This window comes from Candidatus Trichorickettsia mobilis (assembly GCF_034366785.1).
GTDB lineage: Bacteria > Pseudomonadota > Alphaproteobacteria > Rickettsiales > Rickettsiaceae > Trichorickettsia > Trichorickettsia mobilis_A.
Window position 1 is genome coordinate 807,398 of record NZ_CP112932.1, and the last position, 57,671, is coordinate 865,068.

The 57,671-nt window shown below is 34.8% G+C and carries 52 protein-coding genes (2 of these 52 running past the window's edge); 27 read left to right on the plus strand and 25 right to left on the minus strand.

What is annotated here, in order from left to right; genetic code table 11:
* The 6 genes from fmt to recN all read left to right on the plus strand — a co-directional run.
* On the plus strand, positions 1-134 hold the 3' end of the coding sequence (fmt, locus tag Trichorick_RS03695) for a methionyl-tRNA formyltransferase (protein ID WP_323737693.1). Its footprint begins 802 nt before the window's first position; only the last 134 of its 936 coding nucleotides appear in the window; its start codon lies off the left edge, out of view; it ends in the stop codon at positions 132-134.
* Entirely contained in the window at positions 118-1,113 is a 996-nt protein-coding gene (gene gap / locus Trichorick_RS03700; protein WP_323737694.1) for a type I glyceraldehyde-3-phosphate dehydrogenase, read from the plus strand. Before fmt ends, gap begins: the two co-directional genes overlap by 17 nt.
* 1 nt (position 1,114) lies before the next feature.
* On the plus strand, positions 1,115-2,308 hold the full coding sequence (locus Trichorick_RS03705) for a phosphoglycerate kinase (RefSeq protein ID WP_323737695.1): 1,194 nt from the start codon (positions 1,115-1,117) through the stop codon (positions 2,306-2,308).
* A gap of 64 nt (positions 2,309-2,372) precedes the next feature.
* A complete protein-coding gene (locus Trichorick_RS03710; RefSeq protein ID WP_323737696.1) occupies positions 2,373-2,663 on the plus strand; it encodes a hypothetical protein in 291 nt (96 codons plus the stop codon).
* Positions 2,664-2,829: 166 nt separating this feature from the next.
* Positions 2,830-3,570 carry an outer membrane protein assembly factor BamD gene (locus Trichorick_RS03715; RefSeq protein WP_410250230.1) on the plus strand — a complete coding sequence of 247 codons (741 nt, stop codon included), beginning with the start codon at positions 2,830-2,832 and terminating at the stop codon, positions 3,568-3,570.
* Positions 3,571-5,217: a DNA repair protein RecN gene (gene recN, locus Trichorick_RS03720; protein ID WP_323737698.1), complete on the plus strand. Its 1,647-nt coding sequence runs from the start codon at positions 3,571-3,573 to the stop codon at positions 5,215-5,217.
* Between the two features lie 173 nt (positions 5,218-5,390).
* Here recN and Trichorick_RS03725 read toward each other — a convergent pair whose 3' ends face one another.
* From Trichorick_RS03725 to Trichorick_RS03755, 7 genes are all read right to left on the minus strand, one after another.
* Positions 5,391-5,729, minus strand: coding sequence for a YraN family protein (locus tag Trichorick_RS03725; RefSeq protein WP_323737699.1), 339 nt, complete (start codon positions 5,727-5,729; stop codon positions 5,391-5,393).
* Entirely contained in the window at positions 5,730-6,476 is a 747-nt protein-coding gene (locus tag Trichorick_RS03730) for a type 2 periplasmic-binding domain-containing protein (RefSeq protein WP_323737700.1), read from the minus strand. It abuts the gene before it with no gap.
* A 25-nt stretch (positions 6,477-6,501) separates the two neighbouring features.
* Positions 6,502-6,639: a hypothetical protein gene (locus tag Trichorick_RS03735; protein WP_323737701.1), complete on the minus strand. Its 138-nt coding sequence runs from the start codon at positions 6,637-6,639 to the stop codon at positions 6,502-6,504.
* 531 nt (positions 6,640-7,170) lie between these two features.
* Positions 7,171-8,427, minus strand: a complete 1,257-nt coding sequence (locus Trichorick_RS03740; RefSeq protein ID WP_323737702.1) for an MFS transporter — start codon at positions 8,425-8,427, stop codon at positions 7,171-7,173.
* A 102-nt stretch (positions 8,428-8,529) separates the two neighbouring features.
* Positions 8,530-11,589 carry a bifunctional proline dehydrogenase/L-glutamate gamma-semialdehyde dehydrogenase PutA gene (gene putA, locus Trichorick_RS03745; protein ID WP_323737703.1) on the minus strand — a complete coding sequence of 1,020 codons (3,060 nt, stop codon included), beginning with the start codon at positions 11,587-11,589 and terminating at the stop codon, positions 8,530-8,532.
* A 39-nt stretch (positions 11,590-11,628) separates the two neighbouring features.
* On the minus strand, positions 11,629-12,966 hold the full coding sequence (locus tag Trichorick_RS03750) for an MFS transporter (RefSeq protein ID WP_323737704.1): 1,338 nt from the start codon (positions 12,964-12,966) through the stop codon (positions 11,629-11,631).
* Positions 12,953-13,864, minus strand: coding sequence for a DMT family transporter (locus tag Trichorick_RS03755; protein ID WP_323737705.1), 912 nt, complete (start codon positions 13,862-13,864; stop codon positions 12,953-12,955). The genes Trichorick_RS03750 and Trichorick_RS03755 overlap by 14 nt, the downstream gene beginning before the upstream one ends.
* Before the next feature lie 225 nt (positions 13,865-14,089).
* Between Trichorick_RS03755 and Trichorick_RS03760 the strand changes: the two genes are divergently transcribed.
* Positions 14,090-14,824, plus strand: a complete 735-nt coding sequence (locus tag Trichorick_RS03760) for an OmpW family outer membrane protein (RefSeq protein WP_410250231.1) — start codon at positions 14,090-14,092, stop codon at positions 14,822-14,824.
* A gap of 380 nt (positions 14,825-15,204) precedes the next feature.
* Here the strand turns inward: Trichorick_RS03760 and murC are convergent, their stop codons facing one another.
* The 5 genes from murC to dapD all read right to left on the minus strand — a co-directional run bounded on the left by murC (position 15,205) and on the right by dapD (position 20,826).
* Positions 15,205-16,635 (minus strand): UDP-N-acetylmuramate--L-alanine ligase, encoded by a 1,431-nt coding sequence (gene murC, locus Trichorick_RS03765; RefSeq protein WP_323737706.1) that lies wholly within the window; start codon positions 16,633-16,635, stop codon positions 15,205-15,207.
* 322 nt (positions 16,636-16,957) lie between these two features.
* The gene (acpS, locus tag Trichorick_RS03770; RefSeq protein WP_323737707.1) at positions 16,958-17,341 is read right to left on the minus strand and encodes a holo-ACP synthase; all 384 of its coding nucleotides are present in this window, start codon (positions 17,339-17,341) and stop codon (positions 16,958-16,960) included.
* Entirely contained in the window at positions 17,338-19,491 is a 2,154-nt protein-coding gene (locus tag Trichorick_RS03775) for a RelA/SpoT family protein (RefSeq protein ID WP_323737708.1), read from the minus strand. Before Trichorick_RS03775 ends, acpS begins: the two co-directional genes overlap by 4 nt.
* Before the next feature lie 12 nt (positions 19,492-19,503).
* Complete coding sequence (gene rpoZ, locus Trichorick_RS03780; protein ID WP_323737709.1) at positions 19,504-19,884, minus strand: DNA-directed RNA polymerase subunit omega; 381 nt, start codon at positions 19,882-19,884, stop codon at positions 19,504-19,506.
* A gap of 117 nt (positions 19,885-20,001) precedes the next feature.
* Positions 20,002-20,826 carry a 2,3,4,5-tetrahydropyridine-2,6-dicarboxylate N-succinyltransferase gene (gene dapD, locus Trichorick_RS03785; protein WP_410250264.1) on the minus strand — a complete coding sequence of 275 codons (825 nt, stop codon included), beginning with the start codon at positions 20,824-20,826 and terminating at the stop codon, positions 20,002-20,004.
* Positions 20,827-20,972: 146 nt separating this feature from the next.
* Between dapD and Trichorick_RS03790 the strand changes: the two genes are divergently transcribed.
* Positions 20,973-21,593 (plus strand): MJ0042-type zinc finger domain-containing protein, encoded by a 621-nt coding sequence (locus Trichorick_RS03790; RefSeq protein WP_323737711.1) that lies wholly within the window; start codon positions 20,973-20,975, stop codon positions 21,591-21,593.
* A gap of 161 nt (positions 21,594-21,754) precedes the next feature.
* A complete protein-coding gene (locus Trichorick_RS03795; RefSeq protein WP_323737712.1) occupies positions 21,755-22,267 on the plus strand; it encodes an RDD family protein in 513 nt (170 codons plus the stop codon).
* A 317-nt stretch (positions 22,268-22,584) separates the two neighbouring features.
* Here the strand turns inward: Trichorick_RS03795 and recF are convergent, their stop codons facing one another.
* From recF to ybeY, 3 genes are read right to left on the minus strand one after another with little or no spacing between them, the layout of a single operon-like run.
* On the minus strand, positions 22,585-23,679 hold the full coding sequence (recF, locus tag Trichorick_RS03800; RefSeq protein WP_323737713.1) for a DNA replication/repair protein RecF: 1,095 nt from the start codon (positions 23,677-23,679) through the stop codon (positions 22,585-22,587).
* Positions 23,645-24,580 (minus strand): hemolysin family protein, encoded by a 936-nt coding sequence (locus tag Trichorick_RS03805; protein WP_323737714.1) that lies wholly within the window; start codon positions 24,578-24,580, stop codon positions 23,645-23,647. The genes recF and Trichorick_RS03805 overlap by 35 nt, the downstream gene beginning before the upstream one ends.
* 49 nt (positions 24,581-24,629) lie before the next feature.
* Positions 24,630-25,130: an rRNA maturation RNase YbeY gene (gene ybeY, locus Trichorick_RS03810; RefSeq protein ID WP_323737715.1), complete on the minus strand. Its 501-nt coding sequence runs from the start codon at positions 25,128-25,130 to the stop codon at positions 24,630-24,632.
* Positions 25,131-25,197: 67 nt separating this feature from the next.
* Here ybeY and Trichorick_RS03815 point away from each other — a divergent pair, with 67 nt between their 5' ends.
* From Trichorick_RS03815 to Trichorick_RS03825, 3 genes are all read left to right on the plus strand, one after another.
* Positions 25,198-26,760 (plus strand): phosphoethanolamine transferase, encoded by a 1,563-nt coding sequence (locus tag Trichorick_RS03815; protein WP_323737716.1) that lies wholly within the window; start codon positions 25,198-25,200, stop codon positions 26,758-26,760.
* Positions 26,761-26,924: 164 nt separating this feature from the next.
* Positions 26,925-28,082, plus strand: a complete 1,158-nt coding sequence (gene lpxB, locus Trichorick_RS03820) for a lipid-A-disaccharide synthase (protein WP_323737717.1) — start codon at positions 26,925-26,927, stop codon at positions 28,080-28,082.
* Positions 28,072-29,037: a 23S rRNA (adenine(2030)-N(6))-methyltransferase RlmJ gene (locus Trichorick_RS03825; protein WP_323737718.1), complete on the plus strand. Its 966-nt coding sequence runs from the start codon at positions 28,072-28,074 to the stop codon at positions 29,035-29,037. Before lpxB ends, Trichorick_RS03825 begins: the two co-directional genes overlap by 11 nt.
* On the opposite strand, the gene Trichorick_RS03830 is transcribed toward Trichorick_RS03825, so the two are convergent.
* Complete coding sequence (locus Trichorick_RS03830; protein ID WP_323737719.1) at positions 29,030-31,327, minus strand: leucine-rich repeat domain-containing protein; 2,298 nt, start codon at positions 31,325-31,327, stop codon at positions 29,030-29,032. The two genes, Trichorick_RS03825 and Trichorick_RS03830, sit on opposite strands and share 8 nt — an antisense overlap.
* A gap of 115 nt (positions 31,328-31,442) precedes the next feature.
* On the opposite strand from Trichorick_RS03830, the gene waaA reads away from it, so the two are divergent.
* From waaA to nuoE, 13 genes are all read left to right on the plus strand, one after another.
* Complete coding sequence (gene waaA / locus Trichorick_RS03835; RefSeq protein ID WP_323737720.1) at positions 31,443-32,699, plus strand: lipid IV(A) 3-deoxy-D-manno-octulosonic acid transferase; 1,257 nt, start codon at positions 31,443-31,445, stop codon at positions 32,697-32,699.
* A gap of 367 nt (positions 32,700-33,066) precedes the next feature.
* Positions 33,067-34,287 (plus strand): dicarboxylate/amino acid:cation symporter, encoded by a 1,221-nt coding sequence (locus tag Trichorick_RS03840; RefSeq protein WP_323737721.1) that lies wholly within the window; start codon positions 33,067-33,069, stop codon positions 34,285-34,287.
* Positions 34,288-34,430: 143 nt separating this feature from the next.
* Positions 34,431-36,671: a DNA translocase FtsK gene (locus tag Trichorick_RS03845; RefSeq protein WP_323737722.1), complete on the plus strand. Its 2,241-nt coding sequence runs from the start codon at positions 34,431-34,433 to the stop codon at positions 36,669-36,671.
* Between the two features lie 177 nt (positions 36,672-36,848).
* The gene (locus Trichorick_RS03850) at positions 36,849-37,355 is read left to right on the plus strand and encodes a CarD family transcriptional regulator (protein WP_323737723.1); all 507 of its coding nucleotides are present in this window, start codon (positions 36,849-36,851) and stop codon (positions 37,353-37,355) included.
* Positions 37,356-37,414: 59 nt separating this feature from the next.
* Positions 37,415-37,831: a hypothetical protein gene (locus Trichorick_RS03855; protein ID WP_323737724.1), complete on the plus strand. Its 417-nt coding sequence runs from the start codon at positions 37,415-37,417 to the stop codon at positions 37,829-37,831.
* A gap of 273 nt (positions 37,832-38,104) precedes the next feature.
* A complete protein-coding gene (gene mnmA / locus Trichorick_RS03860) occupies positions 38,105-39,187 on the plus strand; it encodes a tRNA 2-thiouridine(34) synthase MnmA (protein WP_323737725.1) in 1,083 nt (360 codons plus the stop codon).
* Positions 39,184-40,578, plus strand: coding sequence for an amino acid permease (locus Trichorick_RS03865; RefSeq protein WP_323737726.1), 1,395 nt, complete (start codon positions 39,184-39,186; stop codon positions 40,576-40,578). The genes mnmA and Trichorick_RS03865 overlap by 4 nt, the downstream gene beginning before the upstream one ends.
* Before the next feature lie 388 nt (positions 40,579-40,966).
* Positions 40,967-41,557, plus strand: a complete 591-nt coding sequence (locus Trichorick_RS03870; RefSeq protein ID WP_323737727.1) for a leucine-rich repeat domain-containing protein — start codon at positions 40,967-40,969, stop codon at positions 41,555-41,557.
* 357 nt (positions 41,558-41,914) lie between these two features.
* Positions 41,915-42,286: an NADH-quinone oxidoreductase subunit A gene (locus Trichorick_RS03875; RefSeq protein WP_323738864.1), complete on the plus strand. Its 372-nt coding sequence runs from the start codon at positions 41,915-41,917 to the stop codon at positions 42,284-42,286.
* Between the two features lie 11 nt (positions 42,287-42,297).
* Positions 42,298-42,810 (plus strand): NuoB/complex I 20 kDa subunit family protein, encoded by a 513-nt coding sequence (locus Trichorick_RS03880; RefSeq protein WP_323738865.1) that lies wholly within the window; start codon positions 42,298-42,300, stop codon positions 42,808-42,810.
* Between the two features lie 8 nt (positions 42,811-42,818).
* Positions 42,819-43,421, plus strand: a complete 603-nt coding sequence (locus tag Trichorick_RS03885) for an NADH-quinone oxidoreductase subunit C (protein ID WP_323737728.1) — start codon at positions 42,819-42,821, stop codon at positions 43,419-43,421.
* 506 nt (positions 43,422-43,927) lie between these two features.
* Positions 43,928-45,097: an NADH dehydrogenase (quinone) subunit D gene (gene nuoD / locus Trichorick_RS03890; RefSeq protein ID WP_323738866.1), complete on the plus strand. Its 1,170-nt coding sequence runs from the start codon at positions 43,928-43,930 to the stop codon at positions 45,095-45,097.
* A complete protein-coding gene (gene nuoE, locus Trichorick_RS03895) occupies positions 45,094-45,660 on the plus strand; it encodes an NADH-quinone oxidoreductase subunit NuoE (RefSeq protein WP_323737729.1) in 567 nt (188 codons plus the stop codon). The genes nuoD and nuoE overlap by 4 nt, the downstream gene beginning before the upstream one ends.
* 446 nt (positions 45,661-46,106) lie before the next feature.
* Here the strand turns inward: nuoE and uvrA are convergent, their stop codons facing one another.
* A complete protein-coding gene (gene uvrA, locus Trichorick_RS03900; protein WP_323737730.1) occupies positions 46,107-48,977 on the minus strand; it encodes an excinuclease ABC subunit UvrA in 2,871 nt (956 codons plus the stop codon).
* 134 nt (positions 48,978-49,111) lie between these two features.
* Between uvrA and ssb the strand changes: the two genes are divergently transcribed.
* Positions 49,112-49,552: a single-stranded DNA-binding protein gene (gene ssb / locus Trichorick_RS03905; protein WP_323737731.1), complete on the plus strand. Its 441-nt coding sequence runs from the start codon at positions 49,112-49,114 to the stop codon at positions 49,550-49,552.
* Between the two features lie 193 nt (positions 49,553-49,745).
* Complete coding sequence (locus tag Trichorick_RS03910; protein ID WP_323737732.1) at positions 49,746-50,552, plus strand: alpha/beta hydrolase family protein; 807 nt, start codon at positions 49,746-49,748, stop codon at positions 50,550-50,552.
* A gap of 227 nt (positions 50,553-50,779) precedes the next feature.
* Here Trichorick_RS03910 and Trichorick_RS03915 read toward each other — a convergent pair whose 3' ends face one another.
* The 8 genes in view from Trichorick_RS03915 to Trichorick_RS03950 are tightly spaced (at most 38 nt apart) and all read right to left on the minus strand, a layout consistent with a single transcriptional unit that may run on beyond the window.
* Complete coding sequence (locus tag Trichorick_RS03915; protein ID WP_323737733.1) at positions 50,780-51,793, minus strand: MraY family glycosyltransferase; 1,014 nt, start codon at positions 51,791-51,793, stop codon at positions 50,780-50,782.
* Positions 51,790-52,479 carry a RadC family protein gene (gene radC / locus Trichorick_RS03920; RefSeq protein ID WP_323737734.1) on the minus strand — a complete coding sequence of 230 codons (690 nt, stop codon included), beginning with the start codon at positions 52,477-52,479 and terminating at the stop codon, positions 51,790-51,792. Before radC ends, Trichorick_RS03915 begins: the two co-directional genes overlap by 4 nt.
* The gene (gene map, locus Trichorick_RS03925; RefSeq protein ID WP_323737735.1) at positions 52,469-53,254 is read right to left on the minus strand and encodes a type I methionyl aminopeptidase; all 786 of its coding nucleotides are present in this window, start codon (positions 53,252-53,254) and stop codon (positions 52,469-52,471) included. Before map ends, radC begins: the two co-directional genes overlap by 11 nt.
* A gap of 16 nt (positions 53,255-53,270) precedes the next feature.
* Positions 53,271-54,068: a class D beta-lactamase gene (gene blaOXA, locus Trichorick_RS03930; RefSeq protein WP_323737736.1), complete on the minus strand. Its 798-nt coding sequence runs from the start codon at positions 54,066-54,068 to the stop codon at positions 53,271-53,273.
* A 12-nt stretch (positions 54,069-54,080) separates the two neighbouring features.
* Entirely contained in the window at positions 54,081-55,526 is a 1,446-nt protein-coding gene (gene gatB / locus Trichorick_RS03935; protein WP_323737737.1) for an Asp-tRNA(Asn)/Glu-tRNA(Gln) amidotransferase subunit GatB, read from the minus strand.
* Positions 55,526-57,007, minus strand: a complete 1,482-nt coding sequence (gatA, locus tag Trichorick_RS03940) for an Asp-tRNA(Asn)/Glu-tRNA(Gln) amidotransferase subunit GatA (protein WP_323737738.1) — start codon at positions 57,005-57,007, stop codon at positions 55,526-55,528. The genes gatB and gatA overlap by 1 nt, the downstream gene beginning before the upstream one ends.
* A 38-nt stretch (positions 57,008-57,045) precedes the next feature.
* The gene (gene gatC, locus Trichorick_RS03945; RefSeq protein ID WP_323737739.1) at positions 57,046-57,348 is read right to left on the minus strand and encodes an Asp-tRNA(Asn)/Glu-tRNA(Gln) amidotransferase subunit GatC; all 303 of its coding nucleotides are present in this window, start codon (positions 57,346-57,348) and stop codon (positions 57,046-57,048) included.
* A gap of 8 nt (positions 57,349-57,356) precedes the next feature.
* On the minus strand, positions 57,357-57,671 hold the 3' portion of the coding sequence (locus Trichorick_RS03950) for an outer membrane protein assembly factor BamE (RefSeq protein ID WP_323737740.1). Its footprint extends 147 nt past the window's final position; only the last 315 of its 462 coding nucleotides appear in the window; its start codon lies beyond the right edge, outside the window — the gene reads right to left on this strand; the stop codon is at positions 57,357-57,359.

Below are 57,671 nucleotides of genomic sequence, written 5' to 3' on the forward strand. Positions count from 1 at the left end.
CTTGTGGCCAGGGCTTCTTGATAATAAAAAAATTACAACAGGCCGGTAAAAAAGTACTGATGATCAAAGATTTTTTACGAGGAGAGCCAATTTTAGCAGGAACAAAGTTGGTAAAAGATGAACATAGCAATTAACGGGCTTGGCCGTATTGGTAGATTAGTATTTAGGTCAGCAATTGCTAGAGGTGATCATCAAATTGTTGCGCTAAACACCCCCAGTGACATCTCAACAGTTTGCCACTTAATAAATTATGATTCCATTCATGGTAGATCAGATATAATTGCTAAAGCAGGAGATAGGCACTTAATTATTCAAGATCAACAAATTCCAGTTTTTCATCATCAGAGCCCAGCAGATATTCCATGGAAAGATTTTGACGTGGATATAGTGCTTGAATGTTCTGGTAAGTTTACGGATAAGAATAAAGCTGCTTTTCATTTAGCTAGTGGAGCTAAGAAAGTAATAATTTCTGCTCCAGCTGTTGATGTTGATAAAATTATTATTATCGGTATAAATCATCAAGATATAGCAAAAAATGACGATATTATTTCTATAGGCTCATGTACTACTAATGCTTTAGTACCGGTGGCCAAGGTTTTACATGATCACTTTAATATAGAAGCTGGGTATGTTACTACTATTCATGCTTATACTGGCGATCAGAACATAGTTGATGCTAGCCATAAGGATTTACAGCGTGCACGAGCAGCATTTACTTCAATGATTCCAACAAAGACTGGAGCAGCAGCAACTATTGGATTAGTATTACCTGAATTAAAAGGAAAATTGGATGGTTCGGCAGTGAGAGTGCCGGTAGCTAATGTTTCTTTAATTGACTTTACTTTTACTGCTAGTAAAAAATTGGAAATATTCTCTATAAATGAGGCAATGATTAATGCCAGCAATAGTTATTTAAAAGGAATATTAGGGATAGCTGCTGCTAATTTAGTGTCCATTGATTTTAATCATACTAGCTATAGTTCAATTTTTGATCCTTCTGAAACAAAAATAGTTACTCCATATTTTGCTCGAGTACTAAGTTGGTATGATAATGAGTGGGCATTTGCTCAAAGGATGCTGGATTGTTGTGATATTTTAAAAAAATTTCTATAATATGCTAAAGCAATTACGCGATTTAGAGATAAAAGATAAAAGAGTACTTTTAAGGTTAGACCTTAATTTACCAATCAAAGATGGTAAATTAACAGATAATACGAGAATAATTAGATCGATTCCTACTATTAACTACTTAGTGAATGCTGGGGCAAAGATCATAATAATTTCTCACTTTGGTAGACCACATGAATTTGAGCAGCAATTTTCACTTGAACAAATAGCTGTACAGCTTAAGCAGTATTATAACCAACCAGTAAAATTTTTCAGAGAATGCATTGGCAGTAAAGCATTAGCAGCAGTTAATAGTTTAGCTGCAAGTGAAATTATGCTGTTAGAAAATTTACGCTTTCATCCTGGAGAGGAAAAATGTGACGAGGTTTTTACCAAAGAATTAGCTATTCTTGGCGATATATATATTAATGATGCATTTTCTTGTTCGCATAGAGCACACTCATCTATTGTAGGATTACCGAAATTATTGCCTGCAGCTGCAGGTCTCGGATTATTACAAGAATTAAAAAACATCGACATAATTTTACAAAAATCATCTTCGGCAACTGCTATTATAGGAGGTGCTAAAGTTTCAACAAAAATTCAATTGTTAAATAATTTGATCAAAAAGATTGATAATTTAATAATTGTTGGGAAAATGGCAAATACATTTTTAGCAGCTTCAGAACATAAAATTGGCAAATCCTCCAATGAACCTGAGTATTTTCAAGAAGCAAAGAATATTTTAAATATAGCAAAATCTTTAGGAAAAAATATCTTACTGCCGATTGATGTAGTGGTTGCTAACAAGCTTGAGAATGAGCAATATAATAATTGTAAAATAGTTTATCATGATCAAATCAATGAAGATGAGATAATACTCGATATAGGTACTGAAACTACAGAAAAAATATCTACTATTATTAAAAAGAGCCATATGTTAGTTTGGAATGGTCCCGCTGGGTTATTTGAAAATCCATATTTTAATTGTAGCACAAATTACCTCGCAAGACTAATCTGGCAACAAACCAAGCATTATAATTTAAGTAGTATCATAGCAGGTGGGGATACTGTTGCCGCTATAAAAGCAACAGGATTAGCAGTAGAAGGTTTTAGTTATATATCAACTGGTGGTGGCGCATTTCTAGAATATTTGGAAGGTAAGGATCTTCCTGGTCTCTCTGTCTTATCTATTATCTGAGAATTATTTGACTAATATTGATAGCTTAGTGACGCTTGTGTAACAAAATCTTCAATTAAATGCTTTGCGCCAAAGTAACATCAAGGATCTTTCATTATCCGATAATTCTTTAAATGGTGCTGGAATAAATAACTTGTTAATATTAATGGATAAATTAGAATATCTAGATATAGGATCAAACGAGAGTACTATTACTGAAACACAACTAAAATCGTTTTTGCAGTCAGCACTTACTGCAAAAACTACTCAGTTTTCGCCCACTAAGACCTTGTGCTTGAATGAGCTGGAATTTGACAATGCCACAGACGCTGATCAAAGTGTACTTACAGGATTAGCTGATGATTGCATTGACTAATATTAAATTTTTATAGAACAAATCTAATAATGCCGTTTAATCTTTCTATAATCTCACTATTTGATAGTGAGATTATAGTCAAGTTAAATTTTCCTTGTCTGAAGTTATTCATCTCGTGTATAAATATGGCTAAAGATACTTAAGAGAGTGCTATATAGTGATGAAGATGAAATTTTCTTGCCTAATCATATTAGGATTATTATTTGTTGGTTGTAAAAGCAAGAAGAAGGATGACGATATTGTTGTTCCTGCTACAGAATTATATGCCAATGCTTTAGTTCTACTTGAAAAAAACAAATATAATGATGCTGCTACAGAATTTGGTAAGGTGTTTTTACAGCACCCAGGAAACTTAGTTACGCCGCAAGCTGAGTTAATGCATGCTTATTCTTTGTTTTTAGCAACTGAATATGAAGAAGCTGTTGATGTATTAGATACATTCATCAAATTACATCCAATGAACATAGACATCGCATATGCATATTATCTTAAAGGATTATCGTATTATATGCAAATTTCCAATGTTCACCTTGATCAATCTAGAACAAGCCTAGCCAAGGCAAGTTTTGATGATGTGATTCAACGTTTTCCTGGAACTAAATATGCTATAGATGCAGCATTAAAAATTGACCTGGTGAATGATCATCTTGCTGGAAAAGAGATGGAAATAGGACGCTATTATTTACGCATTAAAAACCCGATTGCAGCTATTCTTAGATTTCAAAATGTAATAGAGCAATACCAAACTACTTCTCATACTTCAGAGGCTTTGTATCGATTAGTTTTAGGGTATAAGTTGCTTGGATTAAATGAGGATGCTAAAAAATATGCTGCGGTACTTGGGCATAATTATCCAGCAAGTACGTGGTATAAGCATGCCTATGCTTTGGTAACTAAGGAAGAATAAATGCTCTATAACCTCTCTATTAGAAACTTTATCTTGATAGAAGAGTTAGATCTTGAGTTTCAGTCAGGATTGTGCGTAATCACAGGTGAAACTGGTGCTGGTAAATCTATTTTACTAAAAGCATTGCTTTTTTGTTTAAATGGTAAATTAATCGATAATGTCATCAGACATGGTACTGATTCATGCACGGTTATTGCTACCTTTGCGCTATCTAAAAATATCAAAGAGATATTGCTACAATTGCAAATTGAAAGTGAAAATGAGTTGGTAATAAGGCGTAGTCAAACATCAGATAATCGCAAGAAATTTTTGATCAACGACCAAGTAGTTACTGCCAAAACTGTAACTATGATTGCTGATCTTTTATTTGAGTTACATGGACAAAATACTCATACCGCTTTACTAAAATCTTCATCACACTTAGATCATCTCGATGATTACGGTAATCTAACTGATTTGCGCAAAACACTGGTCAGTGAATATAATAAGTTGCATAATATAAAATCCCAGCTTAAAGAAATCTCTGACCAGCAGCAAGAGACCTTGCGTGAAATTGAATATTTACAATTTATTACTGATGAATTGTCGACAATAAACGTTAAAATTGATGAAGAGGAGCATCTAGCTGATTTAAGACGTAACTTACAAAATCGAGATAAAGAGCTACAATTATTTCATGATCTTTTATTACAGCTAGAAGCACCAGAACTATCTCAAGCAATTAATCGTGCTAACCGCATTATTAGTCGTATCAACCAAGCAGATCAGCGTTTTGTTAATATCCGTCAACAATTGGAAGAAGCTGACAATAATCTGGCAGAAGCCAAACAACAATTACAAGATATTATCGCTAATCTAGCAACCGATGAGCACAACCTTGATACAATAGAAGAAAGGTTATTTATTATCAAAGGGCTAGTGCGTAAATATGGGGTATCATCAGCTAATCAATTGCCTGATTTTCTTGTAAGTACAAAATTAAAATTATTAGAGTTACAACAAAAAATTGCTAATAGTAGCAACTTACATCAACAACTTAAAGCACTTGAAAGTGAATATTTAGATCTAGCCAAAATACTATCCGAAAAACGTATAACAGTAGCCTTAGCACTTGAAGCAAGTATACAACAGGAATTAGCACTGTTACAAATGGAGAAAGTGTTATTCAAAGTAGAGCGTACCATTAAGCCGGTAGCTGATGTTACCGGCATTGATGAAGTGCGTTTTACCGCTTCTACTAACCCAGGAATGCCATATACTGCAATAGATAAGATTGCTTCAGGTGGAGAATTATCGCGTTTTATGTTGGCATTAAAATCAACTCTTGTAGCTAATGAAGCAATACCATTAGTAATTTTTGACGAAATTGATACTGGCGTTAGTGGTACAGTAGCAGATAGTATTGGTAATCGTTTAAAACAACTAGCTAGAATTTCTCAAGTTATAGTGATAACTCACCAACCTCAGGTAGCTGCAAAAGCTGATCAACATCTTTTAGTCAGTAAAATGCACTTCAATGAACAAACAAGAGTTATTGCTCGTATCCTTACCAAATCAGAAAGAGTACAAGTACTGGCACAAATGATTGCTGGTAAAACAATTACTGAAAATAGTGTTAAGGCAGCGCAGGATTTACTTGCATATTAGCATATTGACCGAGCTGTTCAGTTGTCGCAAAAAAGTGACGTTGTTAAGAATATTATAAAATTTGAAAACATGATACATGCACACAGCCTATTTAGTTTCTAAATGCACAACAAACAGCAATAATTTTGTTGTAAATTTCAATGAAAATTTATGCGCCTTATCCTAAACTGACATTACCAAGCATTCTTAATAATTATTGGTAATTTATATGGTCTGACAATAGCCAGATCAAATCTAACTTGATAATGTTGATATTTTGGATGGCGTGATAGAAAGGCGTCGGCCGCTCTAGTAATTCTTTTTCGTTGTTGATGACGTAATACTTCACCATAATCGCCGTCTGTACTTCTGGCTTTAACTTCAATAAATACAATATTTTTGCCGCGTAATGCTATTAAATCAATTTCTCCGGCACAATTTCTCATCCGATGTTGTAAGATTTGATAAAACCTCAGTTTATAAAGAAAAACAGTTAAATATTCCGCTGCTAGTCCAAAATAATAATGTTTCATTTAATCTAAAATTAGCGTAGCAAATTCGCAATCCAAATCTCTAGTAAATTGCTCTCTTATAGTTAAAAATTGAGCTATATTTATATCTTTATATTTATTATATTTATTTTCAATTAGCGCATTTGCTCGTGATTGTAGATAGCTACGGTAAATAAGTGGGCATTTCATTAATTTAGAATTAATCAAAGGTTGAAGTTTTTTAGTTAATACTTCCTTATTATCGGTTGCGATTTGAGCACATTCTTCCGTTTGAGTTCCCGCTTCACAAACTTGCTTTTGCACCGGCACTTGAGAATTGTTAACATCTTTAACTAATATCAACTTTCCATTTGTACCTTCTATTATTCTTGCGTTTGGTCCATACTTAGCTATTAGTGTTTCGTATATTTCTATCATTCTAGCAACAATATCTCTAGATTCTTTTACTAATTCTCTGGATTCTTTTAAAGTTTCAATATGTTTATAAGTAAGATCCCTTGATTCTTTTAAAGTTTCAATATGTTTATAAGTAAGATCCCTTGATTCTTTTAAAGTTTCAATATGTTTACGAGTAAGTTCTATAGATTGTCTTAAAATATCTGAGCCTTCATTGTTTATAGTAATTAGCTTATCTGTTAGTCTGATTCTTCTATCTACATTAGCAATTTGTTGATTAAGATTATCAATAATTGCTTGTCTTCGAGTGTCAGGTACAGCGACGTTAGACGCCGCTATACTAGGTAGTGATATATTTATGTTAACAGCCATAAAAACCTCTTTAATTTAACATATATTATACTATATCAAGATTATGGTGTCCTAATCCCATAGCCTCTACTTCATCAGGATTAACAGCTAAATGCTGATTGTCTGATATAATTTTATCAAATTGAGTTTTAAGTTCTAGATATTTTATATTACCTTCATACATTTTTTGCTGAAGTTCTTGTATTTTTGCTGCTTTGACAGCATCAGATTCTTGCCAATAAGCAACTTGTCTTTGTAGATCAACTTTATCCTGTTTTAATTCAGCTTTATCAGCTTTTAGCTCTTGATTAGCGAGAGTGTTCAGTTAGATATACTCGTTTAACTTGAATAGTTTGATAAATATAAACCAATGTCATCCAGAACCATGCCCTGAACTTGTTTCACGGGTTGTTTCAGGATCTCATCAATTCGCAAGAGATCCTGAAATAAATTCAGGATGACATTAGAGGCTGTCAGATCAGTAGATATAAGAGAGGAATTTTTAGGAAAAACGAAGTCGAGTACCGCAAGCAGTTCCCTTTGTTTGTTGCGGAACTTCGACTGCGTTTTGACAACAAAATTACCTCTTATATAGACTGATCTGACAGGCTCTTAGACCTCTCTCACAAACTCTTCATTTGCACGGAGTATAGTGTTTATAGAGTAGACGGATTGTAGATGGCCAGAACGATAATTCATAAATAATTGAGTATATCTAGTCTTTAACTAGACCTCTGATAACATGACGCATATAATATATAACAACTAGGAACAAGCTAGAAGTAGCCATAATATAAAATGCTGGAGCGTAAAAAAGTCCCGTCATTTCCACTAGCCAACGAGAAATAATTGCTGATGTGCCGCCAAACATTGCAATTCCTAAATTATAACTAAATGCTACTCCAGAATATCTTTGTTCAGGTTTAAATAGAGAAATAACAAAAATATATGCTGTACCGGCTATACCCCCTCCCAACATCCCTAAAACAGTTAGTGCCAGAATCTGTTTCCATGGTGTAATTGCAGACATGAATAATAAAGTCGGTAGAGCAAAAAGTAAGATTGCAACACTAGATAATACTATCATTTTAAACTTGCCGATCCTATCGGCTATCGCTCCTGATATTGGTAACGCGATCATTAATACCACTGAAGCATATGATAGATACATTAGCGCAGTAGTATTATCCAAATGCAATACATTATGATAGAAGACATTTACATAAGTTTTTACTAAATATACTACACTACTGGCAACACCCCCTAAACAAAAGGTAATAACCATCGATGGCCAAGCTGTTTTTATTACATTAGAAAATGGCGCTTTTAAAGTCTGCTTTTTCCTAGCGAGTAATTTAAAAATTGGAGTTTCAGATACTTTAAGACGTAAGTATAATCCAACAATCCCCATACATCCACCTAATATAAAAGCGAATCGCCAGGCAAAGTCAATGTGAGAAAAATATTGTTCTATCATTATTCCAACAAAAGAAGCAATTAAAGTGCCGGTAATGTTAGAACCATGCACTAATCCAGTAGTAAATCCAGGTTTTAAATTGCGATAATGTTCTAAAATGAAGATTGCGGTGCCAGCCCCTTCTCCACTAATACATAACCCTTGAGTCAAGCGTAAAATTACTAATAATAACGGCGCCCAGTAACCAATATCTTGATATTCAGGTATTAACCCCATAGTAAAGGTAGGAATAGTCATACCTAGCATAGAAATAATTAGCGCAACACGTCTTCCATATCTATCACCAATATAACCAAAAAATATACCACCAATAGGGCGAGTTATGAAGCCGACTGCAAAGACAGCTAAACTAGATAAAGTTTGTATAAATTCTGATTCTCCAGGGAAAAATATACGACCGATTGTTGGTGCAAATACTGAATATACTGTGAAATCATAATATTCCAATACATTGCCTGAGATAGCGGCTAAGAACACAGATTTTGTTTTGCTCATCAAGTAGCTACATAATTAAATTATAATATTCTGAAGTTATTAAGTTCGTAAATTTTTCCAAATATACTACATGTAAATGAAAAGTTGATAGACGAGTATATATCAGTTTTTATTTAATAATTCAATGTTTCCACCTACAGCTGTTAAATTAATTGTTATAGTTCTCTCAGTAATAAACTTTAATAAGTAATGAGGCCCTCCAGCTTTAAAGCCGGTACCTGATTTATTTTCTCCACCGAAAGGCTGAGATTCAACTTTGGCGCCTATTATAGAACGATTAGCATAAATATTACCGACACGTATTTTAGTGCAGATATATTCAATTTTGCGCTCTATCCGTGAATGAATACCAAAAGTTAAGCCAAAACCACAAGCATTGATTTCATCTAATACTGCGTCTAATTCATTAACCTTATAACGGACAACATGTAATATAGGACCAAATTTTTCTTCTGGTATATCATTAATTGAGGTAACTTCTATAATGTGAGGGTAGAAAAAATATCCATCCTGTTGCTGTCCAATTTGTGGATGGTGGGCAACTAAGTTGAAACCCTTATCAATCATGTTTTTTACATGTTCATTTAAAGTCAATAGCGATTGTTTATCAATCACTGGACCAACATCAGTAGCAAAATCCTTAGGATCTGCAATGGTCAACATAGCCATTGCATCTTTAATCATCTTCAGTAGAGGTTCATATATTTCATCTTGGATATAGATTATTCTTAATGCCGAACATCTTTGACCGCTTGAGCCAAAAGCTGAATTTAATACATCATCAGTAACTTGTTCAAGTAAAGCAGAACTATCAACAATCATCGCATTCTGGCCGCCAGTTTCTGCAATAAATGGTACTATTCCATTAGTACGTGCTGCTAGATTTAAATTAATGATTCTTGCGGTAGTAGTAGAACCGGTAAACACTACCCCAGCGATACGCTCATCACTGATTATATATTTGCTAATATCACTACCTGAGGCAATAACAAGATGTAACGCTGATGTAGGTACTCCAGCTTGATGCATTAATTTTACAGCAACACTTGCAATTACCGGAGTTTGCTCTGCCGGTTTTGCAATTACGCTATTACCGGTTACTAGTGCAGCTGCTATTTGTCCAGTAAAAATTGCTAATGGAAAATTCCAAGGACTAATACAAAGAAAAATGCCACGTGGGTGTAACGTCAGTATATTACTTTCACCGGTAGGGGAAGGCAATGTTATGCCTGAAAATAATATTTCTGCCTGATTAGCATAATATCGACAAAAATCAATGGCTTCCACTACTTCTGCAATAGCATCTTTTATTGTTTTTCCTGCTTCTTCTATTAATAATGCGTATAAATAAAACTTATTTTCTTCATAAAGATCAGCAACTTTGCGTAAAATATCGGCTCGAAGTTTAATGTCGTATTTTGACCATTGCTTAAAACCATTAGCGGCACTTAAAGTTACCATGTTGATCTCATCAGTTGTTGCTCGAGAAATATCAACAAATTTTTTCAACGATTTTGCTGGAGTTGAACGAGTAGTTACTGTAGCACTGGTCAGCATTTTACCATCTATGATAGAACCGATTTGATGCTCTTGACCATAAAAACTACTTACCGTCTGGTAAATATGATTATAATCAGCCTGATAGCCTAATTCGTAACCAATTGGGTTCTCTCTATTAGGGTAAACATCCTTTGGTAATATTATAGATTGATCATCGGTTTCATGTAAGTGCTTTACCTGTTCATATAAATTATATGCTAGTTTTGCTGATGGCGTTGCAGTATTCTTTACTTGATTGACAAAACAACTATTAGCGCCATTTTCTAGCATTCTACGCATTAAATATGCCAGTAAATCATTCATTTTACCAATTGGTGCATATATCCTTACTGGATGATTTTTGTTCAATGTATTATGCAAAGTTTTGCCCATACCATGCAGTTTTTGAAATTCAAAAATCTTGCCTTGCGCAAGTTCAATAATTGTGGCTGCAGTTAAAGCATTATGGGTGGCAAATTGTGGAAATATATATTGGCTATGTTCTAGCATTTTTCTAGCACAAGCAATATAACTTGCATCAGTATATTCTTTTTTGGTAAATACCGGATAAAATCTTAAACCTTGTTCTTGTGCTTGCTTAATTTCCAGATCCCAATAGGCTCCTTTTACTAATCTTATTGGAATTTGCCGATTTTGTGTTTTGGCAACTGCAATAATCTCGTCCAATACCTTATATGCCCTAGTTTGATAAGCTTGTAGCACTAAACCTATACCATTAAAGTCTTTAAAAGAGCTGTCATTAATGACCTGTAGAATCGTATATAAATAAATATCTAGTCTTTTTGCTTCTTCTGCATCAAAAGTAATAGTCAAATTATTATCTCTAACTTTCTTGACTAAAGTAATTAGCTTTGGTAACAGATAATGATCGATGTCATGTTTTTTGCTCAACTCAAACCGCGGATAAAGCGCTGTAAGCTTTACTGATAAGTTTGGTTGCTGCCAGAGATTGGCATTAGAATTAAAAGAATTGCTTGCAGCTATTTGTTCAATCGCTGCAAGATATTGATTATAATATTCTTCTGCTTGTTCTAAAGTACGCGCTGATTCACCCAACAAATCAAATGCAAATCTATTATTAGGATAATTTTTGACGGTATCCAAAGCCAGAGCTACATCGTAACCAAAGATAAATTCTTTTCCTAAAAATTCAATCGCACGTTTTAAAATAGTTAAGAATACTGGTTGACTAATATTATTAACCATATTAGTTAAAACGTTATTGATATTAGCCATATCAGCTAATTTTCCTGAAATATATAACCCATAGGCTACAAAACCTGCTTTAACCGATTTTGATTTATTTAAATGATGTTGCCAATTTTTATCAGCTAGTTTATCAATTACCAAAGCTGCTGCAATTTCCTTATCAGGTATACGTAACAACCCTTCAGCCAAACACATAATTGCTATACCTTCAGCTGTCGATAAACTAAACTGTTGAATGAACTCTTCGATACCAAATTCATGATCTTGTCTAATGGTACTAATTAATTGCTGAGCAGAATTAATAACTGCTTCCTGGTTAGCAGCGGACAATTTAATAACCGGAAGTAATATATTAATTATATCTTTTTCGTTCTCTAAACTGGTGGCAAGCATGATTGGTTTATTTAATAAGTTTTAAAAATAAGAAATAGTTCATCTACTATACTCTGAAGCCATTTGCCCTTTTTCATCTGTAAACATCTTATCAGTTCCAGGTTTTTCGGTAGATTCATCAATAATGGATTCCATAGAACGATCTTTATAAAAGTATAAAGCTATCAAGCTTATCACTGCACAACCAACTATATAATAGATGCAAGAAGTAAATTTACCAGTATGATGAACTAGAAGCCCAAGCGCATACGGAGTTGTCCCTCCAAATAAGCTGACAGCGGTATTATATGAGATAGATAAAGCAGTATTTCTGACATTAGTTGGATAAAACTCTGCTTGCAGAGCTGGTTCTGGTCCGATATAGGCTGCTGCCAAAATTGATAAAATGATCTGAGCTATGATTACAGCGGCAAAATCACCGGTTTCACAAATATTAATTAAAGTCGGAGTGGCTACAATAATAATGATTAAGATAATAGTAAAAATCTTCTTGCGGCCAATTAAATCTGATAAATAGCCGGTAAGTAAAGTTACAAAGGCCATAATGATGTAACAGATATTTACTAAATTAGTAACTTCACTCTCTGAAAAATGTCTATTTACTTGTAAATAAGACATTAAATAAATTGCCTGCAAATAAAATATCACTGATCCGGTAGAATTAATTAAAATTGAGACCAACATATCAGCCCAGTGGTTTTTAAATACTTCTTTAAATGGAGAGCGTACGATATTGCCACTATCTTTTATTTGTTCAAAAAGAGGAGTTTCTTCCGTATAATTTTTTATGTAAAAACCAGCAAACATAATTAGAACGCCTATTAAAAAAGGTAAGCGCCACCCCCACTCTTCAAATTGTTCAACGGATAATGTTGATTTTACGATATAAGATGCAGTAGAACCTAACAAGATACCAATACAAATACCAGACATTGCAATACTACCAGTGAAACCACGATGCTTTTTTGTTGTATGTTCAATTACAAAAGAAATCGAACCAGTTAATGCTCCACCCATTGATAATCCTTGTAACATACGAACACAAATCATTAAGGTAGTAGCAGTAACGCCTATACTATCATAAGTTGGAAGTAGTCCCATAATGACTGTAGGGATAGACATACATACAACAGCGGCACTAAGAGCAGCTCTACGACCAAAGCGATCGCCTAATATTCCAAAGAAGATGCCACCTATTGGTCGCATTAGGTAACCAATAGCAAAAGCTAAGAACGCATATAATAAAGAAGCGCTGGGATCGGCATCAGGGAAAAATTTTTGTCCTATAATTGGAGCAAAATGTCCAAATAAAGCATAATCATACCATTCAAACGTATTAGCAATTCCGCTTGATAATATTAATCTACGTGTATTCATTACTTTTGTCATCTACTTCTGCAGTACTTTCTTGGGTTATTATTTTTTTCTCAGAATAAACTATGAATAATGTTGATGGAATGACAATTAAAGCGCCATAAATAGTACTTTGTTCTGGTAATTCTTTAAAAATTAAAAAAGCTGCAAGCGCAGAAAAGATTAATTCAAAATACCGATAGGGTGCGACTGCAGTCGCATCTATCAACTTAAATGCTTTTAACAAAAAGAATAAAATTAAATTTGCACTCATGCCTAGTATAAAAAGTAGAGATACTTCCAGGATAGTTGGTGTTTGCCAATATAAAGCTGCTGGAGGAGCTGATAGTATAGCAGTAATTAACGCCGAATAAAATAACATACTAATCATTGACTCTTTTATTACAAATCTTTTGTTAATAATATCTAACATTGCAAAAGCAATAGCAGCTGCTACAAATATTAATATTTTGGGATCAAAATCTGATGCATGTGGCTTCAGAGTAACCACTATTCCTAAAAATCCAATAATGGTAACAACCCATCTTTGCCAAATTATATTTTCACTGAGAAAAAAAACAGCCAATACTAAGGTAAATAGAGGTATAGCAAAGCTTATGACAGTACCAGTGGTAATCGGCGCTATAGTTAATCCATAAGTCCATGACGTCATACCAAAAAATAGTAAAACTCCGCGTATTACGTGGATAAAAGGATTGCTGGTCTTTAAGGTATCTTTACCATAGTACCAGATAAAAGGTATAAGGGTGATTGTACTGAAGAAAAATCGAAAGAATGCAACTTCAAAACTTGGTAAACGCAAACCAGCATATTTTGAGATTACGTCATTTAAAGTACTGCTGACTAAACTTAAAACAAACCATCCAATACCGATAAAATAAATACGTAACTTGTCATTCATAATATTGCCTCGTGTAAACTATATAGTTCGACAGAAAATACATTTATTTCTTAAAAATAGCAAAAAAGTTTTTTGTAAATTAAATGATTGTGGTAATTATCACACTGAGATTAACCTTCAAGCAATTATCCGTTAGTATTACAATGCTGGTTAGACACAAGTTCGTGTATAATGCAGAAGCATTATTTTAAGTACTATAAGTAAAAGGTTTAAGGATACTAGGTTATGAAACATATCGCAAAATATTTTTTTTCTATCTGTCTAATGCTAGCCATAATGATAAGTGCTGCCATAGCTACTGCAAAAAATACCGAAAAAGACATAGATGACGATTATAGCGCAGATTACTATAGTGATGAAGGAAAACTTTTATTTAAAGTTAGAGGTTATGGTATAGCCTCTAATGCTAAACAAAAAGGATTGCCGAAATCTTCTGTTGCTGCACCAGCTTCAACAAACCCTTTTGTAGAAAATGGTTATGGTGGAGATACAGCAACAACTATATTTTTTAATGATAATATGGCCGCAGAATTATCTTTAGGGTTTGGAGTTTTAAATACAAAATATTCTACATTAAATAATGTAGCGCATAATTATGGTGGTCAAAACACTGCTGGCAAAAAAAAGAAAATATATATGGTACCACTAACCGGTACCGCACAATATCACATTGCACCATATGGTGCCATTAGGCCATATGTCGGCGCTGGTTATCATGGTGCATATTTGTTCACTAAAGCTAAAGAATTTAAAATAAAAAATGGCCACGGGGCAGTACTACAAATTGGCGTAGATTTCGTAGCAAAAGATGATACGTTCATTAACGTTGATATTAGGAAGTACTTTTTGAAGGCAAAAGTAACCTATAAAGGAGCGTTAGTAAAGAATGCTACTAACATATCATCTACAGCCAAGATTGATCCTTTAGTTGTTTCTGCAGGTATAGGGTTTAAATTATAAAGCCATACTATATAATACTAATAATATAGGTTAGTTAGATAATGACGTATCTATTCAGGAGGCTGGCAAACCGCAGATGTATGATATATACACTAGTCTTCTTAACGCACTCAATGTCATTCCCAGCAACGGCAGGAATCTAGGAATAAAAGCCTTTTGTTGTCAAACTTAACATCTGTATACCCTGATACGGTAAAGGTTTGTCGGGGGTATGAATAGATATAGCTAGAGTCAGTGAGCTAGTTATTTTTAAATTTTAGTGTGAGCGCCTGCGCAAGCAGTATTATAATACGTAAGCCCAAGGTGTGAAATCCACGCGAAATTTTGTCGTCCCAAGCTCACTGACCGACGCTATACGCTCACACAAATAACTGATGACACTATATGTTAAGTTTAGCCAGTAAACCATTAGCCCATGATGAAATACTGCCAGCACCCATCATTACTATCAAATCTCCAGGAGCAGCATGACTCTTAATTATATTAGGAATCATATCTGATGTTGGTAAAAAATGAACATCACCATGAGATAAAGTCTCTGTCATCTGCTGTACTAAAGTAACCCCAGAAATGCCTGCTATCGGTTGTTCACCTGCGCCATACACGTCTGTAATATATACTTTATCTGCAAAATTAAAACAGGTGGTAAATTCTTTAAATAAATTTTCTAACCGAGAAAATCGGTGTGGCTGGAAAATAGCAATTACCTTCCCATTTTGTTTGCGTGCTATAGTCCATGCAGTATTAAGAGTTGCTATAACTTCGACTGGATGATGAGCGTAATCATCAATAATGCTTACACCTAAATATTCTCCTACTCTGGTAAATCTTCTTTTGACCCCATGAAAATTCTTAAATCCATTCTTAATTACCTTAATTCCAAAATCAAGTTCTATGCCGACAGCAATAGCAGCCAATGAGTTTAGTACATTATGTCGACCTGGAGTTGGTATAGTAATTTGCTCTATTATTGTAGCGCCATTAATTTGCGGGAGATCAATTTTTACGGTGAAAGTAGAAGATGTTATATCTGAGTGAATATCAAAAGCTTTTATATGAGCATCAGTAGAATCAATGCCATAAGTAATAATCTTGCGTTCGGTAATGGTGTTTACTAATTTTCTAACTATTGGATGATCAATACAAGCGACACCAAATCCATAAAATGGTAAATTTGTAATAAAACTTCTAAATGCCAGAATTAAGCTATCAAAATCGTTATAAAAATCAAGATGTTCGGCATCAATGTTAGTAATTATACCAATAGTAGATGGTAATTGGATAAAAGTTGCATCAGATTCATCAGCTTCAGCTATAAGATAATCACTAGAGCCAAGATAAGCATTAGTTAATCTATTATTGATTATTCCACCATTAATTACAGTGGGATATAACCCTGCAGCTTCAAATAAACAAGCGACCAATGAGGTGGTAGTAGTTTTACCATGTGATCCAGAAATGGCGACTGAGCATTTAAGACGCATTAATTCCGCAAGCATTTCAGCACGTTTGATAATAGGAATTCTGCTCTCTAATGCTGCTTGTACCTCCGGGTTATCAGATTTAATAGCTGAAGATACTACTACATATGACACGTTAATAATATTAGTGGCAATATGTTCATAAAATATTTTAATGCCATTAGCAGCCAACCTTATAGTATTATAATTTTCGACTATATCTGATCCTTGTACCTTATAGCCGAGATTATGCATAATTTCAGCAATTCCACTCATACCAATTCCACCAATGCCTATAAAATGGATAGTATCAAGTGAGCCATTAAGTTTTTTTCGTTCAAGTAGTAACATAAATTCTCTATAAATAATATATGGTGTTTAAGAGGGTAGATGTAAACAAAACAGTCGAATTAGCTTAATAAACTGAGTCATCTCCAATCATGCTCTAAACTTGTTTCATGGGTTGTGTCAGGATCTCATGATGGTCTCAGGAGATGCTAAAATGAATTCAGCATACTTCATAAAATAAAATACCAATTCCACTGTTTTAACTATAAGTAGACGAAGGTCAAAATTGAAGAAGTGCTAGGAGTTCCAGAATCGAAAAGCGCCGTATACTTTAGTTTGTTTCGCATTGCAGAGTTTCTGGAAACGACAACACAATTCTCAATTTTCACCGAGTATACATGCTGACTACTGCAAATGCGATAGCCAGAGGATAAGCATCTGAAATAGATAAATCAATTTTAAATTTACTAAGATCTTTAATTTTTGTGGAATGGATAGTAGCAAAAGGTTTACCTAAATTATCATTAAATATTTTAATATTTTTAAACTGTAGACTTTGCCCAATACCACTTCCTAAAGCCTTGCTAATAGCCTCTTTTGCTGCAAAACGCTTTGCAATAAAAGCCGCATGTTTATTTGGAGATAAACGAGAGACTAAGTCTATTTCTGATAAACTTAGAATTCTTGATTTAAAAATCTCACCATATTTTGTTAATAGTTTCTCAATTCGGTAAATTTGTACTATGTCTGTACCAATGCCAATAATCATGATTTGTGTCTCTCTACTTGCGAAATAACTGATTTACTTTGTAAAACATTAATAATATCCTCAATATGTTGGACGTCTTGAACTTCCATATCTAAAATAATTTCAAAAAAATTAACTGTACGATTAGTAATTTTAAAATTAATAATATTACCTTGTTTTTTTGCGATTTCAGAGCATAATATTGCCATACTACCTAGTTCATTTAATATAGTAATTTTTAATCTACAAATAAAAGGTATATTTGATTTATCACTATCCCAGGTCAGAGGAATCAATCGCTCCGGAATTGCATTAATATTACTAAGCATACTACAATCTGCCGTATGTACTGTGACCCCATTACCAGTATGAACTACACCAACAATTTTATCACCAAGCAAAGGATTGCAGCAATTAGCAAGATGGATAGCCATACCTTCTATTAATCCTTGAATTGGTAGAGCAGTATCTTGTAACGCCTGGTTAGTTGATTTTTTACTTTTATTAAATTTTAATAAAGACAAAGTGGAGCTAATTTTACTTTGTTTAGGGGTAATATATTTCATTAACTCTTCACTGCTTATGCTGCCATCCCCAATAGCATATAACAGATCATCAACTCCTTGTTTTTTTAAAGATGTACATGCTTTGTCTAAAGCACTTGCCTCATCCACTATATTTAAAAAACTAAGGGCTCTATCAACTATTGCTTTACCTAATTTGATGTACTGTTCTTTTTGTTGGTTACGAGTAAATCTTTTTATTTCAGAATGAGCCTTGCCGGTAATGACAAATTTTTGCCAACTTGGAGAAGGGGTTTTGTTTTTTGAAACAATAATTTCTACTTGATCACCGTTTTCTAATGTAGAACGTAAGGGTACGATACAACCATTAATTTTTGCTCCCACACAATGATGGCCAACATCTGAATGTACAGCATAGGCGAAATCAACGCAAGTAGCTCCTTTCGGCAGGGCGATTAGATTACCTTTGGGAGTAAAACAAAATACCTGATCATAATACATTGCCAGTTTTGTGTTCTGCAAAAAATCCTCTGGATCACCGGCTTGTTCCAGTATGGCTAATAATTCACGTATCCAACGGTATTGAGTACCATCTGCCACGTCATGATCATGATATTGCTGTTTATAGCGCCAGTGTGCTGCAACCCCAAGTTCAGCGATGTCATGCATATCATCAGTACGAATTTGTACTTCAATTTTTTGTTGAAGTGGTCCTATAATAACTGTATGTAAAGATTTATAACCATTGTTTTTGGGGGTACTAATAAAATCTTGAAAGCTGTCTGGAACCATTTGATATTTAGTATGAATTATTCCAAGTGTTTGGTAACAATGGGGAATAGTATCTACTATAATTCTAAATGCAACAATATCTGATAATTGTTCTAACCCGATATTTTTTTGCTGCATTTTCATCCAAATTGAATATGGGGTTTTATGTCTACCATGTACAATAGCCTTTATACCAGCACTCTTTAGGGTATTGGTAAATTCTGCGATAACGTTATCGACAAGATTACCTTCATCGGCTGAGATTTTATGTAGACGATTTAGAATTGATTCCCTTGCTTCCGGTTGTAATATTCTGAAACAAATATCTTGAAGTTCTACTTTGATTTGCTGGATGCCTATTCTTTCTGCTAGAGGTGCGTATATCTCCATTGTTTCTACTGCAATACGCGTACGTTTTTCTAGGGATTTTATCGAATCTATAGTACGCATATTGTGCAATCTATCAGCAAGTTTAATCAATAATATTCTTATATCATCGCTCATTGCCAACAATAGTTTGCGAAAGTTTTCTGCCTGACGAACATTATCAGGCATAAATTCAATTTTTGATAATTTGGTTACTCCATCGACAAGTTTACTAACGGTGCTACCAAAATGTTGTTCAATTTCACCTAAAGTGAGATCTGTATCTTCAATAGTATCATGTAATATCCCCGCGATCACTGAATCACTATCAAGGTGCATCTCAGTAATAATTTCTGCAACCTCTAATGGGTGATAATAATAGGGCTCGCCTGATTCTCTGGTTTGAGCACCATGATAACTGATGGCAAAATCAATAGCTTTATTGATTTGAGCTTCGTTACAATTTGGATCGTAGGATTTGACAGCTCTGACAATATCCTCGTGGTTCATTGTTGAAATTCCTTAGTCTTCTATATCTATATCTGAAACGTCATCACTAAACATCTGTTCTTCGTATCCAGAATCAGCATCTTCAATATAAAAATCTGAATCAGCTACATATTCAAAATCTTCTGAATTTTCTACAGTTGGTTGATCATCATCTATATGATCAATTTTATTACGTGTTTGTAACCGCTTTATCAATTCTTCCCTTAAGATTGTAGGTTTAATATTCGCGTTTGCAATTTCTCGTAAAGCAACTACTGAATCTTTATCATCTTCCCTATCTACTGTAATATTGATGCCTGAGCTAATGTCTTTAGTTCTTTGAGCGGCAAGAGCTACAAGTTCAAATCTATTTTCTACTTTATCAATACAATCTTCAACGGTTACTCTGGCCATAATTTTTACTCTTTAAGTTCAAATAATTTATTAATATTGACTGTATTATAAGACATAGTGGGGCAAGTTGCAATTTATATAATAGACTTCAGAGGTCTATTGAACACTCTCATTATTCTAACATCTTAGCAGCTCATTGATAGCCGTTTTCTTGCGTGTAGATGCATCAACTTGTTTGACGATGACTGCACAATACAAAGCTGGTTTAGTAGCATCAGTAGCTGGAAGCGTTCCAGGAACCACTACAGAGTATGCTGGTACTCTACCATAAATAATTTCTCCAGTTTCGCGATTGACGATTTTAGTCGAGGCTCCAATAAATACTCCCATTCCGATTACTGCTCCTTCTTCAACTATCACTCCTTCGACAACCTCAGACCGTGCTCCGATAAAACAGTTATTCTCAATGATTACTGGGTTATTTTGGATAGGCTCTAATACTCCGCCAATTCCAGTACCACCAGAAATATGACAATTTTTACCTATTTGAGCGCAGGAGCCGATTGTAGCCCAGGTATCAATCATTGACCCCTCATCAATATATGCTCCAATATTGATGAATGATGGCATTACTATAACATTACGAGCAATATATGCACCAGTCCTAATAAACGCACCTGGTACAATTCTACATCCGTAATTTTTGAATTCTTCTTCACTAGTACTACTAAATTTAGGTGGTACCTTATCGTACCACTTAATGGAATCACCGTTATAAATTTGTGATTTATTAATTTGAAAATATAATAAAATTGCCTTTTTTATCCATTGATGTACTATCCAATTATTATTATGATATTCACATACTCTAATGATCCCTAGATTCAGCAAATTGATGACATTACTTACTTTTTGGTGTACCAATTCCATTTCTAAAGAATCGTACACTAATTTATCACGTGTTTGCCAAATTTGTTCTATTATATCAATATCTTGCTGCATAATCTTTTTGTATAACTTCATTCTAAAGGTGATTTTTCTAAAAATTCTATCCTAGACAAAGATTTTGTAAGAAGTCTGTTGATAAAAACTGTAAATAACTTTATTTTTTACATCTACCATCAAACAATTTGCTATTGGCATAATCAATGTATATTACTTGCCCCAAATGTGGCACTCATTTTTTAGTACAACCAGAACAAATAGGTCATTTTGGCAGAAAGGTAAGATGCTCAAAATGTGCAAACATTTGGCATCAACAATTAAATGATGATATAAAATTAGAGCCAGTAATTGCAAATCCAAAATTCGCTTACAAAAGCCAGTTAGGTAGTGGTATTAATTTACCGGCATTGCTTCCTATAAAAATACCACAATATTTATATACTTTACCAATGTTATTTATATGCTTAATTATTATATTGTCGATAATTTTATTTCAAGATTTTTGGGGTTTCAATTATTCAGATGCGGCAAAATTACTAAGTATTAATGATATACATATAACAAATAATAAGGATGCCGGTAAAATTACCATTACTTATAAAATAGTAAATTCATCCACTCAAATTTTACCAATGCCTTTAGTACGAGTAAGATTATTTGATAAAAATAACACAGCTTTAAAGTCTCATGTTGCTGATCAGACAGATATTGCCTTATCACCTAAACAATCTGTTAGTATCAGAACCGAGTTTTCATCAGTTCCAGATATAACTGAGAAAATAGATATTACGTTAGGTAATAGATTAGCCTTTATATTACGCTAGATATACTCGGTAAAAATTGAGAATTGCGTTGTCGTTCTCGAAGAATCTGCGATGCTCACGTATAAAATATACGCTGCGCTTCTCGACTTCGGCACTCCTAGCACTTCTTCAATTTTGACCTTCGTCTACCCAAGTCAAGTCAAAGTTTACGGAATTGTATAATGAAAAGACAAGTTGTTTATCCACGATTGGTTCCAAGACTTTTTGCAACCACAATTGATCTGTTTTTATTAGCAATCTTTGCTACTCCAATTATGAATTTTTTTGCTCCAAAAATTTTTCTTTTATTTTTTCAGGATTTTTTCATTCAACAACATGTTGACCTTGCTGATGCACAGGCTATAGCTAGTGCTACAAGCTTACCAGAGTTTATGCAGCACATAACTGCTGGTAAATTTTTGGGTTATTTAGCCTCATTATTTGCTTTGCATGCAGTGATAATGGGTAGCTTCTTCGTTGGCTTTTGGATATATAAAGGAGCAACGCCTGGTAAAATGATTCTGGGCTTAAGAATAGTGGATGCAGAAACATTATTAAAACCTAAAACTAGCCAGTTTGTAAAAAGATTTTTTGCTTACCTAACTGCTTTATTTGGTATCTGGTATATTCTACTTAATGAACGGCATCAAGCATTGCATGATAAAATTGCGGGAACAGTCGTCATTAAGCGTTAATTAAATGAGGGCATCATAAAATTTGTTCACAGGGCCTAATATGTGAGCACAACCGAATCCTAAAAATTTGGTATCTATTCACGTCCCTGGTGCAAACATTTACCGTTCCGGTATACAGATGGTGAGTTTGACAACAAACTGCTTCCACGGTGTCATTCCCAGCAACGGCGGGAATCCAGCGTACATCTAAGCATTTGAGGTTTTATTCCTAGATTCCCGCCGTTTCTGGGAATGACATCGAGTGCGTTATAGTGTATATATCATACATCTGCGGTTTGCCAGACCCCTGAATAGATACAAAATTTGATTGTCACCACCTAATTGACCGACGCTAAGATGTCTAAATTTACTAATTCTGCATAGTTCGCCAACTCTTCAATTCCATCTAAATCAGTTGCAGTGATCCATATCTGTAACTGAACTGTAACCAAAAAATTAATTAAATATTGTTTTCTGATAGAGTCTAAATGTACAAAAACTTCATCTAATAATAATATGGGTGCTGTAGATGTTATTTTGATAATACTAATTACTTGAGCTAGCATTATCGTAATCAACATTGCTTTTTGTTCACCAGTGGAACAAAACTGTGCCGGTATATTTTTGATCTTATGTTTTACGATAAGATCACTACGATGAGTGCCGAAAGTAGTTCTGCCGGATAGTCTATCTTGATTACGCCTGCTCTCAAGTTGCTGTTGAACCAACTCTACGATATTTGTACTATCTATTTGTAATTCTATTCCCTCAATAGCTAATATGGCTTTAGGAAACTCACTATCTAATTCGTCAATGGCACTTTGTAAATAAGCTAAAACATTAGTCCTATTAGTAGCAATTACCACTGATAATTCTGCCATTTTATTTTCAATTATTTGTAGCCAACTTGAATTTATTGACTCCTGTTGTAAAATCTTGGCTCTTTCATGCATATAATATTCATATTTACTCACTTTTGTTGCATGCTCATGATAAAAAGTGAAAACTATGCGATCCAGAAATTTGCGTCTATCACTACTAGCTGCTAAAAATATACCTTCCATTTGTGGAGTAAGCCATAGTATGCTGGATAACATACTAAGCTCGCTATTAGGTATTTTAGCACCATTAAATTCTATATAGCGTTTGCCAGTATTAGCATTAAAAGTTGTGCGGAGTTCCGCAATACCAACTTTACTTTGCAATTTTGCTGCAATTGACCATGATTTCTCACCTGACTTGCCAATATCTTCTAATTTGGCTGCTCTAATACCGCGACCAGGAAAAAGCAAAGAAATTGCTTCCAGAACATTAGTTTTACCAATGCCGTTTTCTCCTATTAAAATTATAGGATTATTGCTACTTTCCAGAGCAAGTGTTTGAAAATTGCGATAATTTTCAAGACGTAGATTTTGTAGGTATGTGTTGAGCATTCTTTAATGTAAGTTTAACCTGTTTTAAGGTTCTGGCATTTGCATCTATCACCTCAAGTTCTACTTGATTAGAAATCTCGATCTTGGTGCCTGGTGATGGTACATTACCGACCTTAGCCAACACCAAACCGCCGATTGTATCAAATTCATCTTTATCATCTTTGAGCTTTACTCCTAATATTCTTTCCAGATCTTCAACCTCCACTCTACTACTCGATAACACAGTACTGGAATCAAGTATTTGATAAGCATCACTTTCCAACTTATCATCATGCTCATCGTCAATACGTCCAACAATTTCTTCCATAATATCTTCAATGGTGACAATACCATCAGTGCCGCCATATTCATCGACGATAATTGATATATGAGTACGTTGCCGTTGCATGGTGATTAAAAGATCGGTTAATTTCATCGACGGTGCTGAAATAATAGGCTTCCTAATGATCTTTTTAAGCTGAAAATTCTTGTTTTGTGCTAGTATCATAAATAAATCTTTGATATGAACAAAGCCAATAATATTATCTAACGTACCTTCATATACCAAAGTTCTGGTGTGATGGGTTTTGATGATTAGCTCAAAAAGTTCAGTCAAATTAATATCATGCTTTACAGCGACAATATCCGATCGAGGAATCATTGCATCTTCAACAGTTTTATTACTGAAAGTTAAAAAGTTATTCAGTATTTCTTGCTCATTGATAGCGCCATTTATTTTATACGGATCTAGATGTATGGGAGCAGCGTTAGCGTTGACTATAGTTTTTTTTCTGGTTATTAGCTTTAAAGATGCAAATAACGCTGATATCACAGCGCCTAAGCTAAATTTTTTCTTGGCATTAACTTTTACTCGTGAAGTAGACGAGGGTGATGATTCTTCCGAAGATGAAGGTTTAGGCATAAATTTTAATATTACATTTGTCAATATACATAGTATAAGCTTATATAGGTTATAAATATGGAGAATTTATGGCAAAGTCCTGTAATATCTGGATCTCCAAATTTTCCATTATCACTGCATCTTCATCCTTTTGATGGTCAAAACCCAGTAAGTGCAACATGCTATGCACAAAAAGATGTAGAAAATGATGCTCAAATAGCTTATGTTGCTCTTCAGCTTCATGTAATAGCTGTTGATAGCTAAAAGCCATGTCTCCTAAGTACATATAATTTAAATTAGGTTGAAATTCAAGTATATGCTTACCCACTAATGGAATATCTGGAAACGATAATACATTAGTTTCTTGATTTTTTCCACGAAATTTATTATTTAGCTCTGATATCTCTGCGTTATCCGTAAGTAAAATTGATAATTCAAAAATCTTTACTTGTTTTAAGTTGGCGAACCTAGCAATAATATTTTGGCAAATTTTTGCCATTATTCTTTTATTTAGTTGCTTATGATTATTCCAATATTTACAGCGTTGAGCAATTTCAATAGTAATTTTCATAATTATATATCTTGTAGATTAGATCTTATCATGATAGTTAAAGCTTATTTAGAATATATAATCTGATATGTTTAAAATATTACAAAAACACTTGGAGCTTAACTTAATTAAGATAGCAGCAATAATAGCTATTATCTATATGCTCCTTTTTAATTCAGCTGTGTTTATCTATAAATTCGACTATTATAAAGTTAGCGGAGTTCTGGCTATTTTAGAATTAGGCAAGGATTTTATTTATATATACCTTACCTTATTTATCTTCTTTTTTGGCTGCACCATTCATCGCACATTATTTTTAATTACCGCTATATTACTTTTTATCAGTGGAGCATTATCCAGTTATTATTTATATTTCTTTAAAATTGCACCAACTAAAGAAATAATAAAAGCATTATTTGGCACTAATCTCAATGAAGCTTTCGAGCTAGCAAGTACTAATCTAATAGTATGGTTAGTTTTTAGTATATCTATTTGTATTTATACTATTAAACATTTTGGAATAAATACTAGCAAGCTTTTTATAAATAAATTATTAGCTGCGATTTGTTTGTTATTAACTATCAACGCTATCATCTCTCTGCCTTACAAAGTTTTAGGCAGCTATTTTCCGATCCAGTACCTACATAACACCTATTTATATTTTACTGAGATGTGGCGCCACTCTACTCGCAATGATATTAGTCAACAATTTAGTTTTATCGATAATTCTGCTGCAGATATTGTTGGTGTATTGGTAATTGGAGAATCTGCAAGATATAGTAATTTTGGTATTAATGGCTACAATCGAGAGACAACACCAAAGCTAAAAACTATAAACAATTTATCATCTTTTAAAGCACACTCATGCTCTAATATAACTTATTTATCAGTGCCGTGCTTACTATCTCGCCATTCGTCTTCTAATCTAGATCATGTCTTCGAGGAAACTGGGTTATTATCTATCCTTACTCACCTTAAGTTTAACACCACCTGGATTGGCACGCAATCATTAATGAAATATTTAAATAACACTCATCTAGGCACCGTCTATGATGAAGTAAATTTTGCCATTATCCCCGGTGGCTCTGCTTTATTTGCCATGAACGCTCATGATGGCGTTATGCTGCCTTACATTGAAAATATCCTCAAAAATAGCGGTAAACAATTTTTGGTGATACATACTTCAGGTAGTCATTGGAGTTATACTAACCGCTATCCAGCAGAGTTCAATTATTTCAAGCCTGGTTGTAATGTGAGCGGGAAAGTTGATCAAAGTAGCTGCGGTCATGAAGGTCTAATTAATACTTATGATAACTCAATTTTATATACCGATTTTTTTTTGTTCAATTTAATAGAGTTACTTAAAAATAAAAATGCCTTGCTAATTTATGCTGCTGATCATGCTGAACAGCTGGGAGAAAATGGTAGATATGGTCATGGTGGAGAGATTACGCCTGAACAAATTGAAATAGCTTTTATCATCTGGACCTCCGATCAATTTACTAAGAATCATCCTGAACTTGCTACTGCAATTAAAACTCATCATAATAATGTCCAAGAGATTAGTCATGATTATGTATTTCACTCGGTATTGGATTGTTTAGGTATTCACTCTGAAATTATTGATCAGAAATTGAGTTTATGTAAGTAGTAAGTAAGGTTATAATTTAGTTATTGCGAGCGAATTTATTTCGCGCGGCAATCCGGTTGATAAGGTGCTTCATCTCTGAATTGCTTCAAAGGCTACGTCTTCTAGCAATGACGTTTCTAGTAAATCATCGTCTACCTAACTTGCAAAGTTTATGAAGTATAAAAATGACTAATATCTATATTATTGCCGGCGAACCATCAGGAGACTTTATTGGTAGTCGTGTAATGTTTAACTTAAAATCATTACAACCTGCCCTAAACTTTATTGGTGTTGGCGGCAAGTTAATGAGTGAACAAGGATTACACAGTTTGTTCCCACTCAATGAAATTAGCATTATGGGATTCTGGGAGATTATTCCACATATTCCAAGATTAAAAAAATTAATCCAACATACTGCTGAAGATATTATTAACCAGGCTCCTGATATACTAATTACCATCGATTCACCAGGATTCACTTACCGCGTAGCACAAAAAGTCCGTGCAAAGATGCCCTACTTAAAAATGTTGCATATTGTTGCACCATCAGTTTGGGTTTATAAGCCAGGTAGAGCCAAGAAATATGCTAAATTATATAATCACTTGCTAGCATTACTACCATTTGAACCACCTTATTTTGAAGCAGTAGGATTGCCTTGTTCTTATATTGGTCATCCGGTTACCGAGCAAGATTTTTATAGCGCAAAAACGGAACTACAAGCCAAAGAAAATATACCGATACCTCCAGCGCATAAAATTATTTGCGTCACCGCTGGTAGTCGTGTTGGTGAAATTGCACGTCATACTCCTGTTTTTTGTCAGGCACTGAATATTGTAAGTAAGTTCTATCCTGATCTACAAGCATTATTTGTAATTAACGATCCTAGCCATCAAACATTGATCACCAGGCTACTGACAGGCGCTAATTTTGATTTTAAATTTTCTCTGGATCGGCTAAAATCTTTTGCGTTGGCAGATGTAGCACTAGCAAAATCCGGTACTAATACTTTAGAAATTGCAGCATCATCAACTCCGATGATAGTAGCATATAAGATAAATATCATGAGCTATGTCTTCATAAAGCTATTAATTAAGATAAAATATATTTCTTTAATTAATATTATTCCTAATCAGAAAATTTTACCGGAATTCATTCAATCCGATTGTAATCCTAAATCCATAGCAAATGAGATAATTAATATTTTAGCCAATCCTAACGTTGCTACTCAACAACTTCAAGCAAGTAACCAGGTTTTAAATATTCTTGGGTTCAACTCAAATAATCAGCCATCGATGCGCGCTGCAAACATTATTCTGGAATTACTGGCAAAAAATGAACTATAGGCATATCTATCACGCTGGAAATTTTGCTGATATCGTTAAACATTTTACCTTGATAGCTATTATCGAGCAGTTAAAAAAGAAAGAAAAACCATTTGCAGTACTTGATGCTTTTGCAGGTATTGGTCAATATGATCTTCTATCAGTTGAAGCTTTAAAGACTAATGAAAGTATAAATGGAGTACAAAAATTACTGCAATATGCCAACTTAAAAAAGATAAGACCTGAGTTGATCCAAAAATTTCTAAATATTATCTCTTTAAATCCAAAATCTATTTATCCCGGTTCGCCACGAATTATTCATCAATTGTTGCGGACTCATGACCGCTTGATTGCCTGTGAACTACATCCAGAAGACTATAAAAGTTTGAAAATATTATTTACTTGTACTAATAATAGACCTCTTTCGAAACTCAGCGAAGAGAGAGGATTTGGAGGAGACACGGAACGCAGGTCCGCAGCGCACTCTAGGTTTGTTTCGGATTCGAGTACCGGACCTGTGTACAAATCATCCGCAGAAGTAGAGTTTCGAAAGAGGTCTAATATATCTATTCATCAACTAGACGCCTACCTTGCCATAAAAGCTTTTCTGCCTTTCATAGAAAATCGAGGGTTGGTATTTATTGATCCTCCTTTTGAACGCAAAGATGAATTTAGCAAATTAATAGAAGCTTTAAAAATTATCAAACATAGAGCCAGTAATATTTGTGTATTAATTTGGTATCCGATTAAAAGTACTGCTGAAATAAAAAAATTTTATCAGGACTACAAAATTATTGGTTTTAAAGAAGCTCTAACAATAGATTTTATGTTGTTAGACTCTCCAAATAATATGCATCAATGCGGTTTGCTGGTAATCAATCCTCCAAATATCAAAAATGAAATATCAGCTTTAATGAAATACTTAACTGATAACATATTTTTAAACCAGGCTAAATTTAAAATTAGCGTTATATAGATATAGATTCATCAGATAAAGGTAACTCAAAAAATTGACCAAGAAGCTGGTCAAAATGTTTTGCAATAATAAAATCTCTTGCGCCATATTCAAGAGGAAAAAATTGCTCTAGTAATGTTAAGAATAGATCTTTGGTTTCATGCGACTGCATTTTATTGTATGTGTGGAGCAGCTCTGCAATTGGAGCTGGCGGTAGGTATGGAGTGAACTCACCAAAAGCATATTCAGGACTTGCGAAAGCATTAAGTAGCTCTTGTAGCTGTTGTTTTGTAGTGGCGCTTAAAGCTTTTTTATAAAATTCTTCAGCGATTATTATTAATCCAGCTTCTTTCCAACTGTGCCATAGCTGCAAATCGTAGCTGTCATTACTACAACCAGAATCCATTTTCATAAGTAGCGGATCTATCAATATAGCTCGTAGCTGTTTGAAGTGATAGCTCGCTATCTTATCCCAAGCAGGATTCAAATCCAAAAATTGCTCATTAAAGAGCCCTTGTAATTGCAACGTATAATAATGCCAATTCTCAGGCTTAATTGCATTATAGTAAAGATCGTAAAACCATCGACTAACAGCTTTTCTAATTTGCTCTCCAAACATCGCTTCCGCCTGCTCTGTTACTAAACTTAAGACCCCAGCAAAATCAGAGAACTTCATAACACTATAATCAATTGATGATCTTTCCAAAATTTTATCCTGAACTACAGATACTAGCATTATTAACTTACCGAGTGGACACATATTAAGTACACTCAAACAGTTTATTAAAGCATCAAGTAGTGAATAATCATTGCTGCTACGAACAACATAAATCACATGTGCAAGCGCTTGCTTAAAATCCAAATCTAACTCACGATCATTTTCTGCACGCATGGCAGATAATTTATCAATTATCTGTACTATAGTTAGCGATTGATTTGAGCTCCATTGATCGTTACATAAATCACCAAAATCCTGCTCCCTTAACCAATTAATTTGATCATCAATTTCAGTTTCACTGGCTAATGGAAAATTATAGTATAGTTTACTCAGAATTTTAAGAGCATTAATTATATTATCCGGCGTATCCAGATTAATACCATCAATATCTATTCTTTCAATGATACCAAATCCACCTTTAGGCTCAACTGAACCATAAGCACGTAATATTTCTATTAAGTCATAATTTTCAGCTTTAACCGATAAATCCATTAGCCTATCGCCGTTTATATCAAGTTTATTGACGTTAAACCATAATTCACCTGAATCTTTAGCTTTGGTGATACACCATATTATTGTTTCCCACGCTCCATCATAAGCTAATTTGTGTAAGATAGTACCAGCATTGCCAGCTAATGATTGATCAACCTCAATATTTTGTTGCTCAATAACTGGCCACAATACTTCCAATATTTTGGGAACTTTGTCTATTGCTAGTTTATTGAAGAATCGAGAAAATAATGTTTCTCCTTTTTTGTTTCTTACACTTAGGTCAAGATCAGAAAAATAATATTCTAAAGCTTCATACCAGTCTTGCATGATAAATGTAGAAAAAACCTCTATAGTTGATTCATGAGCAATATCCTGTTTGTCTAGATCAGCTAATTTATTAAAAACCATTATTTTGCGAAATATATTACCGGAATTAAAAAAGTCTAAAATTAAAGAGGTTAATGTAGTATTCTTGTGCAGAGCTATAGTAAAAGGTTCAGAACCAATGACAGTTATTTTATTATCACGTAAATTAAGAGAAATTAGTGAATTATTATATGGTATAGCTTTAGCTATAGCTAGCGCTCCAAAATTACTGATAAAATTGCCGGATAAATCAATAAGTTCCATAGACGAATTTGTAACCAATGCCGCTGCTATGTAGTCAGCCCCAGAATCACCTATTCTATTATAGCTTAAATCCATGCATTTTATCTTACAACCTGACTGCATTAATGCTTGAGATAATAACTTAGCTCCCAGATTTCCTATGTCATTACTCCATAACCTGACGAAAGTTATCGACGATTCTTGCGTCATTAATGCTTCGGCTAAAAAGCCAGCACCAATACTTCCTATTTGGTTCCCATATATGGCAATAGCAGTTATTGACAAAGAAGGTAAAGCCTCGATAATAAGCTTTACTCCATCTTTTTCTATATAATTAGCCCATAAATTTAGAGAAGTTATGGTGCCATTAAGCTTGATCGCTGTAAGTAGACGTTGAACTTCGACTATTTCCATAGTAATCAATGGAAATTCAACAGTGTTTATAATCTCTTTGTCCTCTATTTGATTTATTAGTTGCTCTAGATTTTTCATGCACTATGATCCACCAATATGCTTATTTATATAATATTAACTTTGATTAATTTCGGAGATTTTTTAAACTATATGATTTGTGCTATAACCTTGAATATATACAATTATGTAAATTATGCTTCACGTATATAATATGCTAACTATTTTGCTAATGCCAGTATATATAGTTGTATTGATTATTAGAATATTTAGACAGAAAGAAATTATATCACGAATATTCGAGCGTTTTGCATTCTCTGATCGACAAAGACCAGCAGGCGCATTGATTTGGGTACATGCTGCAAGCGTTGGCGAATCAATTGCAGCAATGACCATCATTAATGCAATAAACAAGATTTCTTTGCATAATTTTTTGGTGACTTCCGGCACTGTATCTTCGGCTCAGATATTAGCTAGTAAATTACCAGCAAATGCCATTCATCAATTTTTACCTTTTGATAATGTCTTAGTGATTAAAAAATTCTTTAAACATTGGCAGCCAGATCTAGGAATTATAGTCGAATCAGAATTATGGCCATGTTTAATTAATGAGGGCAGCAAAAACTGTAAATTATTATGGGTGAACGCTCGGATCTCAGATTATTCGTTTCAAAAATGGCAAAAATTTAGCGGATTCTTTCAATTTATTATAGCTAAATTTAGCGATATTATTGTGCAAAGTAGTATAGATTTTAAAAAGCTTCAGACTCTTGGAGCGAAGAATATTATTAACTTGGGGAATATAAAATTTGCCAATGAGAAACCGGCTGTTGATCAGCAGCAATATGCAAAAATAACTGAACATTTGCAAGGTAAAAAAATAATAGTAGCTGGCAGCACTCATTTTGAAGATGAACAAGTAATTCTACCAGTGGTTCATCAACTAAAAACTCAGTTTCCAAATTGTTATCTGATCATTGTTTTACGTCATCCAGAGCGAAAAAATGAAGTAGTGAAATTTTGTCAGAACTTAAATTTAACCGTCAGTGTTAGATCAGAGACCTCATTGCCATCATTAACCAGTGATCTATATATTGTCGATAGCTTTGGTGAGTTAGGTTTATTTTATAGTATTGCTGATATTGTCTTTGTTGGCGGTTCATTCAAACAGGGAGGACATAACCCTATAGAACCTGCTCATTTTGGTAAAATAATAATCTTTGGTCCAGATATGAGTAACTGTCAAATTATCGCCAATGAGATGATAGATTCTGATGCTGCAGTACAAATAAGTGATCAGAAAGAGTTATTAGATAAATTACAGCATTATCTACAGTGCAATGATACTACAGAGGTACAAGTTTATAAAAATAACGCAGCTGTGTTTATTCAAAAACATCAACAAATATTAGCGAGTTATTTAGAAATTATTAGTAAATATATTAATAAATAAAGTATAAAATATACTGTGCAATAGCTGCGAATTGAATTTGATTTTGAGAAGTGAAGGTGCGCAGCATAGATAAACTATGTGAGCACCTGAATCCTTGATAAAATCAAAGAGCAATTCGCAGCTATTGCACAGTATATCTTTCTTGACTTTGAACAGAAATTAAGTTAGAAGCTAAGTATATAGTCAAAATTCTTTACCTCTATGTTTATTAAACATATCAATATTATCAATCATCCTCTGCAAAGTTTTTTTGCTATGCCAATTCTAGTTAACTCATCTTTCTGCTGTTGTTGTAAATAATAGTCATAAGTCTTCTTATAATCTAACCTTTTATTTTTTTAATTTCATTTATGTTATGTGAGGCAAGATGAGTATTTACTCTAAATTGCAACAGTTATTGTTGCAGCAACGAAAATTATTATTATATGTTCTTGCTATTAGTCTTGGGATAGCTAGCGGCTTGTCAGAAATTAGTTTTCTACATCAAGCAGTACATTTGATTACCGACGCATTCATGAGAATCTTTAATTTCTTAAGCCTACCACTAATTGCATTAGCTCTTATTGTTACTATTACTACTTATAAAACCGATGGTGAGATGAAATCGTTAAGTAGCAAGACTTTACAATATACTTTTGGCACTACTATAATTGCAGCAACAGTGGCTTGCGTACTATATATATTAATTGCGCCGAAATTACCAGATGCTAACATGATAGAAGCCGTTACACCAACGGCTGAGAATAATGATTTTAAAAATCATTTATTGCATCTAATTCCTATTAATCTATTTGAACCTTTTTTGGAGCATCGAGTAATTAGTGTACTATTAATGTCTATAGCTATAGCTATTGCCACGCGTAAGATTAATAATATTGAGGCTAGGAGTGCCATAATAAATTTTTTCCAGGGGTGGCACGACATTTTTATGGTGTTGACAAAATGGGTAGTAACAATTATTCCATTGGCATTATATGCTTTTATCGCTGTTAGCGTAATTGAACTTAAAGGCGGCCAGGATTTTAGTAGTATAATAGAATATTTATTAGTTATTATCTTAGCTAATGTGGTGCAAGGGGTGGTTATTTTACCGCTATGGTTAAAGTGGCATAATATTTCACCACTTTCTACTGCTGCTGCTGCTATGCCGGCATTAACCATTGCGTTTTTTTCAAAATCATCTTCTGGAACATTGCCAATAACTATTGATTGCGCTCAAAGCAGACTTGGTATTTCACCAATAGTCGCCAAGTTTATTTTGCCACTATGTACGACAATTAATATGAATGGTTGTGCTGCTTTTATTTTTACAACTGTTATTTATATTTCACAAAGTAATGGTATGATAATTGACTATGCTACTCTGGCAAGTTGGATTATTATTGCGACCATAGCAGCGATAGGTAATGCCGGAGTGCCCATGGGCTGCTTCTTTTTGAGCGCAAGTTTGCTTGCCGCTCAAGGAGTACCCATAAGTTTAATGGGAATTATTTTACCATTTTATGCGGTAATTGATATGGTTGAAACGGCATTAAATGTATGGTCTGATCTTTGTGTAACCAAAGTAGTTTATGAACGCTCAGTATAGCTTCTCCAGTTGAACTATAATACGTCAATTTTGTAAGTTTCGGCTGTGCGCAACAAAGTAATCACTGCTTGCGCAGCCTTGCTCTGAAATTAACGTATTATAGTTCAACTGGTTTTGCTATAAAGTTTACGGAGTATAAGTAGGTGTTATATTATTTACAAAAATGGTTTTTGCATAATAAGATCCAGGCAATATTACTGATGGTTATTGGTATAATAACCATCACCTCATTAATAACTTATAGCCAGGAAGATCCTTCTTTCAATTTGGTAACTCATAAATACCCAAGCAATTTTTGTAAATATTTCGGTTCATATTTATCAGACTTATTGTACCAATTTTTAGGTTTATCTTCTTTTCTACCAGCCTTAGCTTGTATTATTTGGGCAATTATTTTGTATAGAACCGGCGAATTACCATGGTTCGCAGCTAGATTTATGGTTATCATTGTTGCTAGCATTGGATTTTCAATATCTTGTTCGAATTTAAAAATTAAGAGATTGCCCGCAGATGGTGGTGGCGCTATTGGAATAATGTTACATCCATTAATTAGTGAGTATGGATTAATTGCTGATATCATACTTTTTCTGCTTTCGATAACATTATTTTTTACTTGCTTGGGAATTAATTCACGTACGTATTTAGCTATTTTTACAAAACTCACCAGTATTTTTAGTGTATTTGCTAAAATCAGCAAAAAATATATAAATAAGCTTAAATTTAGTAAAACAATAAAACCAGCTATAATTAGACAAGCTCCGGCTATTACAAACAATGAAATAGAGTATTTGCAATCAGCAAAAGAGGAAGAAGCGCCTTTGGCGTCTTATCATACTGTTCCTAGAACTAAAACCAAGTCCGTTAGTGAAAGTAAAACAGCTAATTTATCTACTACAATTCCTCCGATTGATTTGCTAAAGAATCCTGATAACCAACAGATTAGAACTGAAACTAAAGCAGAATTAAAACAGAATGCAGAAAATTTATTAAAAGTATTAGGAGATTTTGGTGTTAAGGGACAGATTATTGATATTAGTCAAGGACCGGTAGTTACTTTATATGAGTTTGAGCCGGCCGCCGGCACCAAATCTTCAAGAGTAATCGGTCTCTCAGATGATATCGCTCGGTCACTATCAGCTATTTCAACCAGAATTGCAGTAATTCCTGGCAGAAACGTTTTAGGAATTGAGCTACCAAACAAACAACGAGCTTTCTTTTGTTTACGAGAATTAATCGAAACAGCTGAATATCAAGATAGTAATATTAGTTTACCTTTAGTGCTGGGTAAGGATCTCGCCGGCAAACCTTTTATTGCCGATTTGGCCAAGATGCCCCATTTGTTAGTTGCTGGTACTACCGGTTCTGGTAAATCGGTGGCGATTAATGCGATGATTATGTCTTTACTTTATCGCTATACTCCAGAAGAATGCCGCTTAATTATGATCGATCCAAAAATGTTGGAGCTATCAGTATATGATAATATTCCGCATTTATTGACGCCTGTAGTAACCGAACCTGGAAAAGCAGTAGTGGCGTTAAAATGGGCGGTGAAAGAAATGGAAAATAGATATAGGCTAATGTCAAATGTTGGAGTTAGAAATATTAGTGGTTATAATGCCAAGATCATTGAAGCAATTAAAGCCGGCAAGACATTAGAGCGTACAGTGCAAGTGGGATTCGATCCGGAAACAGGTGTTCCTATTTACGAATCTATTGCTATTAATATGGAGAAATTACCATTTATTGTAGTGATAGTCGATGAAATGGCGGATTTAATGCTTGTAGCCGGCAAAGATATTGAATCTTCAATTCAGCGTTTAGCACAAATGGCCAGAGCTGCCGGCATTCATATTATTATGGCTACTCAGCGCCCATCTGTTGATGTGATCACCGGTGTAATCAAAGCCAATTTTCCAAGTCGTATCAGTTTTAAAGTTACTTCAAAAATTGATAGCAGAACCATTCTAGGAGAACAAGGCGCAGAACAGTTGTTGGGATTAGGCGACCTGTTATATATGGGTAATGCGGCTAGAATTACTAGAGTACATGGACCTTTTGTAGATGATTCAGAAGTCGAGAAAGTTGCGGAATATCTTAGGGCCGCCGGGACTCCAGAGTACATCTCAGCAGTAACAGCATTAGCAGATGAAGATGTTGTAGAAGCAGAAGAAGTAAATCTTAACGGTAGTGACAATGAAAGTATGTATAAAAAAGCAGTCCAGATTGTACGGCTTGAACGTAAGGTTTCTACCAGTTATATACAAAGATGCTTACGGATAGGGTATAACCGTGCAGCAGATATTATTGACCGAATGGAGCGTGAAGGTATTATTGCTGCCCCTAATCATGCAGGAAAGCGAGAAATTTTATTGCCAGAGGAATAATAGTACTAAAACCCTCTTGGAGAACTGATAAAAATGTGATATAGTGTCAGGTTGTATATTATTTAAATTTCGATCAAGCAACGTTGTATGCTGAAAAGCGTATAAAGTAAAGCGTCATTTCAAACTTTCTAAACACTTAAATTTATTATTTAATATTTAAAGAAAAGAGAGGTATAGATGCCAATCGCACCTGATTTTAGAATAGGCGAAAGAGTTGTATATCCATCACACGGAGTTGGTGAAATAGTTAATATTGACACTCAAACCATTGGTGGCACAGCTATACAAGTGTATGTCATATCATTTCCTCAAGACAAAATGACTCTTAAGGTGCCAGTTAATCGTGCTGCTGCTGCGGGCTTAAGAACTCTTGTCTGCAAAAATGATTTAGGTAAAATATATTCTACATTACAAGGAAAGCCTAAACAAGGCAATAGAATGTGGAGTAGAAGAGCTCAAGAGTACGAGGGAAAGATTAACTCTGGTGATGTTGTTGCTATTGCAGAAGTAGTGCGTGACCTATACAAAAATGTAGATAGCGACCGCTCTTATAGTGAACGTACTATTTATGAATCAGCATTAAATAGGCTTGCGGGTGAATTAGCTATTCTTGAAAGCATTAATTCCGAAGATGCTATTAGCAAACTAGTTGAAATTCTTAAGGAAAAAAGAATAGCTGCTTAGAGCAAAGGGCGAATAGTAATCATCTTCAATAATTTCATATAAAAGGATTTGTTTTAAGAATGTTTATTAACCATGCAAGAAGTATTATATTATTTATAACATTCTTAATGACTATCTATAATGCCAGCGCATTACCCGCTCCAATGAGTGATAAAGAATTGTTGGAAGCGAGCGATTTTGTTGGAGAAGTTAAGGTAATCGGAGTAGTAGCGACTGAAGATGATAAAAGTACGTATAAAGGAATAACAGTGGCCAGGTACAATGCCTGGCTACAGGTTATTAAAACCATCAAAGGTCATTTTAATCCATTGGATACTATTGTTGCTTGTTGGCACGAAATTCCAAAACCACCGTTTGTAGGAGCATGGTATGTAGGTTTCTCTCCTCAAGAACATACAGTTATATATCTGAAGTTACAGGATGATAAGCGTTGTTATACTGCTGTCAGCTGGAATGCAAAGAAACCGGTAAAATAACTTCGTTAAACTTTACTGAGAGTGTTCAGTAAACTATACACATCAAGTTAAGCTAAAATACGTCTGAGCTGAGGTAACTACGTTTCCGTGACAATCTAGTTTATAAAGAAGTTAGCAAGCCTTTCTGGATTGCTTCGGCTATGCCTCGCAATGACTATTTGACGCAAGTTTTTGAACTCTCTTGCTTTTTTCCACAAAACTCAAAATTACCTACCATGTTGTTGCTACATACACTTTCTAAGTTCATATTTTTAATGCATATATATTTTATTTATGGTTAATACGTACAAAACCCAAGAAACTATAGTGGTAGCGATGTCCGGTGGCGTTGATAGCTCGACTGTAGCAGCAATGTTACATGCTGAAGGATATAAAGTAATTGGTGTTACTTTGCAGTTATATGATCACGGCAGTAGCATAATGAAAAAAGGTGCTTGTTGTGCTGGTCAGGATATTTATGACGCAAGCCAGGTAGCCGCTAAATTAAGTATCCCACACTATGTTCTGGATTATGAAAGCAAATTTAAAGAATCAGTGATTAGTGATTTTGTTGATAGCTATGTACGTGGTGAGACACCATTACCATGCGTACGATGTAACCAGTCAGTAAAGTTTCAGGATTTATTAAAAGTAGCAAAGGATTTAGGTGCTTCTGCTCTCGCCACCGGTCATTATGTACGTAAAATTAATGGTAAAACAGGTGCTGAGCTGCATACTGGACTTGATTTACAAAAAGACCAAAGTTATTTCTTGTTTTCAACTACCAAAGAACAATTAGAGTATTTGCGCTTTCCACTCGGTGAGTTGACTAAAGAACAGACACGAACTATGGCTACTAAATTTGGCTTGTTTTTAGCGGATAAACCAGATAGCCAGGATATTTGTTTTGTACCAGACGGTAATTATCGAAATATAGTAAATAAGCTCAGGCCTGAAGCAAATCAGCCAGGAATAATAATGCACATTGATGGTTTTGAATTAGGTCAACATCAGGGAATTATTAATTACACCATCGGTCAACGTCGAGGGCTTGGGATTGCATTTTCGAGTCCATTATATGTAATAAAAATTGATCCTTTAACCAGAATAGTATATGTAGGTCCTGAAAGTGCATTGGCTGCTAGTGAGTTTATTATTAAAGATATTAATTGGCTGGCGGATGATATAGCAGAGACTAAGTATGTCAAGGTTAAGATTAGGTCCACACGTCCGGGAGAATTTGCTTATATTAATAAGATAGAGGACAATCAAATGCGTATAACTTTGCTTGCTCCGGAAAAAGCTGTAGCACCAGGTCAAGCTTGTGTTATTTATGATGATAGTAGAGTGCTTGGTGGAGGCTGGATAGTAAAATGAATTTTTTTAAGCAAAAAAGCTTTGAATCAGTAAAAGAAATAGCCAATATTGGTGGTTTAAATAAAAACTTAGGAGCATTTGATCTCATACTATTTGGTTTGGGTGGTATTATTGGCACTGGTGTTTTCGTACTCACTGGATTAGTTGCGGCCAAATATTCTGGTCCAGCAGTAATGCTATCATATATTATCGCTGGTGGAACTTGTATTTTTGTCGCCTTAGCCTATACCGAACTTGCCACCATGTTACCAACTTCAGGCAGTGTATACACCTACTCTTATGTAGCCTTTGGTGAAATTATCGCTTGGTTAATGGGCAGTATAATGATCTTGGAATTATGCTTTATGGCAGCAGCAGTATCAGCTGGGTGGTCTGGTTATGTTCAGTCTATTCTAAAGACAGCCGGCTTTACCATTCCGAGCATGTTGGTTAAAGTGCCAGCTGATGGTGGCATCATGAATTTACCGGCTTTCTGCATCATAGCAATTGTCGGTCTGATATTGTATTTTGGTAATAAAGATAGCGTCAAAATCAACGCCATTTTAGTATTTATTAAAATGGGTGCGATATTTACTTTTGTATTTTCTGCCACTCCTCATTTTAAAATCAGTAATTGGACTGATTTTATACCTTTTGGCTTTGATAATGTGGTAATGGGCGCTTCAATATTGTTTTTTGCTTTTACTGGTTTTAGTAATATTGCCGCCTCTGCCGAAGAATGTAGAAATCCAAAACGTGATATAACGATCGGAATTATCGTATCTTTAGTCTTGGCAACGTTAATATATGTCTTAATTGGTGGATTAGTTACCGGCATCATCAATTTCTCTGAATTAAATAATCAGCATCCTTTAGCTCATGCGCTAGCGATCAACGATAGCAATATCGGTTCAGCGATTGTTGCTACCGGCGCTATTTGTGGAATGACTACCGTAATTATGATTAGTTTATATGGTATATCTCGTATCTTTTACGTGATAGCTCGTGACGGCTTGTTACCAAAATTTCTAGCAAAACTTCATCCTAAACATGATAGTCCTTATGTAACTATCGGAATATTTTCAACAATCTCTGCTTTGCTTGGGTCTTTGTGTCCTTTTGAAATTTTAGGGCAATTATCAAGCATGGGAGCGTTGATTGATTATATTGTCATAGTAATAATAGTAATGTTATTTCGCTTTAAACTACCGAATGTCAGCAGATCTTTTACGTGCCCAGTAGTATTTATTGTAGCTCCGGCTGCATTTTTAGCTTCGATGTATCTTTTATTCAAACAATTTATTGATAATAGCGGTAATTTATCAACACCGGGTAAAATGATCGTATATTGGTTAGTTGTGGTATTTATGCTTTACGTGGTAAGATCAATCTTCATAAAAAATAAAATATAAATGCTGTTTGTTTGACAATGATAGCCATATAATAATATAAGTCAGCACTTATAATAATATGGTTATTTTTTATGAAGCATCATCTTAAGCCTATATCTAACTCGATACTAGATTCATTGTATACTAAACGTTTTCTGTTACTTAATCATAACTTTGACGTCAACAGAATGGAATTGCTCACTACAACGCTTGCTTATGATGAAGAGTACGAGGTAACAAAACTCTATTTTCAGAAAGCGAGATAAGTATTCCAGCTATACGAGAATTATCCACGCTTTTTACAACCGTAGCAGCCACTATTATTCAAGAGCTCCACATCACTTATGCTAATTTTGATGATAATGCATTAAAAATACTAGCTAAAGGGCTGAAATATAGCCAGTTACAATTGTTAGATTTAAGGTATAATGATATACAAGCAGGAGGGGCGCAAACCTTAGCTAACCTATTACCGGAAATTCCAATAAAAGCTTTGTTTCTGGGGCATAACCAAATAAAAGATGAAGGGGCGGAAATTATAGGTGATATACTGTCACTGCCAGATAGCAGTGTAGTAATACTTGACCTAGGGCATAATGATATAACTTCTGCTGGAGTTAATGAATTAGCAAGAACTTTGAGTGATACTCAACTAATTGGACTTTCGCTAGATAATAATATTATAGGGGACTTAGGAGCAATATTTTTAGCTCAAGAATTGAGTAGAACTGATATAGAAGGATTGCCAGTAACTAATGTAAGGGTACTATCATTAGAAGCATGTTTTATTGGTAATGATGGGGCAAAGGAGATAGCCAGCTGCCTTCAATATAGCAATATAAGCATACTTAATTTAAGGTCTAACGTTATTAGTGATTATGTAGCAGGATTGTTTGTTCCAGTTTGCTCATCTGAGCAGTTAATTGATTTAAGCAATTTATATAATCATGGACATAACATTGTTATTGTAGGAGGAGTATGTTATTCTGATGAGGGTTGATTTATGGTTTCGTTTTGGATAAATATTGATTTCCATTGCTAATTTCATCGCCAATTAATATAATTTAAGTGTATTCTAAGTTAGAATGTTCAACAAACTACACTTGTCATTTGTTAATTTAAGGGAAAATAGGCAACATGGACCATTCATTGTGAGGCGTTGCCGAAGCAATCCAGTTAAGTGTGGTTATTTTCCCGAATTGCTTCGGTCACTATATGTGACCTCGCAATGACGGGTCTTGTTTAATTGATACAGTTCATTGAACACTCTTCTTTTTACTTAGAAGTGTATGATTCAACAAGCTGTATCAGTGCTAGTGTTAAGAAAAAGGTAGGAAGAAGTATGACAACGCATCATATATTACAGTCTTCGGATTTTTTGCAACAATATTTGCCTGTTGCAATATTTTTTGGTGTTGCAATATTTTTATCCTTGGTAGTAATAATGTTGCCGGTAATATTGGCACAACAAAAGCCAAATAAAGGTAAATTGAAAGAGTATGAATGTGGCTTTGATGCATTCGGCGATGCCCGAGGACAATTTGACATCAGATTTTATTTGATAGCGATCTTGTTTATTATTTTTGATCTTGAAGTAACTTTTCTGGTACCATGGGCTATTAGCTTAGGTACTATTGGTAAATGTGGATTTTTCTCGATGATGTTCTTTTTATTGGTACTAACTATAGGTTTTATCTATGAATGGAAACAAGGAGCATTAGACTGGTGAATAAAAATATAATGGATGATGTTATTCAAGATCAGAATCAAGATCTGTTGTTTAACGATGAATTATCTAACAGAGGATTTGTTCTAAGTAAAGTAGATGAATTAATAGCCTGGGCAAGATCTAATTCACTATGGCCAATGAGTTTTGGTTTGGCTTGCTGTGCAGTAGAAATGATGCAAACAGCAACCAGCCGTTATGATATAGATCGTTTTGGGATGCTGTTTAGGCCAAGTCCACGACAGTCTGATTTAATGATTGTCGCCGGTACTCTAACTAACAAAATGGCACCGGCATTACGTCGGGTATATGATCAGATGGCTGATCCAAAATGGGTAATCTCCATGGGTAGTTGTGCTAATGGTGGCGGTTATTACCATTTTTCATATTCTGTGGTGCGTGGATGTGATCGAGTGGTGCCAGTGGACGTATATGTACCTGGTTGTCCGCCAACTGCTGAAGCTTTATTGTATGGGGTGTTACAATTACAAAGGAAAATTAGACGTACTACTAGATTTAAAGGATAGTTTTACCTATGCCACAACAAGTAATATTAAAAATTATTGATAATTTTATTACAAGTAAACAATTACAAGCAATAAACATAAATATAAAAGATTTTATAGCTTATAAAGTTACTAAAGAACAGCTGCTTACTTTGTTATCATTCTTGAAAACATCAGAAGAACTGCGTTTCACCATTCTAACCGACTTATTTGCTGCTGATTTTCCTGATCGTCATCAAAGGTTCGAGCTAGTCTATAATTTACTTAGTCTTAAATTAAATACCAGGCTTTTACTAAAAGTTGAATGCGCAGAAGATGAACCTGTGTCATCGATTGCGCAAATATTTAGTGCTGCCACTTGGTACGAGCGCGAAATATACGATATGTTCGGCGTGAATTTTATTGATAATCCAGATATGCGACGTATCCTTACTGATTATGGTTTTGTTGGTCATCCATTAAGAAAAGATTTTCCAGTAACTGGGCATTTGCAAGTTAGATATGATCAGTCGTTAGAGAGAGTGATCTATGAACCAGCAGAGCTTGAACAAGAATTTAGGATGTTTGATTTTTGTAGCCCATGGGGAGGAGCGGATTATCCGCTACCTGGAGATGAAAAAGCTACAAAATAAATATACCTCTTCAACTTCAAGAGGGTGGTAGGAGAACGAGTGGTGCTCTTGCGCAGCGTAGTAACTTTTGTTTCGCACACTCGCATCCGAAGTTCGACACCCCAAATCTTGAAGTTCAAGAGGTATGTTCGGTGAAAATCAAAGATTGCAGCGTCGTATCTAAAGATCTGCGGTGCCTCTTGATTTCATATGCTTAAGTTAAGGAAAACTGATGCTCATCCGTCATTGCTAGGGTTTTGCCCGAAGCAATTCAGAAAAACTCGGTAATTATTTACTGGATTGCTTCAATCACTAAGGTGATCCCGCAATGACGAACCTTACTTTAATTGACACAGTTTATTGAACACTCTCCGCAATGACGGTGAAGAAGCCCGTAATGACGGTTTGTGTCGTCTCTTTTTCTTAACTGGATGCATATGTTTCTTGACTTTGACCTTCGTTTACCTTAACTCACGTCAAAGTACAAGTCTAAAAACCACTATTGAGCAATGAATATGGCAAATGACATTACCTTAAAACATATGACCTTAAATTTTGGTCCGCAACATCCAGCTGCTCATGGAGTGTTAAGGTTAATTTTAGAACTTGACGGCGAGGTTATTAACAAAGCTGATCCTCATATTGGGTTATTGCATCGAGGCACGGAAAAATTAATAGAGCATAAAACCTATATGCAGGCTGTTCCGTATTTTGACCGATTGGACTATGTATCACCTATGTGTCAGGAACATGCTTTCGCATTAGCGGTGGAAAAATTACTGGGATGCGAGGTGCCAAGGCGTGCACAGTTTATCAGAGTCATGTTTTCGGAATTAACTCGTATTTTAAATCACATTATGAACATCACGGCTCAGGCTCTTGATGTTGGTGCCACTACGCCAATGTTATGGCTGTTTGAAGAGCGTGAGAAAATAATGGAGTTTTACGAACGTGTTTCTGGTTCCAGGATGCACTCTAACTACTTTAGGCCAGGGGGAGTAGCACAAGACTTACCCGAAGGTTTATTATCGGATATAGAAGCTTGGTTGCAACAATTTCCAGACAAATTAAGCGATGTTGAGACGTTGTTAAATAATAACCGTATCTGGAAACAACGGCTTGTTAATATTGGAGTTGTTAGTCAAAAACAAGCAATGAATTGGGGGTTTTCCGGTCCAATGTTACGTGGGTCAGGTATAGCTTGGGACTTGCGTAAATCTAATCCATATGATGTATATGGGGAAATGGATTTTGATGTCCCTGTTGGTAAAAATGGTGATTGTTACGATCGATATTTGATTAGAGTTGAAGAAATGTATCAATCTTTACGCATTATTCGACAATGTATTGATCAAATACCAGAAGGAGAAATTAAAACCAGTAATGCTAAGATTGCTCCTCCTTCGAGGAAAGATATGAAAGAGTCTATGGAAGCATTAATTCACCATTTCAAACTATATACTGAGGGCTATAATGTGCCAACAGGAGAGTCATATGGAGTAGTTGAAGCACCAAAAGGAGAATTTGGTGTATATCTATATGCTGATGGCTCGAATAAACCTTATAGATGCCGAATTAAAGCTCCAGGTTTTGCACATTTGCAGGGAATAAATTTTATGGCGCAAGGACATATGATGGCTGATATTGTCACCATTATTTCTAGTCTTGATATAGTGTTTGGTGAGGTTGATAGATGACAGCAACGGAAATTTTAGAATTTAGCTTTAATAAAGATAATTTACAGAAAGCACAAGAGATTATCAGCCATTACCCGGATGGTAAGCAACGAAGCGCAGTATTGCCCTTGTTAAATTTAGCACAACGTCAGGTTGGTGGGTGGTTACCACAGATAGCTATAGAATATGTCGCAAAATTCTTAGATCTGCCTTTTATTAGGGTTTATGAAGTTGCTACATTTTATACTATGTTTAATTTAAAACCAGTAGGCAAACACCACATACAGATATGTGGTACTACTCCATGCTGGTTACGTGGTAGCAATGAAATTACCAAAGTTTGTCATAATGAACTAGGTATTGGTTTGAAAGAGGTAACTCCAGATAAACAATTTAGTCTGGTTGAAGTGGAGTGCCTGGGTGCTTGTGTGAATGCTCCGGTAGTTCAGATCAATGATGATTATTTTGAAGACCTAACACCTGAACTCATGACTGAGTTACTCAATAAGCTTAAAGCTGGTGAATCAGTTCGGCATGGTTCGCAAGTAGGTAGAACTGGTGCTGAACCAAAAAACAATAGGTGAGCGTTCTCAAGTTTTGTAATTTGAACGTTAGTATAGCACATACAGGGCGTTATTACGAGCTGGTATCTATTCACGTCCTTGGCAAACCTTTATCGTATCAAGTATACAGATGGTGAGTTTGACAACAAACTGCCTCCACGATGTCATTCCCAGCAACGGCGGGAATCCAGCGTACATCTAAGCATTTGAGGCTTTTATTCCTAGATTCCCGCCGTTGCTGGGAATGACATCGAGTGCGTTAATAAGACTAGTGTATATATCATACATCTGAGCTAAGATTTTATTAAAAATTGAAGCAATTGTTCAGTCTTTATCATCTCTTTGAGTTGATTCCTAGATTGCATTAATGGCTTGTGCACTCCTCAGCTCAGATGACATGAAAGCGTTATAGTAGCGTTCAATTTTAAAAATCGTGAACGCTCGCTCCTTACTCGAGATTATATAAATTACATATAATGTTTCAAATATTGCCCGGTAATGCTCTCGGCGCAAGCGATAATTTCAGCTGGAGTACCAGTAGCTACAATTCTACCGCCTTTGTCTCCTCCCTCTGGGCCAATGTCAATAATATGATCGGCAGTTTTGATTACATCCATATTATGTTCTATTACTAACACGGTATTGCCCATATCAACAAGTTTATACAAAATTTTAAGTAATCTACTGATATCATCAATATGTAACCCCGTAGTTGGTTCATCCAATATATATAAGGTTTTACCAGTAGAGCGTTTTGATAATTCCTTTGCCAATTTTATGCGCTGAGCTTCTCCACCTGATAATGTGGTAGCAGATTGACCAATTTTAACATAACCTAGTCCCACTTCATTTAAAGTAGATAGTTTCTCATATATTGCTGGTACTTTTTCAAAAAAATTCATTGCATCTTCAACAGTCATTTCCAAAACATCAGAGATTGATTTATCTTTATATTTAACTTCTAGTGTTTCTCGATTATAGCGATGACCATTACATCCATCGCATTTAACATATACGTCTGGTAAGAAATGCATTTCTATTTTAATTACTCCGTCTCCCTGGCATACTTCACAACGTCCGCCTTTGACGTTAAATGAGAACCGACCGACCTTATAGCCTCTTGCTTTTGACTCTGGCAGATCGGTAAACCAATCTCGAATAAAGGTAAATGCGCCGGTATAAGTAGCTGGATTAGACCTTGGTGTACGGCCTATAGGTGATTGGTTAATATCAATAACTTTATCTACATGTTCTAGCCCTTTAATCATTTCGTAGTGTCCTGGGTGAACTTTGGCAGTTGGTTCTAAATACTTTAACGCTGCTTTATAAAGTGTGTTGATAATTAAGCTTGATTTACCGCTGCCTGAAACTCCAGTAATTACCGTAAAAGTACCAAGTTTAATGGTAAGATTAACATTTTGTAAATTATTGGAGGTTGCACCTAGTAATTCTATAGTTTTATCATGACGATTAATATTTTCACTAATTCTTGTAGCTATGCATTTTTGCTTACTTAAATATTGCCCAGTAATACTGGTAGCACAAGTCTTGATTGTTTCAATAGTGCCTTGAGCAATTATATGTCCACCATGAATACCAGCTCCAGGACCAACATCGATAATATAATCAGACTCGATCATGGTTTCTTCATCATGTTCTACCACTAGTACCGTATTGCCAAGGTCACGAAGATTTTTAAGAGTAGCAATCAATCTGGCATTGTCACGCTGATGCAGGCCAATCGATGGTTCATCAAGTACATATAGCACACCACTTAAGCCTGAACCGATTTGCGATGCCAGACGTATACGCTGACTCTCACCACCTGATAAAGTCCCTGATTCTCGTGAGAGATTCAAATAATCAAGTCCAACATTTAACAAGAATGTCAACCGCTCAGAGATTTCCTTTAAAATTTGTTCTGCAATAAATAATTGTTTGCTACTTAACTTGAATTCCAATTGCTCAAACCAGTCTTTGGCTTCAACTATAGTCATTTTAGTGACCTCACCAATATTTAAGCCAGCAACTTTTATGCATAAAGATTCTGCTTTTAATCGGTAACCATTGCAAATGCTGCAATCATATTCAGTTTTAAATTTTATCAGATCTTCTTTTAGCCAAGTAGAATCAGCTTTACGATATTTTTCCTCTAGGCTAGGGATAATACCGGCAAAAGGTTGAGCTACTAATTGTGACTTGACACCGTCGTAATATTTAAAATTAATTATTTCGCCATCAGAACCATAAAATAATATTTTTTTGATATTTTCAGGTAAATTGGCAAAAGGTGTATCTAATGAAAATTGATAATGATTGGCTAGGCCAGTAATAGTATCTAAGAAAATTTTGGATAGTTCCTTCCCCCATGGAGCAATAGCGCCATTCTTAATGCTTAAAGCTGGATTTGGTACTATTAATTCTTGATCAAAAAACATTTCCTTGCCTAGACCTTCACAGTGGCTACAAGCGCCAAATGGACTATTGAATGAAAAAATACGCGGTTCAATTTCAGCAATTTGGAATCCGGAAATAGGACAAGCATATTTTTCAGAAAAAATTATCCTATCACCTTGAGCATGCTCATTTAAATTTTGAGATCCATCCATACATTCAGGTACTTCAACAATCTCAATACAAATTATCCCATCTGCAAGCTTTAGAGCTAATTCAATACTATCAGCTGTTCTGTTGCCAAGGTCATCTGCTACCATAATTCTATCAATAATTACTTCAATATCATGTTTTTTGTTTTTATCAAGTTTTGGTAATTCATCAATGTTATATACTATGCCATCAATAATTAGTCGCTGAAATCCTTGTTTTTTTAGTGTTAACATTTCATGGCGGAATTCGCCTTTTTGCGATCTAACAATTGGTGCCAAAATGTAAAGTTTGATTCCTGGTGGCAGGTTATGCACTATATCCACCATTTCCGAAATGGTTTGACTTTTTATAGGCAATCCCGTGGCTGGAGAATAAGGTATACCAATTCTGGCATATAATAACCTCAGATAATCATAAATTTCAGTGATAGTTCCTACTGTAGAACGAGGATTTCTAGAAGTGGTCTTTTGATCAATGGCGATGGCTGGGGATAAGCCAGTGATTGATTCAACATCTGGTTTATTTTGCAGATGGAGAAATTGTCTGGCATAAGAAGATAAGCTTTCAACATATCGTCTTTGTCCTTCTGCATAAATAGTGTCAAATGCAAGTGAAGATTTTCCAGATCCACTAAGTCCGGTAATTACAACTAGTTGATTGCGTGGAATATCAACATTAACCTTTTTAAGGTTATGTTGCTTTGCTCCACGTACTTTTATATATTCTTGCATAAGTTGAATTGGTAGTTAAAAAACCTATGGCATTATAGGAGAATTTCTTTTATTATTGCAATAGCTATTAAAAATAATATAGTTATTTGCTAATAGTTCAGGTAGCTAATTTTTGATTGGGTCGATATAAATTTATGGTTAATAGTTTAAATAAGGTTACATTAATTGGTAATGTAGGGCGTGATCCAGAAGTAAGGTCTACTAGTGAAGGCAAGGAAATAATAACGTTAAGCCTTGCAACTAGTGAATCTTGGAAAGATCGTGCTACTGGTGAACGCAAGGAAAAAACGGAATGGCACCGCATTGTAGTATTTAATGAGGGATTAGTTGGTATTATCAAAAATTATGTAAAAAAAGGTAGCAAAATATATATAGAAGGTAGTTTGCAAACGCGTAAGTGGGTTGATCAAGCTGGTCATGAAAAATATACTACTGAGATTGTGTTGCAAAATTTTAACGCTAATCTGATTTTGCTTGATGCCAAGAATCCTGGTAGTGGCCTAGAGTCAATGCTACCAAAGAATAATAATAGTAATTTTGATCATAGTGAGCTTGATGATGAAATACCTTTTTAACATATATACTCCGCATCTTTCAAGAATTGCTCTTCCAAAATTGCAGAAGCTCCGCTCCTCAAATAGCTTACTATGTTCCGGTGCTCGCTCCTTATTTTGGAATTCAATTTTTGAGATATGCGGAGTATGCTCGTTATTTTGTAGAAGCGCCTCTAGCTTTCTTAATAAATCGTTAAGGATATTTATTACCTTAATGATTGGCAGTATGCTTTTGTCTGCTTGTCATACTACTAATGTTATAACTAGAAATATTGACTCAGATTTTGTTGGTAATTCAAATGGCTTTACCAAAAAATTAGTCAAAGGCGGTAATTTCTGGATTACTACTTATCAAAGAATCAGTAATAAACACTTGCCATATGTGTTTTATATTGAAGGCGATGGTTTAGCTTATACAGGGCGTTATAGTATTTCTGATAATCCAACTCCTGTACGTCCAATGTTATTAAAACTGGCTGCTTTAGATAGCCGACCTAATGTTGTGTATATAGCACGTCCATGCCAGTTTACTCTTATGAATTTGAATCCTAACTGTAATCAGTCTTATTGGACTAATTTAAGAATGTCTGATGAAGTAGTAGCTTCCTTGAATGAGGTCATCAATGTTACCAATAATGAGCTGCCATTTAGTATAGTTGGTTACTCAGGTGGTGGTGGTATCGCAGTATTAATTGCTGCCAGAAATAAGTCAGTCAAAGACATTATTACTATTTCAGGAAATCTTGATCATATTAGCTTTAACAAATATCAGAATGTTAAGCCAATGCTAGGTTCACTCAATCCTATTGATTATGCAGCGAAAATACGTAATATACCACAGTTACATATATCAGGAGGAAAAGATACTATAGTACCTCCTTTTATAGCTGATAAATTTGTTCAAGCTAGTGATTCAGCTTGTGTACATCAGCATATCTTTGATGTGGCACAACATAATAAGGGATGGGAAGCTATTTGGGATTATATCTTGAACATGCCATTAACATGTTATAAAAATTAGTAGCGGTATACTCGATGAACTTCAAAAATTGGCGTCGTTGCTATGTTCGACCTCCGCTGCCCGGCTCCAAGACTCCTAGCACTTTTTAAAGTTGATCTTTGTCTACCAACTTTATCTAACTAGAAGTGAGCGTTCATAAGTTTAGAGAAATCGTCATTGCGAGCTGAACAGAAAAAGGTATTTGCAACAGCAAAAATTCGTGAACAGTTACAACTAAAGTATATATCTCATTTTTTGCTGCTGAAACTGACTAGCGTAGTCATTACTACTAATATAGCACACATAATAGATAATGCCGGATAGTATAAGGCACTAATCGCAAATATCATTAATAATAAATTGCAAAATATTATTCGCCACACTACTTGCTTATTGGTAAAACCATTTCTTATTGCTTGTTGAAAGAAATGTTTTAAATGTGGTTGCCAGATTCTTTCTCTATTAATCAATCTAATTAGTATAGTTAAACCGCCATCAGCTAAATAATAAAGGCTAGCAATGCTTGCTGCGGCGAATAGGCGCGCACTTGAAGCTGAAATTAATAGCAGACATATTCCTATTAGAAAACCAAGGCCAATACTACCAACATCACCAATAAATATTTGAGCTGGAGACCAGTTAAATATTAAAAAACTTATAGAGCATGCAAGTAATATTACTGCAATAACTATTATAAGCTTTACGTTGAGGATTATCTCATATTTCAAATAGCACAGTAACAATATGGTTATTGATAAATGAATTGATTCTACTGCGGTAATGCCATCAATACCATCTAAGAAATTATAAATATTTAGAAATGCGGTGAGTGCTATTGTTGCAAAGATAAAATCTATAAATACTGGTACTTCTTGATGCAATAAAGTTGCTGGGTATAAAAATAACAAGACCGCTAATGCTGAACAAACTAAATGAATGATAAATCTTGTTAATACTGAAATAGCCCTTATGTCGTCTAAAAATGATACTAGAGCAATTATTAAAAATAATGGTAATAACTTAAAAATACCAGTCATTTGATTGAAAAAAAAATACTCGAATGTGCTTCCCAAAACAATTAGTACCAGTACCATAGCAAGCCCGCCGCCGCGTGGCGTAGTTACTTGATGAACTCTTCGATTATCAGGCTTATCTACTATACCAAATAACCATAATTGTTTAATTAGTAATTTGGTGATGATGCAAGATCCTGCTAAAGCCAACAAAAATAATGCACTTAATTGTACAATATGAGAAGTCATAATAATAAGTTTGACTTAAAGCTATAATATTCTCCACCAGCAATAATGACATGGTCATGGACAGAAATACTAACGGCGCTACAAACTTCTACTATTTTTTTGGTTAGTTCTAAATCGCTTTTTGATGGTGTGGGACTACCACTAGGATGATTATGAGTCAGTATAATTGCTCCAGCTTCATGAAATAAAGCACGTTTAATGATTTCTCTAGGATATACTGCTGCTTGATCAATAGTACCTACCGACATTAACTCATCAGCAATCAAAATATTTTTCTTATTTAGAAATAGTACTTTAAACTGTTCAATTTTTAAACTTCCCATTGTTGATTTTAAATAGTCAAGTAGGTCGCTCCAGCAACCAATAATATTATTATTTACAATTTTTTGTTTTAATACTCTATTGAGAAGTTCACGTACCACATAAAGGTTGGTACAAAAATTTTTATTAATACCTTCAATTAATAATAATTTATCTTTATCAGTATTAATTAAATTAGATAACCCACCAAATTGGTTTAGTAATTTTTTAGCGATAGGTTTAACATCTCGTCTAGGAATAGCTGTGAACAGTAATAATTCCAATAATTCATAATCTGCAAAACTGTCTAGCTGATGATCTAAGACTTTTTGCCGTAACCGTGATCGGTGACCAATATAATGAGGTTGCAATTGATTATCTTGCATATGGAGGGTAATGCAGATTTTTTGGTGATAAGGTAAATATTTCGTAACCAGTTTGAGTTACGCCGATAGTATGTTCAAACTGTGCTGATAAAGATTTATCACGTGTAGTAACAGTCCAACCATCCAAGCGACTTAAGATAGTATCAGGAGCCCCAGCATTGATCATCGGCTCAATGGTAAAAAACATACCTTCCTTTAAAATTGCTCCAGTACCCTTCGTTCCGTGGTGAAATACTGTCGGCTCGGTATGAAAGATCTTTCCGACACCATGACCTGTATAATCTCTAACTACAGAATAATTATTCTTTTCAGCATAGCTTTGGATTGCATGTCCTATATCACCAAGATGTGCTCCTGGTTTTACCTGTTCTATGCCTAGCATCATCGCTTCATAAGTAATCTGAATCAGACGTTTTTGTTTAATACCAATGTTGCCAACATAATACATTCGACTATTATCCCCATGCCAGCCATCAACAATGACAGTAACATCAATATTAACAATATCACCATCTTTTAATTGTCGATCATTTGGAATACCATGACACACTACATGATTTACTGAAGTACAAATTGATTTCGGGAATCCACGGTAGTTTAATGGTGCTGGAATAGCTTTATGAGCAATAATGAAATCATGACACAAATCATTTAAATGATTTGTCGTTACTCCTGGATATACATGATCAGTAATAAAATCTAATGTTTCCGCAGCTAATTTTCCTGCTATTCGCATCTTAGCAAAATCTTCTGCGGAATGAATCGTAATAGCCATTAGTAGACCTCTCGAGTTATTTTTCTAACTCATCAATTAATTTCCACAATTTGTTTCTTGCTTCATCTCTCGCTCTAAAACTTGCAAAAGTGTCTTGTTTTTTATCATCTGTAATGTGGCTTGCAAATATAATGATTCGCCCGTCTTTTTCAATCCAACCAACAAACCAGCCATGCTGTAGCTCTAATTTTTTAGTTCTATCCAAGTTTAGTAGCCGACCATTTCCTGTTTTTCCATAAAGCTTCCACCCTCCTGACAATTCTTCTCTAAACATGATATTTTTTGTCATGGAATAAGATTTTTCACTCGCAGGCAATGCGTGATCAACTAATTTTTGTAAAAATATCGTTTGTTCTTCAGGTGAAATTTCAAGAGAACTTGACAGCCACGAGTTGGTTAGTCCATTATTTTTGCCTTTATCTCCTGAAACATCTTGATTCCCATAGTTAAATTTTACGACATAATCTGTAAATTTCTCCATTCCAAGTTTTTGCGTTAAAACTTGGGAATACCAAACGCAACTATCTCTCATCCATGTTCTAGGATTATGAGCTCCCTTGCAAACATTAATAAAAAGATCATAACCTTCTTCAAACGGCCACTCAGGATGAGTTTCATTCTCTAAGACTCCAGCGTCGTAACCCATCAGACTGAGAGGAATCTTGAAAGTGGATTCAGGGGCATGGCGCGTTCTACAGTTCCCCTCTTGTTTGATGACTTTGTTATTTTCTTTAACTAAAAAGCATTTTGTTTCTGCTATTACCTGAGTACTAAATAACACTATAGCACTTAAGAATAAAATAGCTTTTTTCATAACTTATCCAAATTAATTTGCCAATAATTGGTTCTTCAACAACTCATTAACCAATGATGGATTTGCCTTACCATTGGTTTTTTTCATTATTTGACCAACAAAAAAGCCAAATAGCTTTTCTTTACCATTTTTATATGCAATTACAGATTCTACATTATCTTCTAATACCTGATTGATAACCAACAAAATCTCATCTTGATTGGAAACTTGTACCAACCCTTGTTCTTCAATAATTTGTTGTGGCGAAGTACCATTATCAAACATGATTTCAAAGACAGTTTTGGCAATTTTCCCGGAAATCACCTCATCTTCAATCAATTTAACCATATTCCCAAGCATTAACGGCGTAATCTTACACTCTGATAATTCTATATTATTTTTATTTAGCTTGCCGAATAATTCGCTAGTGATCCAGTTAGCTACGATTTTGGGATTAGCAATTTTTATTGCTGCTTCAAAATATTTAGCTACTGCTTCATCCATTACAATCACTTCAGCATCATAATTACTAATAGCTAACTCTTTGACATATCTGGTCATTTTAGCATCAGGTAATTCTGGCAATGTTTTAGCAATATCATCAACCAGCTCTGGTAATAATTTTACCGGCAATAAATCAGGGTCAGGAAAATAACGATAATCCTGAGAGTCTTCCTTTAATCTCATAGTTCTGGTCTCGCCGGTGTCAGCATCGAACAATCTGGTTTCCTGTGCAATTATACCATTATTTTCTAAAATACTCACCTGACGCAGCGCTTCAAATTCTATGGCTTTGGCAATATGACGCACAGAATTTATGTTTTTGATCTCACATCTAGTGCCAAGCGGCGCACCGGCTTTGCGTACTGATACATTCGCATCACAACGCAATGATCCTTTTTCCATATCGCCATCGCAACTACCAATGCAACGCAATATACTTCTAAGCTTCTTTACATATTCTGCTGCCTCAAATGGAGAGCTCATATCCGGCTCAGTAACTATTTCCATTAAAGCGATACCACAGCGATTTAAATCAATAAAGCTTGAAGTAGGAGACTGATCATGTAAACTCTTTCCTGCATCTTGTTCAAGATGTAAGCGGTTTATTCTAATAGTTTTTGCCGTTCCGTCTTCAAGAGTAATAGTGATTTGGCCATTCTGTACTATCGGTTGATAAAATTGTGAAATTTGATAACCTTGAGGCAAATCCGGATAGAAGTAATTCTTACGGTCAAATACTGAATATAAATTAATTTTAGCATTTAAAGCCAAACCGGTTTTGATGGCCTGATGTACACAATATTCATTTAATACCGGCAACATTCCTGGCATCGCTGCATCTACTAATGATACTTGGGAATTTGGCGTTGCTCCGAACGAAGTAGAGCTACCTGAAAAAAGTTTGGATTTAGATGATATTTGTGCGTGAACTTCAAGCCCGATTACGTATTCCCAGTCTCCGATGACGTAAGCCATTAGAACCCTCCCGGTATAAAATTGACATTGCTTCTTGTGCGCTCAATGGCTGCAGCCACTTTGAGAACATTATATTCGTCAAGAGTAGAGCCAATAATTTGCATCCCTAAGGGCAATCCATGCGCAGAAAGAGCAGCTGGTACAGAGATACATGGCAGACCAGCAAGACTAGCCGGTATAGTGAATATATCATTTAAATACATAGTTACCGGATTATCTTGTCTTTCGTTAACGCCAAAAGCAGCTGACGGTGCTGACGGTAGTATTATTGCATCAACTGTAGTAAAAGCTGTTTTAAAATCATTGGCAATTAACCTGCGTACTTTTTGTGCCTTTAAATAATAAGCATCCATAAATGCTGCTGATAATACATAAGTGCCAATCATTATTCGACGTTTTACTTCGGCACCGAATCCTTCTGAGCGTGTTAAAGAATAAAGTTCATCAATGCTTATTCGCTCCTCTTTCGTTCGATGACCGTAGCGAATACCGTCATATCTGGCAAGATTTGATGAAGCTTCAGCAGAAGCGATAACATAGTAGGTAGGAATGGCATAGTTAGAGTGCGACAAATCGATATTAATAATTTCTACTCCTTCTTGTTTAAGGATGGTAATGGTTTCCTGCCACATATTAATGATCTCTGCTGCAATTCCTGGAGCAGTCATCAAACTCATTGGCACCCCTATCTTCATACCTTTTACTGATTTGCTACATGCAGATACAAGTTCTGGTACTGGTGTATCTATCGAAGTTGAATCCAGGTCATCAAATCCCATCATTACTTCTAACATTCGAGCAGTATCTTCTATAGTCCTGGTAAAAATCCCGGCCTGATCAAGAGAGCTTGCAAAAGCAATCATTCCCCATCTAGAACAACGACCATATGTAGGTTTCATACCTACTATACCAGTAAATGCCGCAGGTTGACGAACGGAACCACCAGTATCGCTACCTAGCGCAGCCATGGCAGTAAAACTGGCAACTGCTGCAGCAGAACCGCCTGATGAACCACCTGGCACCAAATCTTGAGTAGTATTATTTGCTCGCCATGGATTAATAACGTTACCAAAATGGCTGGTAATATTCGCTGAACCCATAGCAAATTCATCCATATTAGCTTTACCCAGCATGATTGTTCCTTGATCTTTAATATTCTGACTAACTCTGGATTCATATGTCGGCACAAAATTAGCAAGTATCTTAGAAGCAGCAGTAGTTTTAACTCCTTTAGTACAAAATAAATCTTTAACGGCTACAGGAATACCCTCAAGCTTACGAGCTTGTTGAACTCGGTAATGTTGATCAGCAACATTAGCTTGCTCTAGAGCAAGCTCTAATGTCTCTGTAATATAGGCATTTAATTTTCTATGTTGAATTATCCGATTAATATGAGCCTCAGTTAGTTCTACACTTGAAAACTGCTTATTTTGTAAACCACTTAAAGCTTGGCTAATCGTTAATTTTGTTAGTTCATCCATATTGCAACTTCTTTTATATGATTCAAATGCTATCTAATTTACTCTAATATTTTAGGAACTATATAACACTTAATTTCTTTGGCAAAATTTGCATTATTATCAGGAACATTAGCAAACAATTCATCGGCAATACTAGCACTCGTAACAACATCTTGACGCATTCTTGGTGTTATATCACAAGCAGAAGTTAGGGGAGTAATATTACTACAATCAACTTCATTTAATGTATCTATCATCTCCATGATCTCAGTTAATTCTTTGGCAAAATTTGTAATCTCGTCAGTAGTAAAATGTAATTTGGCTAATTTTGCGATTTTGGTAACGTCATTAGGAGTAATCATTTGTACCTTTATTTTTTACTACGTTTCTTCTTGCCATCAGTAGTCTTATTAAATCTACCAATATTCTTAATAAAAGTTTGAATGCCGTTCTGTTCTGTACCATAAGCTTTAGTATATTCACTTACCACTTCAATATCTTCTGTGTGGTTATCATTTAATACTACGACTTCTTCGATAATATCATCTTTAGTAAATTTTATTTTTACAATTCGTTGTTCAATAGTTTTTGGTTGAAACCAGGCGCGTTTTCCCATAAACCTATGTACGTAATACCAAGTATCTGGAGTGTAATCCGGAATAATAGTTGGAGTACCGATTAACTC

What these genes read in the sequence shown, in the direction of transcription:
- gap (WP_323737694.1), top strand. Translation starts at nt 118, where the DNA reads ATGAACATAGCAATTAACGGGCTTGGCCGTATTGGTAGATTAGTATTT.
- ssb (WP_323737731.1), top strand. Translation starts at nt 49,112, where the DNA reads ATGGTTAATAGTTTAAATAAGGTTACATTAATTGGTAATGTAGGGCGT.
- gatA (WP_323737738.1), bottom strand. Translation starts at nt 57,007, where the DNA reads ATGGATGAACTAACAAAATTAACGATTAGCCAAGCTTTAAGTGGTTTA.
- uvrA (WP_323737730.1), bottom strand. Translation starts at nt 48,977, where the DNA reads ATGCAAGAATATATAAAAGTACGTGGAGCAAAGCAACATAACCTTAAA.
- Trichorick_RS03850 (WP_323737723.1), top strand. Translation starts at nt 36,849, where the DNA reads ATGCCAATCGCACCTGATTTTAGAATAGGCGAAAGAGTTGTATATCCA.
- putA (WP_323737703.1), bottom strand. Translation starts at nt 11,589, where the DNA reads ATGCTTGCCACCAGTTTAGAGAACGAAAAAGATATAATTAATATATTA.
- recF (WP_323737713.1), bottom strand. Translation starts at nt 23,679, where the DNA reads ATGCTCAACACATACCTACAAAATCTACGTCTTGAAAATTATCGCAAT.
- gatB (WP_323737737.1), bottom strand. Translation starts at nt 55,526, where the DNA reads ATGGCTTACGTCATCGGAGACTGGGAATACGTAATCGGGCTTGAAGTT.
- Trichorick_RS03795 (WP_323737712.1), top strand. Translation starts at nt 21,755, where the DNA reads ATGAAAAGACAAGTTGTTTATCCACGATTGGTTCCAAGACTTTTTGCA.
- mnmA (WP_323737725.1), top strand. Translation starts at nt 38,105, where the DNA reads ATGGTTAATACGTACAAAACCCAAGAAACTATAGTGGTAGCGATGTCC.
- Trichorick_RS03735 (WP_323737701.1), bottom strand. Translation starts at nt 6,639, where the DNA reads ATGTATGAAGGTAATATAAAATATCTAGAACTTAAAACTCAATTTGAT.
- Trichorick_RS03855 (WP_323737724.1), top strand. Translation starts at nt 37,415, where the DNA reads ATGTTTATTAACCATGCAAGAAGTATTATATTATTTATAACATTCTTA.
- recN (WP_323737698.1), top strand. Translation starts at nt 3,571, where the DNA reads ATGCTCTATAACCTCTCTATTAGAAACTTTATCTTGATAGAAGAGTTA.
- Trichorick_RS03910 (WP_323737732.1), top strand. Translation starts at nt 49,746, where the DNA reads ATGATTGGCAGTATGCTTTTGTCTGCTTGTCATACTACTAATGTTATA.
- acpS (WP_323737707.1), bottom strand. Translation starts at nt 17,341, where the DNA reads ATGATTATTGGCATTGGTACAGACATAGTACAAATTTACCGAATTGAG.
- Trichorick_RS03790 (WP_323737711.1), top strand. Translation starts at nt 20,973, where the DNA reads ATGTATATTACTTGCCCCAAATGTGGCACTCATTTTTTAGTACAACCA.
- Trichorick_RS03725 (WP_323737699.1), bottom strand. Translation starts at nt 5,729, where the DNA reads ATGAAACATTATTATTTTGGACTAGCAGCGGAATATTTAACTGTTTTT.
- nuoE (WP_323737729.1), top strand. Translation starts at nt 45,094, where the DNA reads ATGACAGCAACGGAAATTTTAGAATTTAGCTTTAATAAAGATAATTTA.
- murC (WP_323737706.1), bottom strand. Translation starts at nt 16,635, where the DNA reads ATGTTACTACTTGAACGAAAAAAACTTAATGGCTCACTTGATACTATC.
- Trichorick_RS03760 (WP_410250231.1), top strand. Translation starts at nt 14,090, where the DNA reads ATGAAACATATCGCAAAATATTTTTTTTCTATCTGTCTAATGCTAGCC.
- Trichorick_RS03755 (WP_323737705.1), bottom strand. Translation starts at nt 13,864, where the DNA reads ATGAATGACAAGTTACGTATTTATTTTATCGGTATTGGATGGTTTGTT.
- waaA (WP_323737720.1), top strand. Translation starts at nt 31,443, where the DNA reads ATGCTTCACGTATATAATATGCTAACTATTTTGCTAATGCCAGTATAT.
- Trichorick_RS03830 (WP_323737719.1), bottom strand. Translation starts at nt 31,327, where the DNA reads ATGAAAAATCTAGAGCAACTAATAAATCAAATAGAGGACAAAGAGATT.
- Trichorick_RS03775 (WP_323737708.1), bottom strand. Translation starts at nt 19,491, where the DNA reads ATGAACCACGAGGATATTGTCAGAGCTGTCAAATCCTACGATCCAAAT.
- blaOXA (WP_323737736.1), bottom strand. Translation starts at nt 54,068, where the DNA reads ATGAAAAAAGCTATTTTATTCTTAAGTGCTATAGTGTTATTTAGTACT.
- Trichorick_RS03815 (WP_323737716.1), top strand. Translation starts at nt 25,198, where the DNA reads ATGTTTAAAATATTACAAAAACACTTGGAGCTTAACTTAATTAAGATA.
- dapD (WP_410250264.1), bottom strand. Translation starts at nt 20,826, where the DNA reads ATGCAGCAAGATATTGATATAATAGAACAAATTTGGCAAACACGTGAT.
- map (WP_323737735.1), bottom strand. Translation starts at nt 53,254, where the DNA reads ATGGCTATTACGATTCATTCCGCAGAAGATTTTGCTAAGATGCGAATA.
- Trichorick_RS03885 (WP_323737728.1), top strand. Translation starts at nt 42,819, where the DNA reads ATGCCACAACAAGTAATATTAAAAATTATTGATAATTTTATTACAAGT.
- Trichorick_RS03825 (WP_323737718.1), top strand. Translation starts at nt 28,072, where the DNA reads ATGAACTATAGGCATATCTATCACGCTGGAAATTTTGCTGATATCGTT.
- Trichorick_RS03880 (WP_323738865.1), top strand. Translation starts at nt 42,298, where the DNA reads ATGGATGATGTTATTCAAGATCAGAATCAAGATCTGTTGTTTAACGAT.
- Trichorick_RS03915 (WP_323737733.1), bottom strand. Translation starts at nt 51,793, where the DNA reads ATGACTTCTCATATTGTACAATTAAGTGCATTATTTTTGTTGGCTTTA.
- radC (WP_323737734.1), bottom strand. Translation starts at nt 52,479, where the DNA reads ATGCAAGATAATCAATTGCAACCTCATTATATTGGTCACCGATCACGG.
- Trichorick_RS03705 (WP_323737695.1), top strand. Translation starts at nt 1,115, where the DNA reads ATGCTAAAGCAATTACGCGATTTAGAGATAAAAGATAAAAGAGTACTT.
- ybeY (WP_323737715.1), bottom strand. Translation starts at nt 25,130, where the DNA reads ATGAAAATTACTATTGAAATTGCTCAACGCTGTAAATATTGGAATAAT.
- Trichorick_RS03840 (WP_323737721.1), top strand. Translation starts at nt 33,067, where the DNA reads ATGAGTATTTACTCTAAATTGCAACAGTTATTGTTGCAGCAACGAAAA.
- Trichorick_RS03730 (WP_323737700.1), bottom strand. Translation starts at nt 6,476, where the DNA reads ATGGCTGTTAACATAAATATATCACTACCTAGTATAGCGGCGTCTAAC.
- rpoZ (WP_323737709.1), bottom strand. Translation starts at nt 19,884, where the DNA reads ATGGCCAGAGTAACCGTTGAAGATTGTATTGATAAAGTAGAAAATAGA.
- gatC (WP_323737739.1), bottom strand. Translation starts at nt 57,348, where the DNA reads ATGATTACTCCTAATGACGTTACCAAAATCGCAAAATTAGCCAAATTA.
- Trichorick_RS03865 (WP_323737726.1), top strand. Translation starts at nt 39,184, where the DNA reads ATGAATTTTTTTAAGCAAAAAAGCTTTGAATCAGTAAAAGAAATAGCC.
- Trichorick_RS03740 (WP_323737702.1), bottom strand. Translation starts at nt 8,427, where the DNA reads ATGAGCAAAACAAAATCTGTGTTCTTAGCCGCTATCTCAGGCAATGTA.
- Trichorick_RS03715 (WP_410250230.1), top strand. Translation starts at nt 2,830, where the DNA reads ATGAAATTTTCTTGCCTAATCATATTAGGATTATTATTTGTTGGTTGT.
- Trichorick_RS03750 (WP_323737704.1), bottom strand. Translation starts at nt 12,966, where the DNA reads ATGAATACACGTAGATTAATATTATCAAGCGGAATTGCTAATACGTTT.
- lpxB (WP_323737717.1), top strand. Translation starts at nt 26,925, where the DNA reads ATGACTAATATCTATATTATTGCCGGCGAACCATCAGGAGACTTTATT.
- Trichorick_RS03805 (WP_323737714.1), bottom strand. Translation starts at nt 24,580, where the DNA reads ATGCCTAAACCTTCATCTTCGGAAGAATCATCACCCTCGTCTACTTCA.